At 60.8% G+C, this 56,522-nt stretch carries 55 protein-coding genes, 1 tRNA gene, 1 pseudogene and 1 riboswitch (1 of these 58 running past the window's edge); of the genes and pseudogenes, 33 read left to right on the forward strand and 24 right to left on the reverse strand.

The features are described 5' to 3' along the window. On the forward strand, positions 1–2,542 hold a 2,542-nt coding region (locus tag CAF79_RS29570), incomplete at its 5' end, for a calcium-binding protein (RefSeq protein ID WP_256579495.1). A gap of 82 nt (positions 2,543–2,624) precedes the next feature. On the opposite strand, the gene CAF79_RS25385 is transcribed toward CAF79_RS29570, so the two are convergent. From CAF79_RS25385 to CAF79_RS25405, 5 genes are all read right to left on the reverse strand, one after another. Continuing rightward, positions 2,625–5,357: a LuxR C-terminal-related transcriptional regulator gene (locus CAF79_RS25385; RefSeq protein WP_085700858.1), complete on the reverse strand. Its 2,733-nt coding sequence runs from the start codon at positions 5,355–5,357 to the stop codon at positions 2,625–2,627. Positions 5,358–5,544: 187 nt separating this feature from the next. Further along, positions 5,545–6,909, reverse strand: coding sequence for a DUF1329 domain-containing protein (locus CAF79_RS25390; RefSeq protein WP_085700859.1), 1,365 nt, complete (start codon positions 6,907–6,909; stop codon positions 5,545–5,547). A gap of 28 nt (positions 6,910–6,937) precedes the next feature. Then, positions 6,938–8,827, reverse strand: coding sequence for a DUF1302 domain-containing protein (locus CAF79_RS25395; RefSeq protein ID WP_085700860.1), 1,890 nt, complete (start codon positions 8,825–8,827; stop codon positions 6,938–6,940). A 336-nt stretch (positions 8,828–9,163) separates the two neighbouring features. Further along, complete coding sequence (locus tag CAF79_RS25400; protein ID WP_085700861.1) at positions 9,164–10,846, reverse strand: fatty acid--CoA ligase; 1,683 nt, start codon at positions 10,844–10,846, stop codon at positions 9,164–9,166. Positions 10,847–11,002: 156 nt separating this feature from the next. After that, positions 11,003–11,632, reverse strand: a complete 630-nt coding sequence (locus CAF79_RS25405) for a LysE family translocator (protein ID WP_085700862.1) — start codon at positions 11,630–11,632, stop codon at positions 11,003–11,005. A 91-nt stretch (positions 11,633–11,723) separates the two neighbouring features. Here CAF79_RS25405 and CAF79_RS25410 point away from each other — a divergent pair, with 91 nt between their 5' ends. From CAF79_RS25410 to CAF79_RS25420, 3 genes are all read left to right on the forward strand, one after another. Continuing rightward, complete coding sequence (locus CAF79_RS25410; RefSeq protein ID WP_085700863.1) at positions 11,724–12,689, forward strand: 2-hydroxyacid dehydrogenase; 966 nt, start codon at positions 11,724–11,726, stop codon at positions 12,687–12,689. A 33-nt stretch (positions 12,690–12,722) separates the two neighbouring features. Then, positions 12,723–13,721, forward strand: coding sequence for a class I SAM-dependent methyltransferase (locus tag CAF79_RS25415; RefSeq protein WP_085700864.1), 999 nt, complete (start codon positions 12,723–12,725; stop codon positions 13,719–13,721). 40 nt (positions 13,722–13,761) lie between these two features. Then, positions 13,762–13,884: riboswitch (yybP-ykoY riboswitch) on the forward strand. A gap of 88 nt (positions 13,885–13,972) precedes the next feature. Next, entirely contained in the window at positions 13,973–14,557 is a 585-nt protein-coding gene (locus tag CAF79_RS25420) for a TMEM165/GDT1 family protein (protein WP_007956837.1), read from the forward strand. 44 nt (positions 14,558–14,601) lie between these two features. On the opposite strand, the gene CAF79_RS25425 is transcribed toward CAF79_RS25420, so the two are convergent. Next, a complete protein-coding gene (locus CAF79_RS25425; RefSeq protein ID WP_085700865.1) occupies positions 14,602–15,420 on the reverse strand; it encodes a M48 family metallopeptidase in 819 nt (272 codons plus the stop codon). 1,351 nt (positions 15,421–16,771) lie between these two features. On the opposite strand from CAF79_RS25425, the pseudogene CAF79_RS29800 reads away from it, so the two are divergent. Both CAF79_RS29800 and CAF79_RS29805 read left to right on the forward strand, forming a co-directional pair. Next, positions 16,772–16,969: pseudogene (locus tag CAF79_RS29800) on the forward strand (HAMP domain-containing protein); the annotation flags it as partial. 111 nt (positions 16,970–17,080) lie between these two features. Further along, complete coding sequence (locus tag CAF79_RS29805; protein ID WP_371917943.1) at positions 17,081–17,824, forward strand: methyl-accepting chemotaxis protein; 744 nt, start codon at positions 17,081–17,083, stop codon at positions 17,822–17,824. A gap of 4 nt (positions 17,825–17,828) precedes the next feature. Here the strand turns inward: CAF79_RS29805 and CAF79_RS25435 are convergent, their stop codons facing one another. The 3 genes from CAF79_RS25435 to CAF79_RS25445 are packed head-to-tail and all read right to left on the reverse strand — an operon-like array spanning position 17,829 to position 18,941. Further along, positions 17,829–18,452, reverse strand: coding sequence for an SOS response-associated peptidase (locus tag CAF79_RS25435; RefSeq protein WP_085700867.1), 624 nt, complete (start codon positions 18,450–18,452; stop codon positions 17,829–17,831). 36 nt (positions 18,453–18,488) lie between these two features. Then, on the reverse strand, positions 18,489–18,749 hold the full coding sequence (locus CAF79_RS25440; RefSeq protein WP_085684752.1) for a putative signal transducing protein: 261 nt from the start codon (positions 18,747–18,749) through the stop codon (positions 18,489–18,491). Between the two features lie 9 nt (positions 18,750–18,758). Further along, entirely contained in the window at positions 18,759–18,941 is a 183-nt protein-coding gene (locus tag CAF79_RS25445; protein WP_007951671.1) for a CPXCG motif-containing cysteine-rich protein, read from the reverse strand. Positions 18,942–19,080: 139 nt separating this feature from the next. Between CAF79_RS25445 and CAF79_RS25450 the strand changes: the two genes are divergently transcribed. Beyond that, positions 19,081–20,247: a 1-acyl-sn-glycerol-3-phosphate acyltransferase gene (locus tag CAF79_RS25450; protein WP_085700868.1), complete on the forward strand. Its 1,167-nt coding sequence runs from the start codon at positions 19,081–19,083 to the stop codon at positions 20,245–20,247. 49 nt (positions 20,248–20,296) lie between these two features. Here the strand turns inward: CAF79_RS25450 and CAF79_RS25455 are convergent, their stop codons facing one another. Next, complete coding sequence (locus tag CAF79_RS25455; RefSeq protein WP_085700869.1) at positions 20,297–20,575, reverse strand: hypothetical protein; 279 nt, start codon at positions 20,573–20,575, stop codon at positions 20,297–20,299. A 193-nt stretch (positions 20,576–20,768) separates the two neighbouring features. Between CAF79_RS25455 and CAF79_RS25460 the strand changes: the two genes are divergently transcribed. Further along, complete coding sequence (locus CAF79_RS25460) at positions 20,769–20,975, forward strand: hypothetical protein (RefSeq protein ID WP_039766399.1); 207 nt, start codon at positions 20,769–20,771, stop codon at positions 20,973–20,975. Positions 20,976–21,030: 55 nt separating this feature from the next. Here CAF79_RS25460 and CAF79_RS25465 read toward each other — a convergent pair whose 3' ends face one another. Then, a complete protein-coding gene (locus CAF79_RS25465) occupies positions 21,031–21,615 on the reverse strand; it encodes a YajG family lipoprotein (protein ID WP_085684758.1) in 585 nt (194 codons plus the stop codon). A 190-nt stretch (positions 21,616–21,805) separates the two neighbouring features. Here CAF79_RS25465 and CAF79_RS25470 point away from each other — a divergent pair, with 190 nt between their 5' ends. Both CAF79_RS25470 and mqo read left to right on the forward strand, forming a co-directional pair. Further along, positions 21,806–22,039 (forward strand): hypothetical protein, encoded by a 234-nt coding sequence (locus tag CAF79_RS25470; protein WP_039766297.1) that lies wholly within the window; start codon positions 21,806–21,808, stop codon positions 22,037–22,039. 700 nt (positions 22,040–22,739) lie between these two features. Beyond that, entirely contained in the window at positions 22,740–24,248 is a 1,509-nt protein-coding gene (mqo, locus tag CAF79_RS25475; RefSeq protein ID WP_085700870.1) for a malate dehydrogenase (quinone), read from the forward strand. Between the two features lie 75 nt (positions 24,249–24,323). Here the strand turns inward: mqo and CAF79_RS25480 are convergent, their stop codons facing one another. The 3 genes from CAF79_RS25480 to CAF79_RS25490 all read right to left on the reverse strand — a co-directional run bounded on the left by CAF79_RS25480 (position 24,324) and on the right by CAF79_RS25490 (position 25,894). Next, positions 24,324–24,611, reverse strand: a complete 288-nt coding sequence (locus CAF79_RS25480; RefSeq protein WP_085700871.1) for a PA4642 family protein — start codon at positions 24,609–24,611, stop codon at positions 24,324–24,326. 63 nt (positions 24,612–24,674) lie between these two features. Beyond that, positions 24,675–25,154 carry a hypothetical protein gene (locus tag CAF79_RS25485; RefSeq protein WP_085700872.1) on the reverse strand — a complete coding sequence of 160 codons (480 nt, stop codon included), beginning with the start codon at positions 25,152–25,154 and terminating at the stop codon, positions 24,675–24,677. 182 nt (positions 25,155–25,336) lie between these two features. Beyond that, a complete protein-coding gene (locus CAF79_RS25490) occupies positions 25,337–25,894 on the reverse strand; it encodes a hypoxanthine-guanine phosphoribosyltransferase (protein ID WP_085700873.1) in 558 nt (185 codons plus the stop codon). A gap of 165 nt (positions 25,895–26,059) precedes the next feature. Between CAF79_RS25490 and upp the strand changes: the two genes are divergently transcribed. Further along, positions 26,060–26,698 (forward strand): uracil phosphoribosyltransferase, encoded by a 639-nt coding sequence (upp, locus tag CAF79_RS25495; protein WP_011335903.1) that lies wholly within the window; start codon positions 26,060–26,062, stop codon positions 26,696–26,698. 2 nt (positions 26,699–26,700) lie between these two features. Then, the gene (locus tag CAF79_RS25500) at positions 26,701–27,975 is read left to right on the forward strand and encodes a uracil-xanthine permease family protein (protein WP_085700874.1); all 1,275 of its coding nucleotides are present in this window, start codon (positions 26,701–26,703) and stop codon (positions 27,973–27,975) included. A 159-nt stretch (positions 27,976–28,134) separates the two neighbouring features. On the opposite strand, the gene hemH is transcribed toward CAF79_RS25500, so the two are convergent. Together hemH and CAF79_RS25510 are read right to left on the reverse strand one after the other, a co-directional pair. Then, positions 28,135–29,160, reverse strand: coding sequence for a ferrochelatase (hemH, locus tag CAF79_RS25505; protein ID WP_085700875.1), 1,026 nt, complete (start codon positions 29,158–29,160; stop codon positions 28,135–28,137). 13 nt (positions 29,161–29,173) lie between these two features. Beyond that, the gene (locus tag CAF79_RS25510; protein ID WP_085700876.1) at positions 29,174–30,076 is read right to left on the reverse strand and encodes a TIGR01777 family oxidoreductase; all 903 of its coding nucleotides are present in this window, start codon (positions 30,074–30,076) and stop codon (positions 29,174–29,176) included. A 197-nt stretch (positions 30,077–30,273) separates the two neighbouring features. On the opposite strand from CAF79_RS25510, the gene CAF79_RS25515 reads away from it, so the two are divergent. From CAF79_RS25515 to CAF79_RS25570, 12 genes are all read left to right on the forward strand, one after another. Beyond that, entirely contained in the window at positions 30,274–31,260 is a 987-nt protein-coding gene (locus tag CAF79_RS25515) for an NAD(P)/FAD-dependent oxidoreductase (RefSeq protein WP_007951687.1), read from the forward strand. Further along, positions 31,257–31,472: a TIGR02450 family Trp-rich protein gene (locus tag CAF79_RS25520; RefSeq protein WP_085700877.1), complete on the forward strand. Its 216-nt coding sequence runs from the start codon at positions 31,257–31,259 to the stop codon at positions 31,470–31,472. Before CAF79_RS25515 ends, CAF79_RS25520 begins: the two co-directional genes overlap by 4 nt. A gap of 110 nt (positions 31,473–31,582) precedes the next feature. Beyond that, positions 31,583–32,545 (forward strand): DUF523 and DUF1722 domain-containing protein, encoded by a 963-nt coding sequence (locus CAF79_RS25525; RefSeq protein ID WP_085700878.1) that lies wholly within the window; start codon positions 31,583–31,585, stop codon positions 32,543–32,545. Beyond that, positions 32,545–33,486 carry a MerR family transcriptional regulator gene (locus CAF79_RS25530; RefSeq protein ID WP_085700879.1) on the forward strand — a complete coding sequence of 314 codons (942 nt, stop codon included), beginning with the start codon at positions 32,545–32,547 and terminating at the stop codon, positions 33,484–33,486. The genes CAF79_RS25525 and CAF79_RS25530 overlap by 1 nt, the downstream gene beginning before the upstream one ends. 20 nt (positions 33,487–33,506) lie before the next feature. Continuing rightward, positions 33,507–34,952, forward strand: a complete 1,446-nt coding sequence (phrB, locus tag CAF79_RS25535; RefSeq protein ID WP_139832631.1) for a deoxyribodipyrimidine photo-lyase — start codon at positions 33,507–33,509, stop codon at positions 34,950–34,952. Continuing rightward, positions 34,945–35,367, forward strand: a complete 423-nt coding sequence (locus tag CAF79_RS25540; RefSeq protein ID WP_085700881.1) for a nuclear transport factor 2 family protein — start codon at positions 34,945–34,947, stop codon at positions 35,365–35,367. Before phrB ends, CAF79_RS25540 begins: the two co-directional genes overlap by 8 nt. After that, positions 35,364–36,146, forward strand: a complete 783-nt coding sequence (locus CAF79_RS25545; protein ID WP_085700882.1) for an SDR family oxidoreductase — start codon at positions 35,364–35,366, stop codon at positions 36,144–36,146. The genes CAF79_RS25540 and CAF79_RS25545 overlap by 4 nt, the downstream gene beginning before the upstream one ends. Further along, on the forward strand, positions 36,143–37,390 hold the full coding sequence (locus CAF79_RS25550) for an NAD(P)/FAD-dependent oxidoreductase (protein WP_085700883.1): 1,248 nt from the start codon (positions 36,143–36,145) through the stop codon (positions 37,388–37,390). The genes CAF79_RS25545 and CAF79_RS25550 overlap by 4 nt, the downstream gene beginning before the upstream one ends. Next, positions 37,387–38,202 (forward strand): DUF1365 domain-containing protein, encoded by an 816-nt coding sequence (locus CAF79_RS25555; protein WP_085700884.1) that lies wholly within the window; start codon positions 37,387–37,389, stop codon positions 38,200–38,202. The genes CAF79_RS25550 and CAF79_RS25555 overlap by 4 nt, the downstream gene beginning before the upstream one ends. Continuing rightward, a complete protein-coding gene (locus CAF79_RS25560) occupies positions 38,189–39,460 on the forward strand; it encodes a cyclopropane-fatty-acyl-phospholipid synthase family protein (protein ID WP_085700885.1) in 1,272 nt (423 codons plus the stop codon). Before CAF79_RS25555 ends, CAF79_RS25560 begins: the two co-directional genes overlap by 14 nt. Then, entirely contained in the window at positions 39,453–39,944 is a 492-nt protein-coding gene (locus tag CAF79_RS25565) for a DUF2878 domain-containing protein (protein WP_085700886.1), read from the forward strand. The genes CAF79_RS25560 and CAF79_RS25565 overlap by 8 nt, the downstream gene beginning before the upstream one ends. Positions 39,945–39,996: 52 nt before the next feature. Further along, positions 39,997–40,302 (forward strand): YkgJ family cysteine cluster protein, encoded by a 306-nt coding sequence (locus tag CAF79_RS25570; protein ID WP_007951707.1) that lies wholly within the window; start codon positions 39,997–39,999, stop codon positions 40,300–40,302. A gap of 55 nt (positions 40,303–40,357) precedes the next feature. Here the strand turns inward: CAF79_RS25570 and CAF79_RS25575 are convergent, their stop codons facing one another. The 6 genes from CAF79_RS25575 to hemA form a co-directional block, all read right to left on the reverse strand. Continuing rightward, on the reverse strand, positions 40,358–40,876 hold the full coding sequence (locus tag CAF79_RS25575) for an acyloxyacyl hydrolase (protein ID WP_085700887.1): 519 nt from the start codon (positions 40,874–40,876) through the stop codon (positions 40,358–40,360). Between the two features lie 111 nt (positions 40,877–40,987). After that, entirely contained in the window at positions 40,988–41,779 is a 792-nt protein-coding gene (gene murI, locus CAF79_RS25580) for a glutamate racemase (protein ID WP_085700888.1), read from the reverse strand. Beyond that, positions 41,772–42,527, reverse strand: coding sequence for a molybdopterin-synthase adenylyltransferase MoeB (locus CAF79_RS25585; protein ID WP_085700889.1), 756 nt, complete (start codon positions 42,525–42,527; stop codon positions 41,772–41,774). The genes murI and CAF79_RS25585 overlap by 8 nt, the downstream gene beginning before the upstream one ends. Next, entirely contained in the window at positions 42,521–43,351 is an 831-nt protein-coding gene (prmC, locus tag CAF79_RS25590) for a peptide chain release factor N(5)-glutamine methyltransferase (protein WP_085700890.1), read from the reverse strand. The genes CAF79_RS25585 and prmC overlap by 7 nt, the downstream gene beginning before the upstream one ends. Next, positions 43,352–44,434 (reverse strand): peptide chain release factor 1, encoded by a 1,083-nt coding sequence (gene prfA, locus CAF79_RS25595; RefSeq protein ID WP_085700891.1) that lies wholly within the window; start codon positions 44,432–44,434, stop codon positions 43,352–43,354. Next, positions 44,431–45,717, reverse strand: a complete 1,287-nt coding sequence (gene hemA, locus CAF79_RS25600) for a glutamyl-tRNA reductase (protein ID WP_085700892.1) — start codon at positions 45,715–45,717, stop codon at positions 44,431–44,433. The genes prfA and hemA overlap by 4 nt, the downstream gene beginning before the upstream one ends. Before the next feature lie 182 nt (positions 45,718–45,899). Here hemA and CAF79_RS25605 point away from each other — a divergent pair, with 182 nt between their 5' ends. The 8 genes from CAF79_RS25605 (at position 45,900) to ychF (ending at position 52,824) form a co-directional block, all read left to right on the forward strand. Continuing rightward, positions 45,900–47,624 (forward strand): tetratricopeptide repeat protein, encoded by a 1,725-nt coding sequence (locus CAF79_RS25605; protein ID WP_085700893.1) that lies wholly within the window; start codon positions 45,900–45,902, stop codon positions 47,622–47,624. A 3-nt stretch (positions 47,625–47,627) separates the two neighbouring features. Continuing rightward, positions 47,628–48,245: a lipoprotein insertase outer membrane protein LolB gene (gene lolB, locus CAF79_RS25610; protein ID WP_085700894.1), complete on the forward strand. Its 618-nt coding sequence runs from the start codon at positions 47,628–47,630 to the stop codon at positions 48,243–48,245. Between the two features lie 3 nt (positions 48,246–48,248). Beyond that, on the forward strand, positions 48,249–49,100 hold the full coding sequence (gene ispE, locus CAF79_RS25615) for a 4-(cytidine 5'-diphospho)-2-C-methyl-D-erythritol kinase (RefSeq protein WP_085700895.1): 852 nt from the start codon (positions 48,249–48,251) through the stop codon (positions 49,098–49,100). 37 nt (positions 49,101–49,137) lie between these two features. Further along, positions 49,138–49,212 (forward strand) — tRNA-Gln (locus tag CAF79_RS25620). 47 nt (positions 49,213–49,259) lie between these two features. Next, positions 49,260–50,201, forward strand: coding sequence for a ribose-phosphate pyrophosphokinase (locus CAF79_RS25625; protein WP_003171603.1), 942 nt, complete (start codon positions 49,260–49,262; stop codon positions 50,199–50,201). A gap of 141 nt (positions 50,202–50,342) precedes the next feature. Then, the gene (locus CAF79_RS25630) at positions 50,343–50,945 is read left to right on the forward strand and encodes a 50S ribosomal protein L25/general stress protein Ctc (RefSeq protein WP_085700896.1); all 603 of its coding nucleotides are present in this window, start codon (positions 50,343–50,345) and stop codon (positions 50,943–50,945) included. Positions 50,946–51,116: 171 nt separating this feature from the next. Continuing rightward, the gene (gene pth / locus CAF79_RS25635) at positions 51,117–51,701 is read left to right on the forward strand and encodes an aminoacyl-tRNA hydrolase (protein ID WP_085700897.1); all 585 of its coding nucleotides are present in this window, start codon (positions 51,117–51,119) and stop codon (positions 51,699–51,701) included. Between the two features lie 22 nt (positions 51,702–51,723). Further along, positions 51,724–52,824 carry a redox-regulated ATPase YchF gene (gene ychF, locus CAF79_RS25640; RefSeq protein WP_085684819.1) on the forward strand — a complete coding sequence of 367 codons (1,101 nt, stop codon included), beginning with the start codon at positions 51,724–51,726 and terminating at the stop codon, positions 52,822–52,824. Between the two features lie 63 nt (positions 52,825–52,887). On the opposite strand, the gene CAF79_RS25645 is transcribed toward ychF, so the two are convergent. Next, positions 52,888–54,105 (reverse strand): MFS transporter, encoded by a 1,218-nt coding sequence (locus CAF79_RS25645; protein ID WP_085700898.1) that lies wholly within the window; start codon positions 54,103–54,105, stop codon positions 52,888–52,890. A 333-nt stretch (positions 54,106–54,438) separates the two neighbouring features. Here CAF79_RS25645 and CAF79_RS25650 point away from each other — a divergent pair, with 333 nt between their 5' ends. Further along, the gene (locus tag CAF79_RS25650) at positions 54,439–56,496 is read left to right on the forward strand and encodes a methyl-accepting chemotaxis protein (RefSeq protein WP_085700899.1); all 2,058 of its coding nucleotides are present in this window, start codon (positions 54,439–54,441) and stop codon (positions 56,494–56,496) included. Here the strand turns inward: CAF79_RS25650 and CAF79_RS25655 are convergent. Then, positions 56,489–56,522, reverse strand: partial view of a LysR substrate-binding domain-containing protein gene (locus CAF79_RS25655; RefSeq protein ID WP_085700900.1) — the 3' end only. 869 nt of this gene lie beyond the right edge of the window; only the last 34 of its 903 coding nucleotides appear in the window; its start codon lies off the right edge, out of view — the gene reads right to left on this strand; the stop codon is at positions 56,489–56,491. The two genes, CAF79_RS25650 and CAF79_RS25655, sit on opposite strands and share 8 nt — an antisense overlap.

Here is a 56,522-nt window from a genome sequence, read left to right on the forward strand (position 1 = left end):
GCTCGACCGCGTGTTCGCCTCCATCGACTACACCCTCGGCGCCAACGTCGAGAACCTGATCCTGATCGGCAACGCCGTCAACGGCACCGGCAATGAGCGGGATAACCGCATCACCGGCAACGCCCTGGCCAACACCCTCAATGGCGGCGCAGGTGCCGACACCATGATCGGTGGCGACGGCGTCGACACCTACTACGTCGACAACGTCGGCGATGTAGTGATCGAAACCGATGCCTCGCTGACCGCACTCGACCGCGTGTTCGCCTCCATCGACTACACCCTCGGCGCCAACGTCGAAAACCTGATCCTGACCGGCACGGCCAACCTCAACGGCACCGGCAGCGCGGTCAGCAACCGCATCACCGGCAACGACGGCGATAACATTCTTGACGGCGGCCTCGGTGCCGACACGCTGATCGGTGGTCTGGGCAATGACACCTATATCGTCGACAACGTCGGCGACACCGTCACCGAAACCAGCACCCTGGCGAACGAGATTGACACCGTCCGTGCATCTGTTGACTGGACACTCGGCGCCAACCTGGAAAACCTCGTGCTCACCGGCAACGCCGTCAACGGCACCGGTAACGCGCTGAACAACACGCTGACCGGCAACGCAGCGGCCAACACCCTCGATGGCGGCCTCGGCGCCGACACCATGATCGGCGGCGACGGTGTCGACACCTACTACGTCGACAACGTCGGTGACGTGGTCATCGAAACCGATGCCTCGCTGACCGCGCTCGACCGCGTGTTCGCCTCCATCGACTACACCCTCGGCGCCAACGTCGAGAACCTGATCCTCACCGGCAATGGCAACCTCAACGGCACCGGCAACGCGGTCAGCAACCGTATGACCGGTAACGCCGGTGACAACATTCTCGACGGCGGCGCCGGCATCGACACGCTGATTGGCGGCTTGGGCAACGACACTTATGTCGTCGACAACGCTGGCGACATCATCACCGAGACCAGCACCCTGGCGAACGAAATCGACACCGTCCGCGCGTCGGTTGAATGGACACTGGGCGCCAACCTGGAAAATCTGGTGCTGACCGGCAACGCCATCAACGGCACCGGCAACAGCCTGAACAACGTGCTCACTGGCAACGCCATGAACAACACCCTCAGCGGCGGTGCCGGTGACGACACCCTCGACGGCGGCCTCGGCGCCGACACCATGATCGGTGGCGACGGCGTTGATACCTACTACGTTGACAACGTCGGTGATGTGGTGACCGAAACCGACACCTCGCTGACCGCACTCGACCGCGTGTTCTCGTCCATCGACTACACCCTCGGCGCCAACGTCGAAAACCTGATCCTGATCGGCAGCGCCAACCTCAACGGCACCGGCAACGCGGTCAACAACCGTATCACTGGCAACATCGGCAACAACATTCTCGACGGCGGCATGGGAGCCGACACCATGATCGGTGGCGCCGGCAACGACACCTACGTTGTGGATAACATCAACGATGTCGTGATCGAGCAGATCGGCGAAGGGCATGATCTGGTCAGGACCAGTATCAGCTATACCCTCGGCGCCAATGTTGAAGACTTGACGATGTTTGGCGACACGTGGGGTGCACTCACCGGCAATGCGCTGGACAACACCATCACAGGCAACTCCGCCACCAACTACATCGATGGCGGGCTAGGCGCAGACACCATGATTGGTGGAGCCGGGCATGACGTCTACAACGTTGATAACATCAACGACGTTATCGTTGAACTCGCGGATGAGGGGATTGATACCGTCAACACCAGCATCGACTACACACTGGCAGACAACGTCGAAGATGGTCAGATGATTGGCAGTGCCAACCTGAATCTGACAGGTAATGCCCTGGAAAACGTCTTGCACGGCAACGATGGCAACAACATCCTGTCGGGCGGTCTCGGCGCTGATCGCATGATTGGCGAGGGCGGCGACGATATCTTTATTGTGGATAACGTCAATGACCTCATCTTCGAGTTCCAGAATGGCGGTCACGACCTGATCCGCACTTCGGTTGATTACAACCTTTCGGATTACGTCGAGGACGGCACCCTGCTCGGCAGCGCAGACCTGACAATGTGGGGCAACAACCTCGATAACATTCTGACGGGTAACGCCGGCAACAACGTACTCGGCGGCAATGGCGGAACCGACAAACTGTTCGGTGGGGAAGGAAACGACACATTGTACGGTGGGTGGGGACATAGCACGTTGACGGGCGGTACCGGGGCTGACACCTTTGCCATCACTAACATGATCAATCTCGGAAAGGAATTCGGAACAAGCTCCTCGCAGAACGTCATTGCCGATTTCAACGCACTGGAAGGGGACAAAATCGATTTCTCCAAATTCGACATTGACCCGATGACCCTCGGCTACCAACACTTGACGTTCATTGGCTCCAATGAATTCACCGGGCTGGGGCAACTACGTTTTGCAGATAACGTCCTGTCGGGCAACCTGAGCGCAGACGCTGGGGGGCACTTCGAAGTGCAAGTGGTGGGCGTCAACTCGCTCAGTGCGAACGACGTCATCGTCTGATCTCTTAGCTGCCTGAAACATTCGAAGCTGAAAAATGAAAACACCCCGCCATCGCGGGGTGTTTCTTTTGTCCATTTTTTTTCTAGACCAACAGGCCCAGCTCTTTGGCCCGCGCCACTGCCTGCGTCCGCCGCTCAACCCCCAGCTTGCTGTTGATATGGCTGGCGTGGGTTTTCACGGTGTGCAGCGAAATGAACAATTGCTCGCTGATTTCCTGGTTCGAACAACCCTGGGCAATCAACCGCAGCACGGCCAGTTCGCGACTGCTGAGCTGTTCGGTGACCGTGGACTCCGGCATCTGCCGGGGCGGCGCTGGCGGTAGATGCTCGAGCAATTGCTGGCCTGCCAGTCCGGGGAACGCCAGCAATTGCCCACGCAACCAGTCCGTGTGCTCCCTGGCCAATCCATCGAATGGCTGCAACACCCCGCCGGCCGCCAGCTCCAGCGCCTGGCTCAACGTCTTGCGTGCTTCCGGCTCGCGCCCGCCCGCCAGTAGCAACGCCACCTTTTGCGTTAACGCCATCACGCTGAGTAACTGGCGCCCGGTTTGCTCACCGTTTTCGTGCAGCACGTCCAACCGCCCTTCGGCGAGCATCGGCTGGCCGCGGGTCATGTCGAGCAGCGCTTGTTGCAGCTCAACGTGCAATGGCAGTTGGGGATGAAACTCCGGCGGCGCAGCGGCGCGCTCGCCGGTGTAGGTCTGGCCCAACCGCGCAAGCCACGCCTCGGCCAGATCGGTGCGGCCCTGCGCCAGCCACAACTCACATTTGACCAGCGTGATCATTGCCAGATAGTAGATCGGCGGCACGTCCCAGATGTGCATCAGGCGTTCGGCTTCGGCCAGTTCGGCGAAAGCCTTGGCGAACTCGCCGCTGCTGCCATCCAGACGCGCGATCACGCAATGGCCGATCAATACGCTGATGTCGCGACAGGCCCGTGCCTCGCCGATTCCGGCCAACAAGCGCACGCGTGCGGCCTGAGGCTGCAAGCGCATCGCCAACAGAAAACCCTCGTACAGGGTCAGCCGTGCACGCACCGCATACAGGCGCTGTGGCGACAGGCCGCGCAAACGCTGCAAGCCCTGATGGACTTCATCGAGTGCGCGCAGAATTTCACCGCGGGCCTGCAACACCCGCGCACGATCGTAGTGCGCCAACGCTTCGAACAACGGGTTGCCAACGCGCTGCGCCAACTCCAGCGACTCTCGGTTAAGGCCGCGGGCGCGCCATAGGTCACCGTCGGCAATGGCCAGATTGGACAAGGTCGATAGACACATCAGCCGCTGGCCATAGCGCTTGGCCGGCAGACTTTCCAGGGCTTCGCTGCAGTATCTGATCGTCAACTCCCGATGCCCACGCCCGCGAGCGATGATCCCGCTCAGCGCCAGCCATTGGGCCAGCATCGATTTCTGTGCGGTGGCCGAGGGTGCTGGCAGAAACCGGCTCAAATGGCTGGCCAGTTCTTCGGCCGCGTCGAGCTGACAGGCCAGTCCCAACGCCCAGCTGTACAACACAATCAGGCGCGGGGTGCTGATCAGCAGGCTGTCAGGCAAGTCCATTTTCCAGCGCAGCAACATGCCGACATTCTGCTCGGCCAGCAGTTGCTCCTCGGAGAGGTTTTGTACCAGATTGGCCGCGACGTCCAGATGCCCCGCGCGCAAGGCCTGCTCGACGGCTTCATCCAGCAGGCCCTGGGCGTTGAACCAGCGGCAGGCGCGCAGATGCAGCGTCGCGGCGGGGACCAGTGCCCGGGCGATAGGCCGGCTGCGCAACAGGTCGGAAAACAGGTGGTGATAACGGTACCAGTGCCCGTGCTCGTCCAGCGGCACCAGGAACACCTGATGCGCCAGCAGGAAACGCAGGATTTCGGCGCTGTCATGGGCCTCGCGCACCGCGTCACACAACTCGCTGCAAAAGCGCTCCTGCGGTGCGGTGTCATAAAGAAACGCCTGCACCTCGGCGGGCAGGCAATCGATGACTTCCTCCAGCAGGTATTCGCGGATCAGCCCTTCCCCGCCGTTCAGCGCTTGCGGCAACGCCGACTCGGTGCCGACTTCGGAAATTGCCAGCAGCCAGAAGCGCAGGCCGGCCACCCAGCCTTCGCTGCGCTGGATCAGGTTTTCCAGCGCTTCACCGCGCAGGGAACTGCTGTGACGATCAAGCAGTGCCAGGGCTTCGTCGTGGGTCAGGCGCAGATCCTGTTCGTGCAGTTCCAGCAATTGGCGCGACAGCCGCAGACGGGCCAGGTGCCAGTCCGGGCGCTGCCGACTGGTGACCATGACCACCAGGCCGTCCGGTAAATGATTGAGGAAAAACTGCAGGCATCGATCGAGCACCGGCCCTTGAGCAAGATGGTAATCATCCAGTACCAACAGCAGCGGGGCCGTGGGTTGCAGATGCAGCGTCAACTCATCCAACAGGCCGTCCAGCCATTCTTCGAAGGCAAACGGTTGATGGCGTTGACGCATTTTCAGCAGCCCCAGTGCGCGGCTGCCGAGTTCCGGGAAGTAGTCCTGCAGGCCTTCGAGCAGTCGTTCGAGAAACCGCCCCGGATCGTTATCCCGCGGGCTCAGCCCCAACCAAAGGCTTTGCCAGTGCGCCGGCAGGCTCTGACAGAACTCCACCGCCAGCGAGCTCTTGCCGAACCCGGCCGGAGCGCTGACCAGCAACAGGCGCCCTCCGAGTCCGGCGCCAAGGCGTTCGCACAAACGGGGTCGCAGCACGTAGCCATCGGGTAATGGCGGGCGAAAAAAACGTCCGTCCAGTGCCGCGACGGCAACGCTTGCGGGACCCGGAAGTGGGGACAGATCAGTCATGGCCGGCTCTTGTTCGTATGGCTGTTGGCGGCGTAGCAGATGCCCGCAGACTAGCCTTAAACGGAGCGGTTATGAAGGTCGTTGCTACAAATGGCTACAAAAAGGCTACGGAAAAAGCGACAGACAAAAAAACGCCCCGAACCTGTCGGGGCGTTTTCACGAGGATGCGGCCTCGGTTTACAGGAGCTTAGCGAACACCATCCTGACGCAGAGCGGCTGGAGTGAAGTCGCTGGTGGTGGCGGTAAAACCGAAGTCATACGCCGACTTCTCTTCGTTCTTCATGCCCAGCGCCAGGTAACGGCCGGACTGCAGATCGTAAAGGGTCTCCAGGGTGTACCACGGTACCTGAACGTTGTAGTAGTCCTGAGCGTGAGCTTCCGCCACGCGCCACAATTGACCACGACCGTCGTAGTGATCGATCACCGCCGCTTGCCAGGTGTCTTCGTCGATGAAGAAGTCGCGCTTGGCATAGATGTGACGCTGACCTTCCTTCAGGGTCGCGGTCACGTGCCAGACGCGACGCAGTTCATAACGCGCCAGATCCTGGTTGATGTGCCCGGCCTTGATGATGTCGGCGTACTTGAGCTTCGGATCGTCGAGCTTGTAGCTGTCGGAGGCGATGTACATTTCTTGCTTGCCGATCAGTTTCCAGTCGTAACGGTCCGGTGCGCCGTTGAACATGTCCAGGTTGTCGGAAGTCCGCAGGCCGTCCGCCGCGGTACCCGGGCCGTCATAGGACACTTGCGGTGCGCGACGCACACGACGCTGACCGGCGTTGTAGACCCACGCCGAACGCGGTTCCTTCACCTGGTCGAGGGTTTCGTGCACCAGCAGCACACCACCGGCCAGACGTGCCGGCGCAGTCACTTTCTGCTTGAAGTAGAACAGGATGTTGCCCGGGTTCGCCGGATCGTAGTCCTTCATCTTGTCGCGGAATACGAACTGGTCCTGGAAGTACACCAGGCTGAACGAGCCGTTCGGTTGCGGCGTGGCCTGGGTCACCAGACGGGTCACGCTGCCGCCGCGATAGCGGGTGATGTGGTTCCAGATGACTTCCACACCGCTTTTCGGAATCGGGAACGGAACGGCGGTATCGAAGTTTTCCAGGCCGTTGCCACCCGACACCAGGGTCGTGGTGGTGGCGTTCTTCTTGATGGCGGCGAATACCTCATCCGGCACGGTGGCACCACGATGAGACGGATAGACCGGCATCTTGAAGGTGTCAGGGTAACGCTGGAACATCGCGTACTGACCCGGCGCAAGCTTGGCCTTGTACTGATCGACGTTCTGCTTGGTGATGGTGAAGAGCGGTTTTTCACTGGCGTACGGGTCGGACAGGAAGCCTTTGCTGTCGACGGTGCCGGCATTCTTCGGCATCGGTTTCCAGGCCGGGATCGAGCCGTCCGCGTTACCGGCCATTTCGGCGCCCATCGGGGTCAGGCTCTTGCCCAGCTTGTCCGCTTCGGCGGCAGGCACCGCCGCCATGACGCCGGTCGCCAGCAGCGACAGGCCCAGAACACCGGCGTGGAACAGACTTTTTGTTATTTTCATAAATTCGTTCGTCCTGAAAATGCAGTGCTTAGAAGTTCACGCCGAGGCTGAGCGCCACGAAATCGCGGTCATCCACGGTGCTGTACTTGCCGTCGAAGAAGTTGGTGTAGGCCAGGCTCGCGGTGTAGGTGTTCTGGTACTCGGCATCGACACCCAGGCTGACAGCCTTGCGACCTTCCTCGAAGTTGCCGCCAGGGCCTGGCGAGTAGCCGCTGACGTCGTGGGACCAGGCCACGTTCGGCTTGAGGTTCACGCCGGCGAACACATCGTTGTATTCCCAGATCGCACGACCGCGATAACCCCAGGACATCGACGTGGTGAAACCGTCATTGTCGCAATTGCGACTACGGTTGTTCTGCGGTGAGCCAGGTCCGGCGCCATTGATGGTGCCGTTGTTGAGGATGTTGACGCAGGTGTTGGTGGTACCGGTGGCTGGCAATTCGCCCGGGCCGAAGACCGGATCACGGCCATAGCGCTTGTCGGACCGGCTTTCCAGACCGCCCACGTAAGTCATGCCCACCTCACCCACCAGGGTCAGACGGCTAGCGCCCATGACCTGATCGAAGAAGTGCGTGAAGGTGGTTTGCAGTTGAGTGATTTCCTTGCGCTCGTAGCCATGCAGATCCTGGCCTGGCACACCATTGAGCAGCGAAGCGTTGGCATACGGGCCGCCCAATGGACGCACACCGGCGAACAGGATGTCGGTGGAGTTCAGTTGTACCGGCGCATTCGGGCGATAGCTGATCTCACCGCTCCACGCCGTACCGGTAGGCAGGGTGGTGGAGAAGCTCAGACCGTAGAGGCGGATGTCCTCTGGGTATTCGACGAAGTACTTCGAATTGCCGGCGACCAGCAGAGGCCCGAGCGCCTGGAACGGACCTGGCAATGCGGCCACGCCGTTGTAGACCGATTGCGGCGCGCCAGTGGCACTGAAGATCGGCGCACGGCTGTGGTAATTCATGAAGTAGGCACCGAACTCGGTGTCCAGCGGTTCGAACATGTACTTGAGGGACGCGCCCCACTGGCCGCTATCGCGCGCATCGCGATCGGCGCCGCGCGGCACCAGCACACCTTCTTCATTGACGTTGACGCCGTTGGCCGCCAATGGCCCCAGGGCAATGGCCGGGATCTGCGAGCGCTTGTTCAGCACGCGCAGGTTGTCGGTGCAGCCATCGGCAATGATGTCCGGCTGGGAGAAGAACGTGCCGCAGTTGTCGACGACGGTCTGGTCCCACTCGAGCTGATAGAAGGCTTCGGCCGACAGGTTGTCGGTCAGGCTCTGGGACACATAGAACATGTTGACCGGGATCAGGCCTTCCTTGATCTCGGCGCCCGGACGACGGAACGCGGAAACGTCGATCGGGTTGATCGAGTTGATGCCGCCGCCGATGAAGGTACTTTCACCCCAGCTCACCACCTGCTTGCCCAGACGCACGGAGCCTGGCTGATCGGCGATCGCGTAGTTGTGGTAGACGAAGGCGTCGAGGATCTGACCGCCGGCGGACTTGGCGCCTTCCTTGCGGTTGCTGTCGCTGATGTCCTTGAACTCGCGGCTCTCGTCCTTCAGTTCGAAGTCGTACCAGTACTTGCCACGGACGAACACGCCGGTGTCGCCGTATTTCAGCTCGAGGTCATGGATGCCCTTGAAGATCTTCGAGAAGGTCTCGCCGCTCTTGAAGTTGGCATGGCCGTCGTCGGAAGTCTGGGACAGACCGTGGCCGCCGTTGTTGACGCCGATGAGGTTCTTGTTCGGGCTCTGGGTGGACCAGCTGGCACCGATCGACAGGGAGGAGTCGAACTGGCCTTCGATTTCACCGACGTTGAAACTGACGCCGAAAGCGGGCCCGGCGAGCGAAGAAGCAAGACTGACGGCCAGAGGCAGCTTTGCCCGGCGCCAGAACTGGTTTACTGAGGTCATCGACGCTACTCCATGTGCATTATTGTTATGGCAGTGAGTACTTTTAAAAACGCCTGAAGGACCGGGCGCCAGAGGCTTACCGAAATCGCTTCAATGTTGCATCGCCCCGTTAGTGCGTGTGCCCCGTTCTTAAAAATCCTTGAGCGGACTATAGCCAGCAGGGGGTACTGCTTGATCCCTCTAAAGTGTGATTTGCAGCTGCCGGCCACTCTGGAACAGTCCTTTCGCCAGTCCGACACATGTCGGCACGGCAAGGATGGCTGAAAATTCGGATTTCACAAGCCAAGCGCTTGCTTGGTGGGTCTGGCGCGCCGTTTTCGGCGCGCCAGCGGACGCTCAGAGCGTCGAGAGGAAGGTGCTGTTGTTGGCCTGCCATTCGGTGATGTCGAGGCGGATGCGCTTCTTGTCGAGCTTGCCGACACTGGTCTTGGGAATTTCAGTAACAAGCGCGATCTGGCTCGGGATCGCCCACTTGCTCAAGTGCCCCAATTCAACGAATGGCTTGAGGTGTTCCTTGAGCTCGCGCGCCCCGATGGCATGCCCTTCGCGGACCACCAGCAAGGCAAATGGACGCTCGCCCCACTGTGGATCGGCAATGCCCACTACTGCTACTTCACGTACCGCGACATGGCGACTGATCAGGTCTTCGAGATCCAGCGAGGAAATCCATTCGCCGCCGGTCTTGATCACGTCCTTGATCCGGTCGCGGATGTCGATCACGCCCATGCTGTCGATCGTGGCGACGTCACCGGTGTGCAACCAGCCACCGGCCCACAGCTCGGCGCCCTTCTGCGGTTCGTTGAAATAGCCTTCGGTCAGCCACGGTGCGCGCAGCACCAGTTCGCCCTGGGTTTCACCGTCGGCCGGGAGGAAATTGCCCTCGCTGTCGATGATCGCCGCCTCGACCAACGGTCCCGGCACGCCGGCCTTGATCCGGTAAGTAGTGCGCTCGTCTTCGGTGCCCGCCATCAACTCATCGTTCAAATGCGCGCAAGAGACCAACGGCCCGGTTTCCGACATGCCATACGCGGCCGTCAGTTGAATGCCCTTGCTCTTGGCCGTTTCATACAGCGTGCGATTGAGCGCACTGCCACCGATGACGATTTTCCAGCCGCCGAAATCGGTGTCTTGCGCGCCCTTGGCGTTGAGCACCATCTGCAGGATGGTCGGCACGCAGTGGGAAAACGTGACCTTTTCCTTGCGCCACAGCTCGACCAGAAATTCCGGGTCGTAACGCCCCGGATAAACCTGCTTGAGCCCGAGCATGGTCGCCACATACGGCAGGCCCCAGGCATGCACGTGGAACATCGGGGTGATCGGCATGTACACGTCGTTGGTGCCCAGCAGCCGCACGCTGTCGATGGCGCCCATGATGGTCGACACACCCATGGTGTGCAGCACCAGTTGCCGATGGGTGAAGTACACACCCTTCGGATTTCCGGTGGTGCCCGTGGTGTAGAACGTGGTGGCGACCGAGTTTTCGTCGAAGTCCTGGAAGTCGTACAGCGGACTCGCCGCCGCCAGCAGTTGCTCGTACTCGCCCACCAGGTTCGGCAGATCGGCGTTTTTTTCCGGCAGATCGGTCAGCAGCAGGGTTTTCTCCACCGTGGTCAGGTGTGGCGCGATGGCCTGGTAAAGCCCGACGAACTCGCTGTTGACCAGCACGAAGCGGTCCTCGGCGTGGTTCATGGTGTAGAGAATCTGTTCCGGCGACAGGCGCACGTTGATGGTGTGGATCACCGCGCCGATCATCGGGATCGCAAACATGCATTCGAGGTAGCGATGGCTGTCCCAGTCCATCACCGCCACGGTATCACCGGCCTTTACGCCGGCCGCCGTCAGCACGTTGGCCAGCCGCGCGACCCGCTCGATCAAGGTCGGGTAGCTGTAGCGCAACTGGTCACGGTAGATGATCTCGCGGGTTTTCTCGTAACGGGCGCCCGACATCAGCAGCCGTTTAATCAGCAGTGGATACTGGTACGCCCCTTCGGCGGGCGGAATAACGCGAGTCTGCAACATAAGAATCCCTTTTCTGACTGCACGGTGTTGGCTTTGGAGTTTCGTACTCTAGAACCGTTATACGTCAGCCAAATCAGCCAAAGGAATGATTTGCAGAGCCGTACAAATGCTAGCTTTGCGCCAGCATTTGCCGAAACAGATGACAGCTCAGAAGGATCAATGCATCTCGGTGAACGCGAGTTTCACGCCGATGGCGATCAGCACCGCGCCCATGGTGCGGTCGAACCAGTGGCCCATGCGGGCGAAACCGGCACGCACGCGCTGCTGGCTGAACAGCATCGCCACCAGGCAGAACCAGGTTGCAGTCGCAGCCGCCAGGTAAATGCCGTAACCGGCCTGCACTGCCAGTGGCGTGTGCGGATTGATCACCACGGTGAACAGCGACAGGAAAAACAGCGTGGCTTTCGGGTTCAGGCCGTTGGTCACGAAGCCTGAGGTGAAGGCGCCACGTGCGGTGCGCTCGCCGGCCTCTTTGTGCAGATCATCGGTCACGGTTTTCGCCGGTTGCGCACGCAGGGCCTTGAAACCGATGTACAGCAGATAAGCGGCGGCGGCCCATTTCAGAGCGTTGAACAGCACGATCGATTGGGAAACGATCAGGCCGATCCCCAGCAGCGAATAACCGACGTGCAGGAAAATCGCCGTGCCCACACCCAGTGCCGTCCAGGTGCCGGCGCGACGCCCGTGGGTCACGCTCTCGCGCACCACCACGGCGAAATCAGGACCGGGGCTGGCGACGGCCAACAGGTGGATCAGGGCAACGGTCAAGAATTCGGTCCAGTACATGGGGGCTCCTTTCGGCCAAGCGTAACGAGTTGTTTCATCTGGTAGGCTCGGCAGATTACGCCTTCCCTTCAAAGCACAACAGGTACAGTTGATGACGAACGCCCACCGCGCCGTATTCCTCGATCACCCGTCGCTGGATCTTGGCGATCTCGATCTGAGCCCTTTGCGTGACTGCTTCAGCGATCTGCAACTGTTCCCCCAGACGTTGCCTGCGCAAGTGAGCGACCGCCTGCAAGGGGCGACCGTGGCGATCAGCAACAAGGTCCTGATCGACGCCGCCGCCATGGCCGCCAACCCACAGCTGAAACTGATCCTGATCACGGCCACCGGCACCAATAACGTCGATCTGGCCGCCGCCCGCACCCACGGCATCACCGTGTGCAACTGTCAGGGTTACGGCACGCCGTCAGTGGCGCAGCACACGATCATGCTGCTGCTCAACCTCGCCACGCGCCTGGCCGATTATCAAAAAGCCGTCGGCGAGGGTCGCTGGCAACAAGCGAAACAGTTCTGCCTGCTGGATTACCCGATCGTCGAGCTGGAAGGCAAAACCCTGGGTTTGCTCGGACACGGTGAACTCGGCGGCGCAGTCGCGCGACTGGCCGAAGCCTTCGGCATGCGCGTGTTGCTGGGGCAGATTCCGGGGCGCCCGGCCCGTCCGGATCGCCTGCCGCTGGAAGAATTGCTGCCACAGATAGACGCCCTGACCCTGCACTGCCCGCTCAACGAACATACCCGGCATTTCATCGGAGCCCGCGAACTCGCCGCGATGAAACCCGGCGCCTTCGTCGTCAATACCGCCCGTGGCGGGCTGATCGACGAACAGGCCCTGGCCGATGCCCTGCGCAGCGGTCATCTGGGCGGCGCGGCCACCGATGTGCTGAGCATCGAACCACCGACCAACGGCAATCCGCTGCTGGCGGTCGACATCCCACGCCTGATCGTCACGCCGCACAACGCCTGGGGCAGCCGCGAGGCGCGGCAACGAATCGTCGGCCAACTGGTGGAAAACACCCAGGCGTTCTACAGCGGTAAGGCGCTGCGGGTCGTCAGTTGATAAACTGCGGCACTTTTTTTCACAGGAGCAGTTATGGATCCGCGCAGTGAAGTACTGCTTCGTCAGGCCGAGTTATTCCAGGGTTCGGTATTGTTGGCCGGTTTGCCTGCCGATGATTTGCTGGGGCGTCTGCCCGACGCGTTTGGATGGTGCTGGCACGCCGGCGATCAGGCCGCACTCGATGCGCGTTTCGAAGGTCGCAGCCATTTTGGCGTAAACGTGCCGGAACGCGAATTCACCAGCGCCGTGGTGTTCCTGCCCAAGGCCAAGGACCTGACCGATTACATCCTCAATGCCGTGGCTTCGCGTCTGGCCGGGCGCGAGGTGTATCTGGTCGGGGAAAAGCGCAGCGGCATCGAAGGCGCGTCCAAACAGCTCAACCCGTTCGGCAAGCCGCGCAAGCTCGACAGCGCGCGCCATTGCCAATTGTGGCAAGTGACCGTGGCCAATGCCCCGCAAGCCAAACCACTGGAAAGCCTGGCGCAGACTTACGAACTGCCGCTGGCCGAAGGCCCATTGAAGGTCATCAGCCTGCCGGGCGTATTCAGCCACGGCCGACTGGATCGCGGCAGTGCCCTGCTGCTGGAACACCTGGACAAACTGCCGAGCGGACATTTGCTGGACTTCGGTTGCGGCGCCGGCGTGCTCGGCGCGGCGGTCAAGCGTCGTTACCCGCACAATCAGGTCACGTTGCTCGATGTTGACGCCTTCGCTGCCGCCAGCAGCCGTTTGACTCTGGCGGCCAACGGTCTGGAAGCCGAGGTGCTGACCGGTGACGGCATCGACGCCGCACCGATAGGCTTGAACGCAATTTTGAGCAATCCGCCGTTCCATGTCGGCGTTCACACCGACTATTTCGCCACCGAGAACTTGCTGCGAAAAGCGGCCAAACATCTGAAAAACGGCGGTGAACTGCGCCTGGTTGCGAACAGCTTTCTGAAGTATCAACCGTTGATCGAAGAGCATCTCGGGGTCTGCTCGATCAAGGCCGAAGGCAATGGTTTCCGGATTTACCGGGCCAAGCGCGGCTAAAAATTAGCACTTGCCGAATGGATTCGGCCTAGGCAGAATCCGCTCCGTCCTAGGGGAGTAGTCTCCCACGAGCGCCAAGCTCGTCCGGCATACGTCAACATACTTGATCCTCAGATCATGGCGTATGCGACCCAAGCGTCCGCAGCAGACGGATCGCAGGGTTTGACAAGACCTATGACACGCACACCTTACCCGGGGCGGGAAGGCTGTACGTGTCATAGCCGTGTCGACCCGCCCCTTAGGAAATCCTGATGCTGGACTCGTTACTCGTTCCCACCGCAATCGTTGCCTTGGCCGAAATCGGCGACAAGACGCAACTGCTCGCGCTGATTCTCGCCGCTCGCTTCCGCAAACCCTGGCCGATCATTGCCGGTATCGTCGCTGCGACCCTGGCCAACCACGCAGCAGCCGGTGCGGTTGGCGCCTGGTTCGGCAGCTTCTTCTCGGATTCCGTCCTGCACTGGATTCTCGCCGCGAGCTTCGCCGCCACCGCCCTGTGGACGCTGGTGCCGGACAAGATGGATGACGATGAAGCCAGCACCGCCCGCAAGTTCGGGCCGTTCCTGACCACGCTGATCGCATTCTTCCTGGCGGAAATCGGCGACAAGACCCAGATCGCCACGGTGATGCTGGCCGCGCAATACCCGGAACTGTGGCTGGTGATTATCGGCACCACGGCGGGCATGCTGATCGCCAACGTGCCGGTGGTACTGGCGGGTAATTTTGCAGCAGAGAAACTGCCGTTGACCCTGATCCGTCGACTGGCCGCCTCGGCGTTCCTGATCCTGGCGATCGTTGCGGTGTACAAGGCGATGCAGAGCAGCGGCTGGGTTTGATCCGGCAGAACGCTCCCGCACTCAGTGCGGGAGCGATCATTGTTTCAGGACTTGGGCGCTTTCTCGTACAGCGGCATGACCTTCGGAATTGCCGCTTCCAGGGAAGCGATCCGGCTGGACGACGCCGGGTGAGTGCTCATGAATTCTGGCGGTGCACCTTCGGACGCCTTGCTCATCTTGTTCCACAGGGTGATCGCGGCATTCGGGTTGTAGCCGGCACGTGCGGCCAGTTCCAGGCCGATCAGGTCGGCTTCGTTTTCGTTGGCGCGACTGTTGGGCAGCGTCATGCCGTAGTTGGCCACGGTGTCAGCCAGCGCCAGGCTGTCCTGACCCAGACCGAGCAACGCACCGGCGCCCTGCTTGGCCATTTCGATGCCATAGGCCTTGGACATTGCTTCACGACCGTGCTCGCGCAGGGCGTGGGCGATTTCATGGCCCATGACCGCAGCGATTTCATCGTCGGTGAGTTTCAGGCTGTCGATCAGCCCGGTGTAGAAAATGATCTTGCCGCCAGGACCGCAGTTGGCGTTGAGTTCGTCACTCTTGATCAGGTTCACTTCCCACTTCCACTGCGCCGAATCCGGACGGAAATTCGGTGCCTGGGCGATCAGCCGGTTGGCGATGGCCTGAATGCGCTTGGCATCGTTGCTGGTCTTGTCCAGCACGCCTTTGCTGGACGCTTCGCCCACGGTCTTCTGATAGGACTGGGCATACATCTGGTCGACCTCTTGCGAGGACAGCATGCTGAACATGTACTGCTTGCGCTCCACGCCCACGGCACCGCCGCTGGTGGTGTTGACCGACTGACAACCGGCCAGCAACAGCGCCGCGCTCAGTGCACTTACAACCAATGTCTTGTTCATTCAAAAGCTCCCTGAAAACCTGCCGCGTATCCTAGGCGGGTAATTGTATCGACGCCAGATACAACGGACGTGTTGCACGCACTTTCAGAAAACGCCCTCTGACCTGTAGGAAAAAATTCATACCCGCCGGCAAATCCTGCGCATCCGCGTCGCGCACGGGTCCATTTGCGACATCCGCCTGCAATTACTCGTCCGCAACCTCATGGCGCAATAGCGGCTGCCGATACAACAGCGCAGACGTCCTCTCGCGTGCGGAGCTCCCATGAAGTTCAAGTCGATCCAGTTTTCCGTGGCCGCCCTGGCCGGCGCCATCGTACTCAGCGTAGTCGCCGCGCTGGTGCTGTATGCGCTGTTCTCCGGTGCCCGCACCCAGGAAATGGTCCAGCAACGGACCCAGGCCCAGTTCGAGCAAGTCATCGAACAGCGCCTGACCTCGCTGGCACAGACCCAGGTCAGCCAGATCCAGCGCGAACTGGAAGCGCCGCTGTTGATCGCCGGCGGACTGGTGCGGGTCAACGCCCTGCTCGGCACGCCGGGCGCCGATGGCCAGCCGCGACTGACCGTCAGCCGCGAGCAACTGATCAGCCTGATCAAAGAAAACGTCGAGAAGAACCCGAAGATTCTCGGCACCTACATCGGCTGGGAAAAGAACGCGCTGGATCACAATGACGCGGCTTTCGTCGGCACTAGTGTGGTCGGTATCGACCCTGCCAACGGGCGCTTCCTGCCATGGTGGTTCCGCAACGACGACGGCACCCTCGGCCTGGACAAACTGGTGGACGTCGATGACCAGAAAGTCCTGTCCACCGGCATACGCGCCAGCGAGTACTACCTGTGCTCGAAAGAAACCAAAAAATCCTGCGTGATCGATCCCGCCCCGTACAAGGTCGGCGACAAGATCGTCATGCTCGCCTCCTTTATTGAACCGATCATGCTCAACGGCGCCTTCCAGGGCATCGTCGGCGCCGACCTGTCGGTGAACTTCATCCAGGAAATGCTCCTGGGCGCCAACCAGAAGCTGTACGGCGGCGCCGGGCAAATGGCCCTGATCGGCGGCAACGGCCGGATCGTCGCCTACACCAAGGACCCGAGCAAATTCGGCGAGAAGGTCAGCGATATCCTCGACGCCCAGCAGATTGCCAACATGGCCAACCTCAAGCGCGGCGAAGTGACCTATTCCGTCAATAAAGAGCAAGGCCGGATCGAGCTGTACCTGCCGTTCGGCATCGGCCAGACCGACGCGCGCTGGACGCTGATGCTGCAACTGCCGCTCGACGCGGTGATGGCCGATCTGCAAAAGCTGCAAGGCGACCTCGACGCCCAGCGCAAATCCGACACGTTCGGCATGGCCATGGTCGGCCTGCTCATCGCCGGCCTCGGCCTGCTGGTGATCTGGCTGGTGGGCCACGGCATCGCCCGACCGCTCAAGCAAATGGTGACCATGCTTGATGACATCGCCCAGGGCGAAGGCGACCTGACCCGTCGCTTGAGCAGTGACCGCAATGACGAACTGGGCTCGATCGCCAAGGGCTTCAATACCTTCCTGGCCAAGTTGCAGGCGATGATCACCCAAGTGGTGACTTCGGTGCAGAGCGTCAGCGACTCTTCGGAACACACCGCCGATATCGCCATCCGCACCAACATCGGCGTGCAGAAACAAATGGCAGAAATCGATCAGGTCGCCACTGCCGTGCAGGAAATGACCGCCACCGCCCAGGACGTGGCGCGCAATGCGACCCAGGCGGCGCAAGCCGCCAGCCATGCGGATCAGGCAGCGGCGCAAGGCATGCAGATCGTGCGCGACACCTCCAATTCGATTGGCGTGCTGGCCGTGGAAATCGGCAAGGCCGTGGATGTGGTGCAGACGCTGGCCAAGGACAGCGAAAACATCAACGCGATCCTCATCGCCATTCGCGGGATTGCCGAGCAGACCAATCTGCTGGCCCTCAACGCGGCGATTGAAGCCGCCCGTGCCGGTGAGCAGGGACGCGGTTTTGCAGTAGTGGCCGATGAGGTGCGCAATCTGGCGCAGAAAACCCAGCAGGCCACCGAAGAAATCCAGAGCATGATCCAGCAACTGCAACAGGGCACCCGCGATGTGGTGCGGGTCATGGAAGACAGCCAGAACCGCACCGATGAAAGCGTGCAGCACGCGGCCAAGGCCGCCGAGGCGCTGGAGACCATCACTCAGGCAGTGTCGGTGATCAACGACATGAACACCCAGATCGCAAGCGCCGCCGAAGAACAGAGCGCGGTGGCCGACGACATCAACCGCAACGTGATCAATATCGGTCAGGTGGCCAATGAAGTGGCCGGTGGCGCGGATGAGTCGAGTTCGGCGAGTGCCGATCTGACCAAACTGGCGGAGCAGCAGCGGCGGTTGATCAACCAGTTCAAGGTCTGATCAATCAGGCCGGGGTCAAACACTCCGGCCCGTTGAGCTTCGGATCATTGACCAGATTCGCCAGCACCCGCTCGCGCAAGGCGGCGGGCTCGCTAGCGAGCAAACCCTGCAGGACATGCAGTGGCGTTTCGGGATCGAGCCACGCTTCCTGCCCCGCCTCATCAAGAATCAACGGTCGGCGCTGACTGGCCGCAGGCTGGGTGATGACCGCCGTGCTCAGCCACACTTGTTCCTGCACCGGATACGCTTCCCAGATCGCCGCAAAAAACAACGAAGAACCTTCCCCCGGCGTCAGCCAGTACGGACGCTTGCGCGTGGTGCCGCGCCATTCGTAGAAGCCGTTGGCCGGCAACAGGCAACGGCGCAGGCGCAGGGCCTCACGGAACATCGGTTGCTCGGCGACGGTTTCGGCCCGGGCGTGGGCCGGCGTGCGAGAAAGATCGGTCAGCCACGGCGGTGTCAGCCCCCAACGGGCACGGGCCAGCGCGCGCTGGCCGTCGGGTTCGGCGCGCAGCATCAATACCGAATCGTTGGGGGAAATGTTCCACTGCGCCTGCTGGTCGGCAGGAAAACCGGGCAGGTTCGCGAAATCGCGGTTCCAGCGAAACAGGGCATAACGTCCACACATGGGGCAACACGACTCACAAATAAAACGAACGCCAGCCTAACAGACCAGCGTCCCGGGATAGCTGTCCGGTTCATCGCCGGGCAGCGGCAGCGCGGCATTGTACGCACTGATCAGCTCGCGGGCGTATTCCGCCTGGTCGTCATCCACCGACAGGCCCAACAGACCGAAGATCGGCAACTCGCCCGTACCGCCCAGCAGATCGCGCCCGACCAGGTGCGCCTCGATACCTTCGCTGGCAAGCATGCCCTTGAGCATCTCGCCTTCCATCAGGTTTTCCGGCTCGTAGATTCGCTGCATGGGCGCGCCTCACTCGTTTTCGCTGAAGACTTCCAGAAACCAGTCCTCTCCATGGACCTGCAACACAAAGGTGATCGGCCGACAACAGACCTGACAGTCCTCAATATAAGTCTGGTCGCCACCGGAGAGATCCACGGTCGTCTCGACCTCTTCACCACAATACGGACATTCATATACTGCGCTTTCCAGCATCGCGGTCTCCCAGGTGACTTGTGCGTATAATCGCCGGTCTATTTGCAGGGCTATTTTTGTCTGGCTACTTTTTCAGACCGTGCCCCGTTGGTTTTCGATCAAAACCTTTACTTACCCTAGCCGTTTCCAACAAGAGAGCATGATGGGCGAATTCGATGCCATCCGACCTTACGACGACAGCGAAGTACCTGCGGTACTGGCGCGACTGCTCGGCGACAAGGCGTTTCTAGATATCCTCACCCACTTCCGCTTCCCGCGTTTTGCCGGTGCCTTCGGCTGGATGCTCAAACCACTTATAGCCCATCGGCTGCGTCGTGAGTTTGCCGACGTGACCTCTGTGGCCACATTGCAGGACAAGGTCGAGTTCTACGTCGACCACACCATCGAGCGCGCCACCGATGGCGTGACCTACACCGGTGTCGAGCAATTCAAGTCCGGCAGCGCCTATCTGTTCATCGCCAATCACCGCGACATCGTGATGGATCCGGCCTTCGTCAACTACGCCGTGTACCACGCGGGCCTGCCGACGCCGCGTATCGCGATTGGCGACAACCTGCTGCAAAAGCCGTTCGTCAGCGACCTGATGCGCCTGAACAAGAGCTTCATCGTGCACCGCTCGATCACCGGGCGCCGGGAGAAAATGGCCGCGTACCAGTTGCTGTCGGCCTATATCAACCACTCGATCCGCAACGACTGCGCCTCGATCTGGATCGCCCAGGCCGAAGGCCGCGCGAAGGACGGTGACGACCGTACCGAGTCGGCGATACTCAAGATGTTCCACATGAGCCGCAAGGACGAGCCGTTCGGCGAGGTCATCCGGTCGCTGAACCTGACCCCGGTGTCGATCAGCTACGAATACGATCCGTGCGATCAGGCCAAGGCCCGCGAGCTATATATCCGCGCCACCACCGGCACCTACAGCAAGGCGCCGGGCGAGGATGACGTGAGCATCGCCAAGGGCATCACCGGCTATAAGGGCCGGGTGCACGTGAACTTCGCCGCGCCGATCACCGAGCTGTTCGAAGACACCAAGCAATTGGCGGTCGAGATGGACAAGCAGATTCTCGGCGGCTACCGGCTGTTCCCGGTGCATTACCTGGCGTACGCACAGTGGGCCGATGCCGATCCGCAGTTGAACGTGCCGAAGGCTGCCGAAGTGTTCGGTGCCGAAGAACTGGCCAAGGCCCAGGAAGAATGGCAGAACCGTCTGGACGCCTGCCCCGAGGAGCATCGTCCGTATCTGGTGCTGCAATATGCGACGCCGGTGCGCAATCAGTACCGGGTCAAGGCTGGACTGCCGCTGTAAGCGGTATCGACCAGATACGGGAACGGCGCCTTCGGGCGCCGTTTTTCGTTCAGAAGCGGGTACTGATCCAGGACACCAATAACGCCAGACCAAGGCAGGCGAAACCGAAGCGGTAGAAAAAGCGGTTCATGCGCAGGGTCGCCCAATCGAGCACCGGCTCCTGATCAGGCTTCTGCTGACGCTGGGCCGCGATACTGGCCATGGCCCGTTGTTCACGGCGACGGGTCGCATGCAGCAGCCAACTGCCGGGGAAGGCCAACAGCAGGGCCAGCAGGTTGATCAGTTTGGCGGGATGGGCGGTAAACAGCGTCATCAAGTGCAGCGACATCACAGACCTCAATCTAGATCGGTTTGGCGAACGCCAGACCGACGACCGCGGCGCGGATTCTACCGAAACACTCCCCGACTGCCCTACCCTTTGCGACAAATAACCCGTCAATCGACCGATGGCTGTCCTGTGTCACGGCATCGTCATTTGTTTCAGTCACCCTGCGCGCCTCGAAACCGACACGGAACGCGACATGCTTCACGCTGAAAACCAGGATCGCCTGTACCTCATCTCCCCGTCCGACGAACAGCAGACCCTCGTCGGCAGCCTGGCCTTCAATGTTCAGGATCGTCACTGGCTCGTGTACTGCGCCCTCGGCGGGCACCAGCACGCGGACTTGCCCGAGACCGATCTGCTCACCGGCGTCAGCGTCCTCGATTTCTATTCCCAGGCCGCCTGAACGAAAAAGCCCGGGGCCATCACTGACCCCGGGCTTTGCGGATCTGACGAAAGGCTTATTCCGCCAGGATCTGGCCGATGCTCGGGTCCTTGAACAGACGAGTCAGCGCATCGCTCAACACGTCGCTGACCAGTTTGGTGTTGGTTTCCTGATTCGGCGCCATGCCGAAACGCTGGTCCAGCGACGCGCCGTAACGGCCGCTGTAGCGACGGTTGCCGCTCTGCACGTCGGAGCGGAATGTCGCGCCGATGGTGGCTTCGGTCACATACATGCCTTCTTTCGGCGACTGGTATTTCAGTTCAGTCAGGGTCACGGTCAGCTGTGGAGCATTCATCGCGCCGTTGGACGGGGTGAAGCCCAGCAGACGCACGGCCGCTTCGGCCTGGGCCTGCAACTTCGGCAGGATCTGCTCGCGCTGCACGGTAATGGCGCTGGTCTCCGGGTACAGACCGCCACGGGTGCCAAGGGTTGGCGACGGACGACCGTCCACGACGCGAACCACGACAGGCTGGCCGTGGCCGACCGGTGCCAGCTGAGTGGTCAGCTTCGGTTCCGGGCTCAGTTGTTGCGGGCTGTGGGCGCAGCCAACCAGGGTCAAACTGGTCACAGTGATCAAACCGAACAACAGGCGTTGCAACATGCTCTTCTCTCCAGAATCAGGCACAGACAGGCCGGCAGTATAGCGGTGGGCCACTGTGGGTCACCAGCACTGAAATGTCAGACAAAACCCGCTGCCAGCGGTTCCTGTCACACATTCTTCACCCCCCATACACGTTCGCGTCACGGCGTTTTGACAAGCTTCCTCACAGATCCCCAAAAGGAACACTGCCATGCGCTATCTGATCTCGTTGTTCGCTCCACGCCCGCTGCACCGCAGCTTCGCCCTGCTCGACCGCAACGGCCATTGCCAGGCTTTCAAACAGTGCAGCCTGCAGCCAATGGGTGACGGCTGGGTGGAAATCGAGGAAATCCGTCTCAACTGGTTGCACCAGCCACTGCCTGCCAGCGCCCGGGTCGAACAGCAGCGCCCACGCGCACGCGCTCAGGCGATGTTGAGCATCTGACCGGATGCCTAATAAAAGTCATTAAACTCGACCAACTCCCCGCATTTCTTCGATACAATCTCCCCCCGATTATAAGGACGTCTCCTGATCGGGCCTCGCAACAGCGTAAATGCGCTTGCATTGGCATCCAAATCGCCCACAGAGAGCCGCCCACACAGATCGAGTGAAGCTGGCGTGCTTGCTGTTTCCCTGGCAAATCCCGCTTTTCGCGAATCTGCAGAGCTGTCATGACGCTCGGCCACTGAGTTGTTTGCCCCTCCGGGCACGGTGCCAGCCCCGGACAGCCCTTTTTGAGGTTCACGTCTTCAAAAGAGCGTGAAAAAAACGGGTTTTCACAACTTCACAAGAGTGTGGCGAGCAAATGAATAGTTTTGCGTCTGAACATGCACCATTAGCGTCTGAAACAGCCCAACGACACAGGAACGGGAACGCCTCGAATACCGGAGCCTGAAGCCTGTCCGCTACGGATTTGGTTGCACAAACGGATGTCTCGACCATAAGTCGAATTGCCAGCCGCGTGCCGAAATGAGTTCATGGAACTCTTTAAGCCAGGCCGCACGCATCCGTCGAAGTTGCGAAAAATTGCGAAGATTCGGACATGGCACACCTGACCAAGGATACCCGGGGCCCAACTGACCTGCCCTGGACGCCTGGCAGCCATGCCGACAATTTGGTGCTGCAGATTTTGGAGACGCGTTAAATGGCGCATAACGAAGCAGTCGACGTAGTTCTGGTTGGGGCCGGCATCATGAGTGCCACCCTCGCAGTACTGCTCAAAGAGCTCGACCCGGCGATCAAGCTGGAAGTCGTCGAGCTGATGGATTCCGGTGCCGCGGAGAGTTCCAACCCATGGAACAACGCCGGTACCGGCCACGCCGGCCTGTGCGAGCTGAACTACACGCCGCAGGCTGCCGACGGCACCGTCGACATCAAGAAGGCCGTGCACATCAACACCCAGTTCGAGGTGTCGAAGCAGTTCTGGTCGTACCTGACCAAAAAGGGCACGTTCGGCTCATGCAAATCCTTCATCAGCCCTGTGCCGCATCTGAGTTACGTCGAGGGTGAGAAAGGCGTGTCGTTCCTCAAGGAACGCTTCAACGTGCTGCACAAGCACCACGCTTTCGCCGACATGGAATACACCGAAGACAAGGCGAAGATGGCCGAGTGGATGCCGCTGATGATGCCGGGTCGTCCGAAAGACCAGGTACTCGCCGCCACCCGCGTGATCAACGGCACCGACGTCAACTTCGGCGCCCTGACCAATCAGTTGCTCAAGCACCTGACCAGCGCACCCGATGCTCAGGTCAAGTACTGCAAGCGCGTGACCGGCCTCAAGCGTAACGCCAACGGCTGGACCGTCAGCATCAAGGACGTCAACAGCGGCAACACCCGTGAAGTCGACGCCAGGTTCGTGTTCCTCGGCGCTGGTGGCGCGGCCCTGCCGCTGCTGCAAGCCTCGGGCATCGAAGAAAGCAAAGGCTTCGGCGGCTTCCCGATCAGCGGCCAGTGGCTGCGTTGCGACAACCCGGAAGTGGTCAAGCATCACCAGGCCAAGGTTTACAGCCTGGCCGCCGTGGGTTCGCCGCCGATGTCGGTACCGCACCTGGACACCCGCGTGGTCGACGGCAAGAAATCCCTGCTGTTCGGGCCATACGCCGGTTTCACCACCAAGTTCCTCAAGCACGGTTCCTTCATGGACCTGCCGCTGTCGGTTCGCGCCGGCAACATTGGCCCGATGCTGGCCGTGGCGAAAAACAACATGGACCTGACCAAGTACCTGGTCAGCGAAGTGATGCAGTCGATGGAGCAGCGCCTGGAATCCCTGCGTCGTTTCTACCCGGAGGCGAAAGCCGAAGACTGGCGCCTGGAAGTGGCCGGCCAAAGGGTGCAGATCATCAAGAAAGACCCGAAAAAAGGCGGCATCCTGCAGTTCGGTACCGAACTGGTCGCGGCGAAGGACGGCTCGCTCGCCGCCCTGCTCGGCGCTTCGCCAGGCGCTTCGGTGACCGTTTCGATCATGCTGGAACTGATCGAGAAATGCTTCCCGGAAAAGGCCAAGGGTGAGTGGGCTGCCAAACTGGCGGAAATCTTCCCGGCCCGCGAAAAGGTCCTGGAAACCGACGCTGCGCTGTATCGCAAGATCAACACGCAGAACAACGTCGCGCTGGAACTGGTTGAAGCCAGCAACGAGACCGAAAGCTACGCCTGATTCGGCTCCATGAAAAAACGCCCCGCACTCGGTGAGTGCGGGGCGTTTTTTATGCCTGTGGAAAACTTCGGGCTATCAGCCGCGCGCTTTCTCGATCAGCTCGATGTATTCCGCCGCGTTGCGTTGATCGCGGATCTGGTCGACGAAGGTCTTGCCGTGCTCGTCCTTGCCATCCAGGTCATAACCGGCTGCAACGAAGAACGTCAGGAAACGCTCGAAATCGTCGATGCGCAGGCCACGGTAAGCCTTGACCAGCTTGTGCAGCGACGGCGAGGTGGCGTCGACCGGCTCAAAATCGAGGAACAGCTTGATCTGCTCATCGCCGATCTCGTCACCAATCACTTGCTTCTTATCTTTACGCATTGCCGACTCCAGCTCGCAGACATTTCACGGGGCGGGCAGTTTACCCCTGCACAGGCACAAGGCTCAACGCGAGCGCGTGCTGCCGGTGTGCAAATCGGCCCAGATGTGGCCGTTGGCGTAACTGAGGAACTGCACGTACACGGTGTCATTGCGCAGCAGGTCGATGATTACCCGGTACTGGGCCAGCGGATAGAACAGCGTCAGCGTCTTGCTCTTGTCGTCATACACCGGTTTTTTCAGGCTTTTGCTTTCGCCATCGAAGTTGACCAGCACCTGATTGATCGTCGCGCCCTTGTTCAGGAACTTGCCTTTGAGGCGGATCATCAGCGGCGAGGTCACCGGGATCGGCTGCTGATTGGACTGACGCTGGGTGCCCACGACGACCGAATAATCGGTGACCTGCAACAGTTGCTGCTGCTCGGGTTCGGCATCGCGCAGGGTCAGGTCGTCCGGCGGCAGGAACTGGCTGTGCATCGGGGCGGCGGCCAAAGGCAGGCTGAGGGTCAGCAACAGGGCGATGGCGCTGCGGATCAAAAGGCTCATGACAGGCTCCGGGGGCGGGGCCGAGCACTCTAGCATGGGTATTGCGGATGGATCAGCACACGCAAAACAACTGTGGGAGCGTGGCTTGCCCGCGAAAGCGTCGATTAATCCGACATCAATGTGTCAGACAATCCGCCATCGCGGGCAAGCCCGCTCCCACAGGGATCGGGGATTACCCGCAATTACATGCCTTTGACGGCGAAGATCCCGTTGGCGTTGCGCCAGTAGCCTTTGTAGTCCATGCCGTAACCGAAGATGTAGCGGTCAACGCACGGCAGGCCGACGAAGTCGGCTTTCAGGTCAGGACGGGCCTTGCGGTCGTGGTCCTTGTCGATCAGCACGGCGGTGTGCACTTTGCGCGCGCCGGCGTGACGGCAGAAGTCGATGATCGCGCCCAGGGTGTGACCTTCGTCGAGGATGTCGTCGATGATCAGCACGTCGCGGTCGATGAACGAGACTTCCGGCTTGGCTTTCCAGAACAGGTCGCCGCCGCTGGTTTCGTTGCGATAACGGGTGGCGTGCAGGTAGGACGCTTCCAGCGGGAACTGCAGATGAGTCAGCAGTTTGCCGGAGAAGATCAGGCCGCCGTTCATCACGCAGAACACCACCGGGTTGCTGTCGGCCAGTTGTTCGTTGATTTGTGCACCGACGCGGGCAATGGCAGCCTCGACTTCAGCTTCGGTGTACAGGCAGTCAGCCTCTCGCATGATTTGACGGATATGCTCGAGATCAGCGGACATGGCGCTCTCCAGGGGGGACGGATTTCGGAAAAGCGGGCAAAGGTACGCATCAACCGGAGCCGAATCAAGCATTTGTGGACTAACGTACTGTATGTCCTATAGGACATCACCCTCGGATAGATTAATCTAGGCCGGTTTTTTTGCCCGCCGCCGGAGCCTTTCCCCATGTCCATCCAAGAGATCCGCCATCCGCTGATCCGTCACAAACTTGGCCTTATGCGCCGTGCAGACATCAGCACCAAGAATTTCCGTGAGCTCGCTCAGGAAGTCGGTGCCCTGTTGACCTATGAAGCTACCAAAGACCTGCCGCTGGAAACCTACGATATCGAAGGTTGGTGCGGCACGGTGTCGGTCGAGAAAATCGCCGGCAAGAAGATTACCGTCGTGCCGATCCTGCGTGCCGGCATCGGCATGCTCGAAGGTGTGCTGAGCCTGATCCCGGGCGCAAAGGTCAGCGCCGTCGGCGTTGCCCGTAACGAAGAAACCCTGCAGGCCCATACCTATCTGGAAAAACTGGTTCCGGAAATCGACGAACGCCTGGCGATGATCATCGACCCGATGCTCGCCACCGGCAGCTCCATGGTTGCGACCATCGACCTGCTGAAGAAGGCCGGTTGCAAGGACATTCGCGCGATGGTGCTGGTGGCCGCGCCGGAAGGCATTGCCGCTGTCGAGCAGGCTCACCCGGACGTGATCATCTACACCGCGTCCATCGATCAGAAACTCAACGAGCACGGTTACATCATTCCTGGGCTTGGCGATGCCGGTGACAAGATTTTCGGCACCAAGCAGAAGGACGCGTAAGCATGCAGCAAGAGTTTAACGATCCGCTCTGGCGCACGGTGCTGTCCGGCGCACAGATGCTGTTCGTGGCTTTCGGCGCCCTGGTGCTGATGCCACTGATCACGGGCCTGGACCCGAACGTGGCACTGTTTACCGCAGGTCTGGGCACGATTTTGTTCCAGATCGTCACCGGGCGTCAGGTGCCGGTATTCCTGGCGTCGAGTTTCGCCTTCATCACCCCGATCATTCTCGCCAAGGGCCAGTTCGGCCTCGCCGCGACCATGGGCGGCGTGATGGCGGCCGGTTTCGTCTACACCTTCCTCGGCCTTGCCGTGAAGATCAAAGGCACCGGTTTCATTGACCGTCTGCTGCCGCCGGTGGTGATTGGCCCTGTGATCATCTCCATTGGCCTGGCCATGGCGCCGATTGCCGCGAACATGGCGATGGGCAAGGCCGGCGACGGTTCGGAGCTGATCCATTACCAGACCGCGATGATGATCTCGATGCCGGCGCTGCTGACCACGCTGGTCGTGGCGGTGTTCGGCAAGGGAATCTTCCGTCTGGTGCCGATCATTTCCGGCGTGCTGGTGGGCTTTGCCCTGTCCTTCTACTTCGGCGTGGTCGACACCGCGAAGATTGCCGCGGCACCGTGGTTCGCCCTGCCCGCCTTCACCGCACCGGAATTCAACTGGCAGGCGATCCTGTTCATCGTCCCGGTGGCGCTGGCCCCGGCCATCGAACACATCGGCGGCGTGATTGCAGTCGGCAGCGTGACCGGTCGCGACTACCTGAAGAAGCCGGGCCTGCATCGCACCCTGCTGGGTGACGGCATCGCCACCACCGCAGCCGGCCTGTTCGGCGGTCCGCCAAACACCACCTACGCGGAAGTGACCGGCGCGGTGATGCTGACCAAGAACTACAACCCGAAAATCATGACCTGGGCGGCGATCTTCGCCATCGCCCTGGCATTCATCGGCAAGTTCGGGGCCCTGCTACAAAGCATTCCGGTACCGGTGATGGGCGGGATTCTGTGCCTGCTGTTCGGTTCGATTGCGGCGGTGGGGATGAACACCCTGATCCGTCACAAGATCGACCTGGGCGAGGCGCGCAATCTGGTGATCGTTTCGGTGACCCTGGTGTTCGGTATCGGCGGTGTGCTGGTCGGCACCGGCACAGGTCCCGACGACTTCGGCCTCAAAGGCATCGCGCTGTGTGCGGTGGTGGCGATTGCGCTGAACCTGCTGCTGCCGGGCAATGACGGCTGGAAGCAGAAGAAGGCGGATGAGCCGCTGATCTAAGCCCTAGCTTCAAGATCGTTCCCACGCGGATCACCCCACACTGATCGTTCCCACGCTCCGCGTGGGAATGCCTCTGGGGACGCTCCGCGTCCAGTGACGCGGAGCGTCACGGGCTGCATTCCCACGCGGAGCGTGGGAACGATCAATCATCTACGATCATCAAAGGGCCAGTGGCGCCCGTTCGCACAGCGTTGCCAATGCCTTCGCCCATTGCGGGTCATCATTCAGGCATGGCACCAGCACCAACTCCTCTCCCCCTGCCTCCCGGAACTGTTCCTTGCCGCGATCGCCGATCTCTTCCAGGGTCTCGATGCAATCGGCAACGAACGCCGGGCACATGACCAGAATCTTCTTCACGCCGCTTTTGGCCAGTTCATCCAGCCGCGCTTCGGTGTAGGGTTCGATCCATTTCGCCCGGCCCAGCCGCGATTGAAACGACACCGACCACTTGCCGTCCGGCAGCCCCATGCGCTCAGCAAACAACGCCGCCGTGCGCAGGCACTGGGCGCGATAACAGGTGGCCAAGACGGCAGCCGAAGCGTTTTTGCAGCAATCTTCATTCTTGAAGCAATGATTGCCGGTCGGGTCGAGCTTGGTCAGGTGCCGCTCCGGCAAACCGTGGAAGCTGAGCAACAGGTGATCGTAATCCTGCTGCAAGTGCGGCTTGGCGCTCGCCACCAGCGCGTCGAGGTATTCCGGCTGATCGTAGAACGGCTGCAACACCGACAGTTGCACATCGAGCTTCTTCTCGCGCAGCACGCGCCTGGCTTCTTCGATCACCGTGGTCGTGGTGCTGTCGGCGAACTGTGGATAAAGCGGTGCGAGGGTAATGCGTTTGTGCCCCGCCGCGACCAGCTTCAACAGGCTTGTCTCGATCGACGGCTCGCCGTAACGCATGGCCAGCTCAACCGGGCCGTGAGTCCACTGCGCCTTCATCTGCTGTTGCAGACGACGGCTGAGCACCACCAGCGGCGAACCTTCCTCCCACCAGATCGAGGCGTAGGCATGGGCCGACTGCTCGGGGCGCTTGATCAGGATCAGCGACACCAGCAGACGTCGTACCGGCCACGGCAGGTCGATCACGTATGGGTCCATCAAAAATTGATTGAGGTAGCTGCGCACGTCGGCCACCGAAGTGGAGGCCGGCGAACCCAGGTTGACCAGAAGCAAGGCGTGATCGGTCATGCAACGTCCTATTTCAGAGGCGGCCGGAAAGATCGTCCAGGGCCGCGCGTAAATCCGTGAACCGGAAAGTGAATCCCGCTTCCAGCAAGCGTTTCGGCGTGGCCCGTTGGCCACCCAGTAACAGCAATGACATCTCGCCGAGCCCGACCTTCAAGGCGAGGGCCGGCATCGGTATGAACGCCGGGCGGTGCAGCACGCTGCCCAGCGTCCTGGCAAATTCGCGATTGCGCACAGGGTTCGGCGCGCACGCATTATAAGGACCGCTCGCCTGATTGCGGTGCAGAAGAAAATCAATCAGAGCGATTTGGTCATCGATATGAATCCACGGCATCCACTGCCGACCGTTGCCCAAAGGCCCGCCCAGCCCAAGCTTGAACGGCAGCAGCAGGCGCGACAAAAAGCCGCCCTCGGCCGACAGCACCAGCCCGGTGCGCACCAGCACCACGCGAATGTCCATCGCTTCGGCGCGCTGCGCGGTTTCCTCCCAGGCGATGCACAACTGGCTGGCGAAATCATCGATCACCGGTGGCGAGTCTTCGGTCAACTCGCGCTCGCCGCCGTTACCATACCAACCCACGGCAGAACCCGAGATCAGCAGCGATGGTTTCTGTCCGCGATTTTCCAGCCACGCCAGCAACGATTCGGTCAACGTGATCCGGCTGCTCCACAACAGCGCCTTGCGTCGATGAGTCCACGGCCGGTCGGCAATCGGCGCGCCGGCGAGGTTGACGATCACGTCGACCGGCTCATCGCCAAGGTCCTCCAGATGCGCGACTCCACGCACCTGGGCGCCACAGATTTTCGCGACTTTTTCCGGACGACGACTCCAGACTGTCAGGCGATGCCCCTGCCCGGACCAGTGCCGGCAAAGCTGACGTCCGATCAATCCAGTACCGCCGGTCAGCAATATGTGCATGACTTCTTCCTCGCGTGGCGTTTTACCCCGATCACTAGTCTATTTTTATAAACAGGGATCTTTTCTATCGGGCAGGCTCTATTGTTTAACCATAGGCCAAGCTGTCAGAACCAGAACGCTGGAAGTTATACCAAAAAACAAAATTGTACAGGTTTCATCGACGGCGTAGTCTGTACAGAAAGGTAAACGAGGCCCCTATGACTGTACCTATCGCAATCATTGGCACCGGCATCGCCGGACTCTCCGCCGCCCAGGCCCTGACGGATGCCGGGCATACCGTTCAGTTGTTCGATAAAAGCCGCGGCAGCGGCGGACGCATGTCGAGCAAACGCAGCGACGCAGGCTCTCTGGACATGGGCGCGCAATACTTCACCGCCCGTGATCGGCGCTTCGTGACTGAAGTTCAGCGCTGGCAAAGCAAGGGCTGGGTCGCCGAATGGGCCCCGCAGCTCTACACCTTTCACGGCGGGCAGTTGAATCTGTCACCGGACGAACAGACCCGCTGGGTCGGCACGCCGCGCATGAGCGCCATCACCCGGGGCCTGCTCGATGGGCTGGAAGTGCATTTCGCCTGCCGGATCACCGAGGTCTATCGCGGCGAAGAACACTGGCATCTGCAGGACGCCGAAGGCTTTACCCACGGGCCGTTCAGCCATGTGGTGATCGCCACGCCGGCGCCGCAGGCCACTGCCCTGCTGGCCGCTGCGCCGAAACTCGCCGGTGCCGCTGCCGGGGTGAAAATGGACCCGACCTGGGCCGTCGCCCTGGCCTTCGACACGCCGCTGGATACGCCGATCGAAGGCTGCTTCGTCCAGGACAGCGCACTCGACTGGCTGGCCCGCAACCGCAGCAAACCGGGCCGCGACACCACGTGCGATACCTGGGTCCTGCACGCCACCAGCGCCTGGAGCCGACAACACATCGACCTGCCCAAGGAAGCGGTGATCGAACAATTGCACGGCGCCTTCGCCGAATTGCTGCACAGCGCCATGCCGGCCCCGACCTTCAGCCTCGCCCACCGCTGGCTCTATGCCCGCCCGGCCAGCAGCCATGAATGGGGCACCCTGGCCGACGCCGATCTGGGCCTGTACGCCTGTGGCGACTGGTGCCTGTCGGGTCGCGTCGAAGGGGCCTGGCTCAGTGGTCAGGAGGCGGCAAGACGCTTGCACGAACACCTGCAGTGAATCGCATCAATCCGCGCAAATTGCTGCTGTCGAAATGGACAGCAGCCCACCCGCAAAACCGTGAAAAGCATTTTCTGGTGACCGAACTGTTCCGCGACGAGGACGGCACGGTGCTGGAAATCGAGTTGCAGGCAGTGCTGACCCGGCGTACCGAGCAATGCCACTGGCATGCTCTGCAAGATGATTCACGCTGGAAAATGGGCTGGTGCTGAAAATCGCATAAACTTGTACAAACCATTTGACTTGTACACCTTTGAATCTATGCTTGAAGAATGTTGTACAGATTTACTCGTCTGTACAGGTTCAGATTCGAGGTTGCTGCATGTCCGACTCATCGACGTCCCTGCCAAAAATCGCCATCAGCGCCTGCCTGATGGGGGCCGAAGTTCGCTACAACGGTGGCCACAAGGAGTCGCGGCTGTGCAGCCGCACCCTGGCCGAGCATTTTGAATTCGTTCCGGTATGTCCTGAAGTAGCGATCGGCCTGGGAATTCCTCGCGAGCCGATCCGGCTGGTGGGCGACCCCGCCCGGCCTGAAGCGGTCGGCACCGTCAATCCAGCGATCAATGTCACTCAGCCACTGGCCGCTTACGGCGAGAAAATGGCCGGGGAGCTCAGTGACATCTGCGGCTACATCTTTATGCAGCAATCGCCATCCTGCGGACTGGAGCGGGTCAAGGTCTACCACTCCAACGGCGCACCGGTGAATGGTGGCGGGCGCGGCATTTACGCCGAGGCGTTCTGTGCACAGCACCCGGACCTGCCGGTGGAAGAAGCCGGGCGTCTTAACGATCCGGTGCTGCGGGAAAATTTCATCACCCGCGTACTCGCCTACCGCGAATGGCAGCAAGTGCTCAAGCAAGGCTTGAGCCGCCGCGCCCTCACCGACTTTCACTCGCGCTACAAATACCTGCTGATGGCCCACAACCCGGTGCAATACAAGGCGCTGGGCAGTCTGCTGGGCAACATGGGCCGGACCGACCCGATCGAGCTCGGCCCACGCTATTTCAGCGAACTGATGGCAGCGCTGAAGAAATGCGCCACCCGCCGCACCCACAGCAATGTCCTGCAGCACATCAGTGGCTATCTGAAGCAGGTCATCAGCCCCGAAGAAAAACAGGAAGTGCAACACATCATCGGTCAGTACCGGCACGGCATCGTGCCCCTGGTGGTGCCGCTGACGTTGCTCAAGCATCACTTTCGCCTCCACCCGGATCCCTACATTGCGCAGCAGGTGTACCTGCAACCGCATCCGGAAAACCTCAGCCTGCGAAACGCCATTTGATGAACGACTCACTCGACACCAGCGCCCGTGAAGACCTCGGCGCCGACTTCAAGAAAGCCCTCGACGAAGGCTGGCTGCCGATTCGCGAAGTCGCACGCCAGACCGGCGTGAATGCCGTGACTCTGCGCGCCTGGGAACGCCGCTACGGGCTGATCGTTCCGCACCGCACGCCCAAGGGCCATCGCCTGTACAGCGCCGACCACGTGCAGCGGATCCAGAACATCCTCACCTGGCTCAACCGGGGTGTTGCGGTCAGCCAGGTCAAACCATTGCTCGATACGGCGCAGGCGTTCAACGAACCGGTGGAGGACGAATGGCATCCGCTGCGCCAGGCCGCCCTTCTGGCAGTCACTCACCTGAACGAGCGCAGCCTCGACGACTGCATCAACCAGGCGATGGCGCTGTACCCGCCGCGCACCCTTTGCGAGCAATTGCTGCTGCCGCTGCTGAGCGATCTCGAACAGCGCTGGCAAGGCCAGTTTGGCGCGCAGATGGAGCGCGTGTTCTTTTTTGCCTGGTTGCGCAGCAAATTCGGCGCGCGCATCTACCATAACAATCGTCAGTTGCGCACCGCGCCGCTGCTGCTAGTCAATCAGTCGGATCTGCCACTGGAACCGCACCTGTGGCTCTGCGCCTGGCTGATCAGCAGCGCCGATTGCCCGGTGCAGGTGTTTGACTGGCCGCTGCCGGCCGGAGAGCTGGCGCTGGCAACCGATACCCTGCAAGCCCGTGGCGTCCTGCTGTATTCCAGCAAAGCCCTGAGCCTTGCGCAGCTGCCGAAACTGTTGAATGGCATCAGCTGCCCAAAACTGATTGCCGGACCAACGGTGTGCATTCACCACGCCGAGTTGTCCGCAAGAACTTCCGAAATCACTGACCTGCTCCTGGCCGAGGACCCTCTTTCGGCGCATCGGGTACTCATTCAGCGTGGGTTGATTTAATGATTCAGGCAGAGACCGACATGCAATTGATCTGGCTGCGCAGCGACCTGCGCCAACACGACAACACCGCCCTCGCGGCCGCCGCCGAGCGTGGCCCGACCGTGGCCGTGTATCTGTTGAGCCCGCAGCAATGGCAGGAACATGACGACGCGCCGTGCAAGGTCGATTTCTGGCTGCGCAATTTGCGCGAGCTGAGCAAAAGCCTGGGCGACCTGAACATCCCGCTCCTGATCCGCACCGCGCCTCACTGGGATCAGGCACCCGACGTGCTGCTCGAACTGTGCCGGCAGCTGAAGATCGATGCCGTGCACGTCAACGAGGAATACGGCATCCACGAAAGCCGTCGCGATGCCGCCGTCGCCGAGGCGTTGCAAGCGGCAGGCATAACCTTCCACAGCTACCTCGACCAATTGCTGTTCAAGCCAGGCAGCGTTCTGACCAAGACCGGTACCTACTTTCAGGTGTTCAGCCAGTTCCGCAAGGTTTGCTACGAACGCCTGCACCGCTCGATGCCTTCGCTCAAACAAGCGCCGGGAAAACAATCGGCGCTGAACATCGCCAGCGACACCGTTCCGCAAGCCATCGAAGGATTCCCGACACCCGACGAATCCCTGCGCGCCCTGTGGCCCGCCGGTGAAGCCGAGGCCCGACGGCGCCTCGACACGTTCGCCGATGCGCAGATCGATTACTACAAGAGCGAGCGCGACTTCCCGGCCAAACCCGGCACCAGCCAGCTTTCGGCCTATCTGGCCGCTGGCGTGATTTCGCCACGCCAATGCCTGCACGCCGCCCTGCAAAGCAATCAGGGCGAATTCGAAAGCGGCAAGGTCGGGGCTGTCACCTGGATCAACGAACTGCTGTGGCGCGAGTTCTACAAACACATCCTCGTCGGATATCCGCGGGTTTCACGGCATCGCGCATTCCGCCCGGAAACCGAAGCCCTGGCCTGGCGCGACGCCCCCGAGGACCTGGCCGCCTGGCAAGAGGCCCGCACCGGCTTGCCGATCATCGACGCGGCCATGCGCCAACTGCTGGAAACCGGCTGGATGCACAACCGCCTGCGGATGGTGGTGGCAATGTTTCTGACCAAGAACCTGTTGATCGACTGGCGCGAGGGCGAGCGTTTCTTCATGCGCCACCTGATCGACGGCGACCTGGCCGCCAACAACGGCGGCTGGCAGTGGAGTGCTTCGACCGGTACCGATTCGGCGCCTTACTTCCGCATCTTCAACCCGGTCAGCCAGTCGGAAAAATTCGACAGCGAAGGCTTGTTCATCAAGCACTGGCTGCCGGAGCTGGCCGGGCTGAACAAGAAAGAAGTCCACGACCCGGCCAGTGCCGGCGGGCTGTTCGGCGTGGCGGACTATCCGGCGCCGATCGTCAATCTGGGTGCATCACGGGAACGGGCGCTGGCAGCCTTCAAGAACCTGCCGTCGCGATCGCCGCAAGGAGAGAGCGATGAGTGAATTTCTGCGCGGTTTTGCCCAGCGGTTCGCACAGTTGAACAAAGACAACCTGCGAAACCTGAACGAACTGTACAGCGAAGACATTCATTTCACCGATCCACTGCATGAAGTGCAGGGGCTGACGAACTTGCGCGGTTATTTCAGCGAGTTGTACGCCAACGTCAACGAACTGCGCTTCGATTTCCACGGATTCGACCAGATCGGCGACGGCGAAGGTTATTTGCGTTGGGTCATGAGCTACCGCCACCCGCGTCTGAGCGGCGGGCAGCTGATCCGCGTCGCCGGCTGCTCACATTTGCTCTGGAGCGACAAGGTTTACCGCCACCGGGATTACTTCGATGCCGGAGCGCTGCTTTATGAACATTTACCTGTATTGGGCCGAGTGATCGCTTGGCTGAAAAGGAGATTGGGATGAGTCGTACAGCTCCACGGCGTTATTGGCTGACCGGCGCCAGCAGTGGCATTGGTGCAGCATTGGCAGAAGAAATCCTCAAGACCGGCGCACATCTGGCGGTCAGTTCCCGCCAGGTCGCGCCGCTCAAGGTGTTGTCGCAACGTTATCCGGGACAGGTGCTGGTGGTACCCGGCGACCTGACCAACAGCCAGACCGTGCGCGAGATCGGCGAACAGATCGCACACGACTGGGGGGCGCTGGACTCGGTCATCCTCAACGCAGGCACTTGCGAATACGTCGACGCTCGTCAGTTCGACGCCACGATCATCGAACACGTGGTGCGCACCAACCTGCTTGCCAGCAGCTATTGCATCGAAGCCGCCCTGCCCTTGCTGCGCAAAGGTACGGCGCCGCATCTGGTGGGGATGGCCAGCTCGGTGACTTATGTGCCGCTGCCCCGCGCCGAAGCCTATGGCGCATCGAAGGCCGGGCTACGTTATCTGTTCGAATCCCTGCGTATCGACCTCGCCGACGAAGGCATTGACGTCACGGTAATCAGCCCTGGTTTCGTCGACACACCGCTGACCGCCAAGAATGATTTTCCGATGCCGCTCAGCTGGCCTGTGGAAAAAGCCGCGCGGCATATCTTCGCCAAACTGAAGGATCGCCCGCTGGAGATCGCTTTCCCGGCGCTGTTCATCGCCGCCCTGTGGCCCTTGTCGAAAATGCCCGCGCGCGTACAACTGGCGATTGGCAAACGCATGGTGCGCAGCAACCCGCCGCTCAGGGATGCAACATGAAAATCGCCATCGTCGGTAGCGGCATCGCCGGTTTGACCTGCGCGTATCTGCTCGCTCGTCGACATGAAATCACCGTGTTCGAAGCCGACGCCCGGGTCGGTGGTCACACGCACACGGTGCCGGTGACCGTGGACGGACGCGACTACGCAGTGGACACCGGCTTCATCGTGTTCAACGACTGGACGTATCCCAACTTCATTCGTTTGCTCGGCCAGTTGGGCGTGGCGTTCAAGCCTACCGAAATGAGTTTTTCGGTGAACGATCCCGACACCGGCCTGGAATACAACGGCAATAACCTGAACAGCCTGTTCGCCCAGCGCAGCAATCTGTTGTCGCCCGGATTCTGGGGCATGTTGCGTGACATCCTGCGGTTCAATAAAGAAGCCCGGCGCGACCTTGCCGAACAGCGAATCGCCGCCGACACCACCCTCGACGACTACTTCAAGGCTGGCGGTTACGGCGAGCGCTTCATCCTGCATTACATCGTGCCGATGGGAGCGGCGATCTGGTCAATGCCGATGGCCGAGATGCTCAATTTTCCATTGCAGTTCTTCGTGCGCTTTTTCGAGAATCACGGGTTGCTGTCGATCAGCAACCGGCCGCAGTGGCAGGTGATCGAGGGCGGGTCCAGTGCCTACATCGCGCCGCTGACCGCGTCGTTCAAGGAGCGCATCCGCCTGAACTGCTCGATAGGCCGGATCGATCGCGATGCGCACGGCGTGGTTATCCACAGCCCCGCCGGCATCGAACGTTTCGACAAAGTGGTGCTGGCCTGCCACAGCGATCAGGCGTTGCGACTGCTGGGAAATCCTGACGATAAAGAACGGGCAATCCTCCGTGCCCTGCCCTATGCCGACAATGAAGTGGTGCTGCACACCGACACCCGCCTGCTGCCCGCGCGCAAACGGGCCTGGGCCAGCTGGAATTATCGCCTCGGCGGCGCCGGTCATACCCAGGCCGCCGTGACCTACGACATGAACATCCTGCAAGGCATCCAGAGCGACACCACCTTCTGCGTCAGCCTCAACCAGAGCGCCGGGATCAGCCCGTCCAAAGTGCTCGCGCGCTTCACCTACGCCCACCCGCAATTCAGCCTCGCGGCGGTGGCGGCGCAACAACGCTGGGCCGAAATCGACGGCTCGCAGCACACGCATTATTGCGGTGCCTATTGGGCCAACGGTTTCCATGAAGATGGCGTGGTCAGCGCCTTGCGCGTCGCCGCAGCTTTCGGAGAAAGCCTGTGAACAGCGCGCTCTACAGTGGCTGGATCGCCCATCGGCGATTTGCTCCGCGCCGTCATGAATTCCGTTACCGGATCGGCATGTTGTACCTCGATCTGGCTGAACAGGAGGCGGTGCTGGGCCTGTCGCGACTGGCGGGTGCCAGCCGCTTTGCGCCGTTCTCATTTCGCGAAACCGACTACCTGAAAACCTTCACCGGCCGGGGTGTACGCCTGAGCGATGCGGTGCGCCGCTTGGTTGGCGAAGCCCTGGGCCACGCGCCGCAAGGTTCGATCTGCCTGCTGACCCAGCCGCGCAGCTGGGGCCTGTCGTTCAACCCGGTGAGTTTTTTCTATTGCCACGAAGCCGACGGCCAATTGGCTGCGATTCTCTGCGAAGTCACCAACACGCCGTGGCGCGAGCGTTATCACTACGTGCTGCCGGCTCGGGCGCCGACCGATTTGCATGACTTTCACCAGCACTTTGCGGTGACCAAGGCATTTCACGTGTCACCGTTCCTGCCGCCGGATCTGGAATACCGCATGCGTTTCAGCCCAGCCGCGCAGACTCTGGGCGTGCACATGGCCGACTGGCAAGGCGAGCGAAAACTGTTCGACGCCACCCTCGACCTGCGACGCGAACCCCTTGATCGGCGCCACCTGCACCGGCACTTGTGGCGCTTTCCCTGGATGACCGCCAAGACCGCGCTGGCGATCTATTGGCAAGCATTGCGCCTGCTGCTCAAGCGCACCCCGGTGTATGACCACCAGCGCGCCGACGACCATTTTCGAACCGCCACCGTACCGACCAAGGAACGCCACCATGAAATCCACTAGCGTCTCGGCCAAAGCCAGCCTGTTCAGCCCCCACGGTTTGAGCAGTTCGCTGCTGCGCCGGGGAGTACTGCGCCAGTTGGAGCAGCTCAAACAGGGCCAACTGATCGTCATCGAGGACGGCGAACGTCACGTCTTCGGTACGCCGGGCAGCGCGCTGGTGGGGGAAATTCAGGTGCTGGATCCCGCCGCCTGGGGCCTGGTCGCGAGCAATGGTTCGATTGGTGCCGGCGAGGCTTTTATTCATGGTTACTGGCGCTCGCCGGATCTGACGGCAGTGGTGCGGGTCTTCGTCAGCAACCTTGAAGTGCTCGACGCAATGGAAGGTGGCCTGGCCCGGCTCAGTCGCCCGCTGGTGCGCGGGCTGCACTGGCTCAATCGCAATACGCGCAAGGGCTCGCAGAAAAACATCGCCGCTCATTACGACCTCGGCAATGACCTGTTCGAGCAGTTTCTCGACCCGACCATGATGTACTCGGCCGCGCAGTTTCTCCGCCCGGACGACAGCCTGGAGCAGGCGCAACTGAACAAACTGGAGCGGATCTGCCAGAAGCTTGCGCTCAAGCCCGACGACCATCTGCTGGAAATCGGCACCGGCTGGGGAAGCATGGCGCTGTACGCGGCGCAGCGTTACGGCTGCAAAGTCACCACCACCACGCTGTCGAAGGAGCAATTCGCCTTCACCGCCGCCCGTATCGAACGCCTCGGCTTGCAGGATCAGGTGACGCTGTTGCTCAAGGACTACCGCGACCTCACCGGCCAGTACGACAAACTGGTGTCGATCGAGATGATCGAAGCGGTCGGCCACCGCTTCCTGCCGACTTACTTCAAACAGTGCGCACACCTGCTCAAGAGCAACGGCCTGATGCTGCTGCAAGCGATCACTATCCGCGAACAGCGCTACGAGCAGGCGCGCCGTAGCGTGGACTTCATCCAGCGTTACATTTTTCCCGGCGGCGCCCTGCCCTGCGTGCAGAAAATGCTCGAGATCGTCAGCCGCGACACCGACATGAATCTGTTGCACATGGAAGATTTCGGCCTGCACTACGCCCGTACCCTGCGTCTGTGGCACGAGAATTTTCGGCAGGCTCACGGGCGTCTGACCGAGCTGGGCTATGACGATTACTTCCTCAGGCTGTGGGAGTTCTACCTGTGTTATTGCGAGGGCGGATTCCTCGAACGCACCATCGGCACCGCGCAACTGGTGCTGGCCAAACCGGCGGCCATGACCGCGCCTTTGCTGGGCCGGTTCGATGCTTGAGCGGTTAGCCAACGCAGTCCTGTTCCAGATCGGCTGGCTGGCCTGCGTGCTCGGCGGTAACAGTTTGTGGTTGCTGCTGGCGCTGACGGTGCTGGTGGTTCATCTGCGCTGGATCAGCAGCTGGGCGCATGAAGGCCGGTTGATCCTCAGCGTGGTGATTATCGGCACGGCGGTGGACAGCGCGCTGCGCGGCCTCGGGGTTTTCGAGTTCAAGGATACGTCGCCACTGATTCCGCTGTGGCTGATGTTGCTGTGGGCGTTGTTTGCCACGACGTTGCGTCATTGCCTGCAATGGAGCGCACGGCCGTGGTGGCTGGCCAGTCTGCTTGGCGCGGCAGGGGGCGCGCTGTCCTATGGCGCCGGCGGACGACTGGCCGGCGTGCAATTTCCTTTCGGTGAACTCCCCAGCCTGATTGGCATCGCGCTGCTGTGGGCGTTGCTGTTTCCGCTGCTGCACCAATTGTCCCGGCGGCTGGCGCGCTGAACGCCTGTCAGGCCTTTCACACGGTCGCCGGTCACTGCCGTACACTGGCGCCATGAAAACCATTCCCCATCGGCAAATCGCTGAGCCCGAGGTCACCTGCTCGACCTGTGCAGCCTGCTGTTGTCAGCTCGAAGTGATGCTGATCACCGACACCGGCGTACCCGAGCGTTTTATCGATACCGACGATTGGGGTGGTGAAGTGATGCTGCGTCTGGACGACGGTTGGTGCGCGGCGCTGGATCGCGACACGATGATGTGTACGATCTACGAGAAGCGCCCGCTGATCTGCCGCGAGTTTGAAATGGGCGCGCCGGAATGCATCGATGAACGCCAGGGTATTGCCACGGCGTATCGCTGATTACAAAAAAAGGAGCGCTGAGCGCTCCTTTTTTCCTGGGCTTAACTTTCGAGGTTTACAGCGGCATCGTGTAATGCAGTGCGTAGCTTTCAACCCCGTCGTTGTCGCTGCTCAGACCGGCGTTGGAATAGTGCGTCGCACGGATCCCCACCTCATGCCCGCCATTGAAGCGCAGGCCGAAACCGATACGGTCCTCGAACTGGAAGGAACCGCCGAGCTTGTTGTCTTCGTACTCGGTGTTGGAAAACAGCGCCACGCCGATCCCCGCCTCGACATACGGCTTGACCGATTGACCGGCGAACTCGTACACAAATACCGGCGAGAACGAAAGGCTGTTGTTGCTGGAGGTCTTGTCACCTTCCCAGTAGGTGTAGGCGCCACTCCAGTAACCGGTCAGACGACCGACGTCGCTTTGCAGCCAGCTTTTGTCCCAATCGAAATTCATACCCAGGCGATAAGTCATCGTCGAATCGCTGGTACCACCCACTGCAAACTCGACGCCAGCAGCTTGTGCGGTAAAACTTTGCCCCATCAGTGCAGCCGCAATCGCGGCCAAGCAGAATAGTCGCTTCACGTTGAAACTTCCTTTTCGGAACGATCGTTTGGTTTTCTAGGTCACTCTGCGCTATAGAAATCTGCGCTTGGTCAGAAGTTCAGCTGACTTTTTAGATATTTCACATTTTTTTTACAAGGTGAATTTTTCGACGTCGCCGGCGACCTGCCCCAACAGCACCAGCGTGTTGCGCAAAGACGCGGGGTCGGCGCTGGTCCAAAATCTGACCGGTCGGTTCGGCCCTTCGGCGAGCAGGTCACGCTCGGCCAGCAACCGTTGCAATTGCCGCGCTACCGCCGCGCCCGTATCGATCAGGCTGATGCTCTCGGGGATCATCGACTTGAGCATCGGTTTGAGAAACGGATAGTGGGTGCAGCCCAGGATGATCGTGTCGCATCCGTTGGCGAGAAGTGGATCGACGTAGTGCTTGAGCAAGGCTCGCAACTGGGGACTGTGCAGATCGCCGCTTTCAATCAGCTCCACCAGTCCGGGGCACGGTTGAGTGATGACCCGCACATCCGTGGCGAAGCGGTCGAGCAGCGCCGCAAATTTCGCACTCTGCAAGGTGCCCGTGGTGGCGAGTACGCCCACCATCCCGCTGCGAGTGGCAGCAGCGGCCGGTTTGACCGCCGGCTCCATGCCGACAATCGGCCACTCGGGGAAATCCCGGCGCAGATCGGCCACGCCGGCCACGGTCGCAGTGTTGCAGGCGATCACCAGCGCCTTGGCGCCCTGCTCCCGGAAAAAACCGGCCATCACGCTGCAACGCTGGCGGATGAATTCAGGGGTTTTCTCGCCATAAGGAATATGGCCGCAGTCGCCGAGGTACAGCAGCGATTCATTCGGCAGCAGGTGCTGGATTTCCGCCAGCACCGATACACCACCGACGCCGGAATCGAATACGGCGATCGGCGCTTCACGCATGCTGCGAACCACAGACGCTGCAACCGGGATCGCGCTTGACCCGCAGCTCACGGAAACGCGAGCCCAATGCATCGATCAACAGCAGACGGCCCACCAGCGGCTCGCCGAACCCCGCCAGCAACTTCAAGGCTTCCAGCGCTTGCAGGCTGCCGACCAGACCCACCAGCGGCCCGACCACGCCGGCTTCGCTGCAAGTCAGTTCGGCTTCGCTGCCGTGACCGTACAGGCAGTGGTAGCACGGGCTATCGGCGCGATGTGGGTCGAACACCGAAAGCTGTCCTTCGAGGCGAATCGCGGCGCCGCTGACCAAAGGCCTGCGCGCGGCCACGCAGGCGGCATTGACCGCTTCGCGGGTGGAGAAGTTGTCCGAGCAGTCGAGCACCAGATCCACCGCCGCCACGGCTGCGGCGAGGCAATCCTCGTCCAGCGCCTGGCGATGGGGCACCAGTTTGATTTCGGGATTGATCGCGCTCAGGCGCTTGAGCGCCGAGTCGACCTTGGTCATACCGACGCTGTCGGTGTCGTGGATGATCTGGCGTTGCAGATTGGTCAGATCGACCGTGTCGAAATCCGCCAGGTGCAACTCACCGACACCCGCCGCCGCCAGATACAAGGCAACCGGCGCACCGAGACCACCGAGGCCGACAATCAACACCCGACTGTCCTTGAGCTTCAACTGGCCATCGATGTCGATGTGTTGCAGCAGGATCTGCCGACTGTAGCGCAACAATTCCTGATCATTCAGCACGGCAGACGCCCCAGGCTGATCCGTTGATGGCCGCCCAGATCGGAGCGGCTGTGGACTTCTTCGAAACCTTGGGTCAGCAGCAGATCGCGCACGGCTTCGGCTTGATCATAGCCGTGTTCGAGCATCAGCCAGCCACCGGCCTCCAGATGGGCTGGCGCCTGGGCGATGATCAGACGCAGATCGTCGAGCCCGTCGACGCCGGCCACCAAGGCGCTTTCCGGTTCGAAACGCACGTCGCCTTCCACCAGATGCGGATCGGCGGCGCGGATGTACGGCGGATTGCTGATGATCAACTCGAAACGCTTGCCTTCGAGGGCACTGAACCAGTGACTGCTCAGTACCGTCGCGTTGTTCAGGTGCAGGCGCTGGCGATTGCGCTCGGCCAGGGCCACGGCTTCCAGCACCCGATCCACGGCGGTGACCTGCCACGCCGGGCGCTCGCTGGCCAGGGCCAGGGCGATCGCCCCGCTGCCCGTGCCGAGGTCGAGAACTTTGGCCGGGGTCGCCGGCAGCAGTTCCAGCGCGGCTTCCACCAGCAGTTCGGTGTCCGGGCGCGGGATCAGCGTGTGCGGGGCGACTTCCAGATCAAGCTTCCAGAAACCCTGCTGCCCCAGAATGTAAGCCACCGGCTCACCACTGCGACGACGTTGCAGGTACTCGGCGAAGACCAGTGCGGCTTCGCTGGGCACGATGCGCTCGGGCCAGGTGTGAAGAAAACTGCGCGACTTGCCCAGCGCGGCGGCCAGAAGCAGTTCGGCGTCCAGACGCGCGGTGGGGGAATCCGGTAGTTCGGCGGCGCGCAACAGGCTGGCGATGATGGTCATTTACTCACCTATCGCTGCGAGCTGGTCGGCCTGGTATTCGGCCAGCAACGGCTCAATCACTGCTTCGACGCCACCGGCGAGGATTTCGTCGAGGGAATACAGGGTCAGGTTGACGCGATGGTCGGTCACCCGGCCCTGGGCAAAGTTGTAGGTGCGGATACGCTCGGAGCGGTCACCGGAACCCACCAGCAATTTACGTTCGCTGGCGATGGCGTTGGCCGCCGCAGCGGTCTGCTGGTCGTTGAGCTTGGCCGACAGCCAGGCCATCGCCCGAGCACGGTTCTTGTGCTGGGAACGTTCTTCCTGGCACTCGACCACAATGCCGGTCGGCAAGTGAGTGATGCGGATCGCCGAGTCGGTCTTGTTGACGTGCTGACCACCGGCCCCGGAGGAACGGTAAGTGTCGACGCGCAAGTCCGCCGGGTTGATCTCGATCGCTTCCTGCTCGTCCGGCTCAGGCAGCACCGCCACGGTGCAGGCCGAGGTGTGGATCCGGCCCTGGGATTCGGTGGCCGGCACGCGCTGTACGCGGTGAGCGCCGGACTCGAACTTCAGCTTGCCGTAGACGTTGTCGCCCTCGACCCGGGCAATGACTTCTTTATAGCCGCCATGTTCGCCTTCGTTTTCCGAGAGAATTTCCACGCGCCAGCCACGTCGTTCGGCGTAACGCGAGTACATGCGGAACAGGTCGCCGGAGAAGATCGCCGCCTCGTCGCCACCGGTGCCGGCGCGGATTTCGAGGAATACGTTGCGCCCGTCGTTGGGATCCTTGGGCAGCAGCATGCGTTGCAGGTCGGATTCCAGCGTAATCAACAGTTCCTTGGCTTCGCGGACTTCTTCCACGGCCATTTCACGCATGTCCGGGTCGCTGTCCTTGAGCAGCGCCTGCGCGCCTTCAAGATCGCTTTGTACGCTGAGCAGCTTTTTATAGGCTTCGACCACCGGCTCGACTTCGGCGTATTCCTTGGAATAGGCGCGGAATTTGGCCTGGTCGGAAATGACTTCGGCGTCGCCGAGCAGCGCGGTCAGTTCCTCGAAACGGTCCTGGAGGATGTCCAGCTTATTGAGCAGTGACGCTTTCATTGCGGTTTTTTATCCGAAAAGCTATCCGGTGAGCCCTCGAGGGCAAAGAGTTCCTGAGCCATGGCCAGCGCATCGAGGCGGCCTTCGGCAGAAAGCTTTTTCAACTGTACGCTCGGGGCGTGCAGGAGTTTGTTGGTCAGGCCACGGGCCAATTGCCCGAGCACGTCTTCAGCGTTGCCGCCGTTGGCCAGCAGACGCAGGGCCTTTTGCAGCTCCTCGTCGCGCAGGCGTTCGCTCTGTTGACGATAGGCCTTGAGCACATCGACCGCTGCCAGCTCGCGCAGACGCACCATGAAGTCGTCGGCACCGACCGAAACCATCTCCTCGGCGGCCTGGGCTGCACCCTGACGGCTCTTGAGGTTTTCGGCGACCACTTCGTGCAGATCGTCGACGCTATAGAGGTAAACGTCGTCGAGCTCGCCGACTTCTGGCTCGATGTCACGGGGAACGGCGATGTCGACCATGAAGATCGGCTTGTGCTTGCGCAGCTTCAGCGCGCTTTCCACAGCGCCTTTACCGAGGATCGGCAACTGACTGGCGGTAGAACTGATCACGATGTCGCTGCGCACCAGTTCGGCCGGGATGTCCGAGAGCAACACCGCGTGGGCACCGAACTGCTCGGCCAGCAGGCTGGCGCGTTCCAGCGTCCGGTTGGCGACCACGATGCGCTTGACCCCGAGGTCATGCAGATGGCGGGCGACCAGGGTGATGGTCTCGCCGGCGCCGATCAGCAGGGCCTGGCTGCGCTGCAGGTCGCTGAAAATCTGTTTGGCCAGGCTGACCGCGGCGAACGCCACGGACACCGGGTTTTCGCCGATGGCGGTGTCGGTACGCACTTGCTTGGCGGCATTGAAGGTCGCCTGGAACAGACGCCCGAGCAGCGGCCCGATGGTGCCGGCCTCGCGAGCCACGGCGTAGGCCGATTTCATCTGGCCGAGAATCTGCGGTTCGCCCAGCACCAGCGAGTCGAGCCCGGAGGCGACGCGCATCATGTGACGAACTGCCGCATCATCTTCGTGCACATAAGCACTCGCGCGCAGCTCATCGAGGCTTAAATGGTGATAGTCGGCCAGCCAGCGCAGCACGATATCGGCCGAAAGCTGATCCTGTTCTATATACAGCTCGCTGCGATTGCAGGTGGAGAGGATCGCAGCTTCGCGGCTGTCGGTGAGTCGGCAGAGCTGCTGCAAGGCCTCCACCAGCTGCTCAGGGGTAAAGGCCACGCGCTCGCGGACGTCTACTGAAGCAGTCTTGTGGTTGATACCGAGTGCAAGGAAGGCCATTCAAGGTCGCTGATGGTGACGTGAAGCCGGCAATTGTCCTACTTCGTCAGATTCAGAACAACTACCGCTGACTATTGTCCCAATTGTCGGCCCCTGTAATGGCCACAATCGAGACTCGGTTATGTTTGGCCGAAGGCTTGTGTCATGATGATCCGACCGCAGGTTAGTCGTCCTCTTCCTATATGAATAGATCTTCCGCGTTGCTCCTCGCTTTTGTCTTCCTCAGCGGCTGCCAGGCCTTGGCCCCCGTTTCGCAGGACGGTGCCTCACCGGTCGAAGACACCACGCCGGCTCCTGAAAAGCCCAAGGTTTACAGCTCGTTCAGCCAGGAAACGGTGTTCAGCCTGCTGACTGCCGAACTCGCCGGCCAGCGCAATCGTTTCGACATTGCCCTGGACAACTACGTGACCCAGGCCATCAACACCCAGGATCCAGGCGTTTCCGAGCGCGCGTTCCGCATCGCCGAGTACCTGGGCGCCGACCAGCCGGCCCTCGATACGGCGCTGATCTGGGCGAAAAACGCCCCGGACGACCTCGAAGCGCAACGCGCAGCCGCCGTACAACTGGCCCGCGCCGGGCGCTATGACGACTCGATGGTCTATATGGAGAAAGTCCTGCAGGGCAAGGGCGACACCCATTTCGACTTCCTCGCGCTGTCGGCTGCCGACACCGATCAGGAAACCCGCAACGGCCTGATGAAAAGTTTCGACCGCCTGTTGCAGCGTCACCCGAACAACAATCAGCTGATTTTCGGCAAGGCCCTGCTGATGCAGCAGGACGGCGACACCCAAGGCGCGCTGACCCTGCTCGAAGACAATCCGCCGGAAGACGGCGAGATCGCCCCGATCCTGCTGCGCGCACGCCTGCTGCAAGGGCTCAACCGCGGCGACGAAGCGCTGCCACTGCTGCAAAAGAGCATCAAGAAGTATCCGGACGACAAACGCCTGCGCCTGACCTACGCACGGATGCTGGTGGAGCAGGACCGGATGGACGACGCCAAGGTCGAGTTCTCCACCCTGGTTCAGCAATACCCGGAAGACGACGAACTGCGTTACTCGCTGGCGCTGGTCTGCCTGGAAGCCAAGGCCTGGGACGAGGCCAAGGGTTATCTGGAAGACCTGATCGCCCGGGAAAGCCATGTCGATTCGGCGCACCTGAACCTGGGGCGCATCGCCGAAGAACGCAACGACCCGCAAGGCGCGCTCATCGAGTACGCCCAGGTTGGCCCCGGCAACGACTATCTGCCGGCGCAATTGCGTCAGGCCGATATTCTGATGAACAACGGCAAGACCGCCGAAGCCCAGAGCAAACTGGCCGCCGAGCGTGACGAGCAGCCGGATTCCGCAATCCAGCTGTATCTGATCGAAGCCGAAACCCTGTCCGCCAACAATCAGGGCGACAAGGCCTGGAAAGTCCTGCAACAAGCGTTGCAGCAGTACCCGGACGATCTGAATCTGCTTTACACCCGCGCGATGCAGGCGGAAAAACGCAATGACCTGGCGCAGATGGAAAAAGACCTGCGCCTGATCATCAAGCGAGATCCGGACAACGCCATGGCCCTCAATGCCCTCGGCTACACCCTGTCCGACCGCACCACCCGCTACGCTGAAGCCAAGGCGCTGATCGAGCAGGCCCACCAGATCAACCCGGAAGACCCGGCGGTGCTCGACAGCCTCGGCTGGGTGAACTTCCGCATGGGCAATCTGGAAGACGCCGAGAAATACTTGCGCCAGGCCCTCGAACGCTTCCCCGATCACGAAGTCGCCGCGCACCTGGGCGAAGTGCTGTGGACCAAGGGCAAGCAGCGCGAAGCGAAACAAATCTGGGGCAAGTTCCTCAAGGACCAGCCTGACAGCACCATCCTGCGCAGCACCATCCTGCGCCTGACCGGATCCGAGACTCTTTAACTCATGTTTTTGCGCCACGTCATAGTTTTCAGCTTCATCGCCCTGCTCGCCGGTTGCGCGGGCTTCGGCGCCCGTGAATCGGTCGAAGGCCACGGCAATCCTGGCCAATGGCGCGAGCACAAACAGCAATTGACCGGCCTTGATGGCTGGCAGATCGACGGCAAGATCGGCATCCGCGCCCCGAAAGATTCGGGCAGCGGCACGCTGTTCTGGCTGCAACGTCAGGATTACTACGACATCCGTCTGTCCGGCCCGCTGGGTCGTGGTGCGGCGCGCTTGACCGGCCGTCCGGGCGCGGTGTCGCTGGAAGTGGCGAATCAGGGCCGTTATGAAGCGCCGACGCCGGAAGCGCTGGTCGAGGAACAACTGGGCTGGAAACTGCCGGTCTCGCATCTGGCCTGGTGGGTTCGCGGCCTCCCGGCACCGGACAGCAAAAGCCGCCTGACCCTGGACGGCAACAGTCGTCTGGCCAATCTGGATCAGGATGGCTGGCAGGTCGAATACCTCAGCTATGCCGAACAGAACGGTTACTGGCTGCCCGAGCGGATCAAGCTGCACGGCGCCGATCTGGACGTGACGCTGGTCATCAAGACCTGGCAACCGCGCAAGTTGGGGCAATAACGCATGACCGCTCCACGCCTCACTTTGCCATCGCCAGCCAAACTCAACCTGATGCTGCACATCCTCGGTCGCCGTGAAGACGGTTATCACGAGTTGCAGACGCTTTTTCAATTTCTCGACTACGGCGACGAAATCACCTTCGCCGTGCGTGACGATGGCGTGATTCGCCTGCACACCGAATTCGAGGGTGTTCCCCACGACAGCAACCTGATCGTGCGCGCGGCGAAAAAACTTCAGGAGCAATCCGGCTGCTCGCTCGGCATCGATATCTGGATCGACAAGATACTGCCGATGGGCGGCGGCATCGGTGGCGGCAGCTCGAACGCGGCCACCACCCTGCTCGGGCTCAATCATTTGTGGCAATTGGGCTGGGATGAGGATCGCCTGGCTGCACTGGGCCTGACGCTGGGCGCCGACGTGCCGGTGTTCGTGCGTGGCCATGCGGCTTTTGCCGAAGGTGTTGGCGAGAAACTGACCCCGGTCGAGCCTGCCGAACCGTGGTACGTCGTACTCGTTCCGCAAGTCTCTGTTAGTACGGCAGAAATTTTTTCAGATCCATTGTTGACACGTAACACGCCGCCCATTAAAGTGCGCCCCGTTCCCGAGGGAAACAGTCGAAATGACTGCTTGCCGGTGGTCGCAAGGCGTTATCCAGAAGTACGTAACGCATTGAATTTGCTAGGTAATTTTACTGAAGCAAAACTCACCGGAACTGGAAGTTGTGTGTTTGGGGGCTTCCCAAGCAAAGCTGAAGCTGATAAAGTCTCGGCCCTTCTGACAGAGACCCTTACAGGGTTTGTAGCAAAAGGAAGCAACGTTTCGATGTTGCATCGCAAGCTGCAAAGTCTGCTCTAAAGGAACCAAGTGCCCGGCACTTGCAAGCAACAGATACAGGGGCGTCGCCAAGCGGTAAGGCAGCAGGTTTTGATCCTGCCATGCGTTGGTTCGAATCCAGCCGCCCCTGCCATTTTCCTATACTCATCCAGGTATACCCTCAGCCTTCAGGTACTGCGCGTGTCCAAGATGATGGTCTTTACGGGGAACGCTAACCCCGATCTGGCTCGGCGTGTAGTACGTCAGCTGCATATCCCTCTCGGTGACATCTCTGTCGGTAAATTCTCCGACGGCGAAATTACAGCCGAGATCAATGAAAACGTTCGCGGTAAAGACGTCTTCATTATTCAGCCGACTTGCGCTCCGACCAACGACAACCTGATGGAACTGGTAGTGATGGCTGATGCCTTCCGCCGCTCCTCGGCTACTCGTATCACTGCTGTTATTCCTTATTTTGGCTATGCCCGTCAGGATCGCCGTCCGCGTTCCGCACGTGTGGCTATCAGCGCGAAAGTCGTTGCTGACATGCTCACCGTAGTCGGCATCGACCGTGTTCTCACGGTTGATCTGCATGCTGACCAGATTCAGGGTTTCTTCGATATTCCGGTAGATAACATCTACGGCTCCCCGGTTCTGGTGGATGACATCGAAGATCAGCGCTTCGAGAACCTGATGATCGTGTCCCCGGACATTGGTGGCGTCGTGCGTGCACGTGCCGTTGCCAAATCCCTGGGCGTGGATCTCGGGATCATCGACAAACGCCGTGAGAAAGCCAATCACTCTGAAGTGATGCATATCATCGGTGATGTCGAAGGGCGTACCTGCATCCTGGTCGATGACATGGTCGATACCGCCGGCACTCTGTGCCACGCGGCCAAGGCCCTGAAAGAGCATGGCGCAGCCAAGGTCTTTGCCTACTGCACACACCCTGTGCTGTCGGGTCGGGCCATCGAGAACATCGAAAATTCCGTGCTGGACGAGCTGGTGGTCACTAACACCATCCCGCTGTCCGCTGCAGCACAAGCCTGTGCACGTATCCGTCAACTGGATATCGCACCGGTTGTTGCCGAAGCGGTTCGCCGCATCAGCAATGAAGAATCGATCAGCGCGATGTTCCGTTAAGGGCCCTGCCCTTCTCGAAATGTCTCGTTGACGAAAAGCGCCCCGCCCCGGCATTCCTGCCGGGGCGGGGCTTTTTTGCCCATACCGTGTTCGGCGCTGGTCGCAAACGCCACTCGGTCATGGCTATTTTGGAGATACAAAATGAACGATTTTACTTTGAATGCTGAACTGCGTTCCGACCTGGGGAAAGGTGCGAGCCGCCGCCTGCGTCGTCTCGCCAACCTGGTTCCAGCTGTTGTTTACGGTGGCGACAAAGCCCCTGAATCCATCAGCATGCTGGCCAAAGAAGTTGCCAAACTGCTCGAAAACGAAGCTGCCTACAGCCACGTTATCGAACTGAACGTTGGTGGCACCAAGCAAAACGTGATCATCAAGGCTCTGCAGCGTCACCCGGCCAAAGGCCACGTGATGCACGCTGACTTCGTACGCGTTGTAGCTGGCCAGAAACTGACCGCTATCGTTCCTGTGCACTTCATCAACGAAGCTGCTCCAGTGAAGAAAGGCGGCGAAATCTCGCACGTTATTGCCGAGATCGAAGTTTCCTGCCTGCCAAAAGATCTGCCTGAGTTCATCGAAGTCGATCTGGCTGACGCTGAAATCGGCACCATCGTTCACCTGTCGGACCTCAAAGCTCCTAAAGGTGTCGAGTTCGTTGCTCTGGCACACGGCGATGACAAGGCTGTTGCCAACGTCCACGCTCCACGTGTTGCTCCAGAAGCTACCGAAGAAGGCGCAGCAGAGTAATTCACTCTGTCATGCCTGAGTGAGCAGGTAACATCGCGGACTGGAACGTAGCGAGAAAGCGGGCGGGAACGCGGAGTTTACATCCATGGTAAATGAGCATTTTTCGTCCACTTTCGCCGCCTTCACGGATTGCGGCGATGTTATCCACCACTCAAAGGAAGGGCCCCTATCGTGACTGCCATCAAACTGATCGTTGGCCTGGGAAATCCAGGCGCTGAATACGAACAGACCCGGCATAACGCAGGGGCCCTTTTTGTTGAGCGCATCGCCCACGCACAGAACGTGAATCTCGTGGCCGATCGCAAGTATTTCGGCCTGACCGCGCGCTTTTCGCATCAGGGTCAGGATGTTCGTCTGCTGATTCCCACCACCTACATGAACCGCAGCGGCCAGGCCGTGGCGGCACTCGCCGGTTTCTTCCGCATCAAGCCTGAAGAAATCCTGGTGGCGCACGACGAACTCGATCTGCCTCCGGGCGTCGCCAAACTCAAGGTTGGCGGCGGTCATGGCGGTCACAACGGGTTGCGCGACATCATTGCGCAATTGGGCAATCAGAATACGTTCCACCGCCTGCGGCTTGGCATCGGCCACCCGGGCGTTGCCAGTATGGTTTCAAATTTCGTCCTGGGTCGTGCGCCTCGCGCCGAACAGGAAAAACTCGATGCCAGCATCGACTTTGCCCTCGGCGTGCTGCCGGATATCCTCGCCGGTGAATGGAACCGCGCGATGAAAAACCTGCACAGCCAGAAGGCCTGACTCTAATCCGAGGGGAAACACCATGGGATTCAATTGCGGCATCGTCGGCCTGCCTAACGTCGGCAAGTCCACCCTGTTCAACGCCCTGACCAAATCCGGGATCGCGGCCGAGAACTTCCCCTTCTGCACCATCGAGCCGAACAGCGGCATCGTGCCGATGCCCGATCCACGCCTGAACGCCCTGGCGGAAATCGTCAATCCGAAGCGCATCCTGCCGACCACCATGGAGTTCGTCGACATCGCGGGTCTGGTAGCCGGCGCTTCGAAAGGTGAAGGCCTGGGCAACAAATTTCTGGCCAACATCCGCGAAACCGACGCGATCGCTCACGTTGTGCGCTGCTTCGAAGACGAAAACGTGATCCACGTTTCCAACAGCGTCGACCCGAAGCGCGACATCGAAATCATCGACCTGGAACTGATCTTCGCCGACCTCGACAGCTGCGAGAAGCAACTGCAGAAAGTCGCGCGCAACGCCAAGGGCGGTGACAAGGACGCAGTGGCCCAGAAAGCCCTGCTGGAGCAATTGATCCCGCACTTCACCGAAGGCAAGCCTGCACGCAGCCTGATGAAGAACATGAGCGCCGAAGAAAAGGCGATCATCAAGGGCTTTCACCTGCTGACCACCAAGCCGGTCATGTACATCGCCAACGTCGCTGAAGACGGTTTCGAGAACAACCCGCACCTAGACGTGGTCAAGGCCATCGCCGAAGAAGAAGGCGCCATGGTCGTTCCGGTCTGCAACAAGATCGAAGCGGAAATCGCCGAGCTGGACGACGGCGAAGAGAAAGACATGTTCCTCGAGGCCCTGGGCCTGGAAGAGCCTGGCCTGAACCGCGTCATCCGCGCCGGCTACGAAATGCTGCACCTGCAGACCTATTTCACCGCCGGTGTCGAAGAGGTCCGCGCCTGGACCGTCCGCGTCGGTGCCACCGCACCACAAGCCGCTGGCGTGATCCACACCGACTTCGAAAAAGGCTTCATCCGCGCTGAAGTGATCGCCTACAACGACTTCATCCAGTACAAGGGCGAAGCGGGCACCAAGGAAGCCGGTAAGTGGCGCCTGGAAGGCAAGGATTACATCGTCAAGGACGGCGACGTGATGCACTTCCGCTTCAACGTGTAAAAGCTGCACCCAAGAAAAAGCCGCGTTTGATACGCGGCTTTTTTATGCCTGAAATTCAGCCCGTCAGGCCTTTTTGGTTCTTGGCAGGAAGATCGCCAGCACCCCGAACAGCGGCAGGAACGAGCACAGGAAGTACACGTATTCGATGCCGTGAATGTCCGCCAGATGCCCGAGCAACGCCGCGCCTATCCCGCCAAAGCCGAACATCAGACCGAAGAACACCCCGGCAATCATCCCGACATTGCCCGGCACCAGTTCCTGCGCGTACACCACGATCGCCGAAAATGCCGAAGCGAGGATGAAGCCGATCACTACGCTCAGGACGCTGGTCCAGAACAGGTCGACATGCGGCATCAGCAGTGTGAACGGTGCCACGCCAAGGATCGAGAACCAGATCACTGCCTTGCGCCCGATCTTGTCACCAATCGGCCCGCCGAAGAATGTGCCCGCCGCCACCGCGCCAAGAAACAGAAACAGGTGCAACTGGGAACTGGCCACCGACAGGTCGAACTTCTCGATCAGGTAGAAAGTGAAGTAACTGGTCAGGCTGGCCATGTAGAAGTACTTGGAGAACACCAACAGCCCGAGCACCACCAATGCACTGATCACCCTGCCCTTCGACAGTCCATGAGTGGCGGCCTGGCCAGCCTTGAGCTTGAACAGGTTCAGGTGATGGGCGTACCAGCGGCTGATGCGATAGAGCACGAACAACGCAAACACCGCGAACAGCCCGAACCACGCCACATTGCCTTGCCCAAAGGGAATGATGATCGCCGCGGCGAGCAACGGACCGAACGCCGAACCGGCATTACCACCGACCTGGAACGTCGATTGCGCCAGACCGAAACGCCCACCCGACGCCAGCCGTGCGATACGAGAAGCTTCGGGATGAAAGGTCGAAGAGCCGATACCGATCAGCGCCGCCGCCAGCAAGATAAGAGGGAAACTGCCGACCATCGACATCATCACAATGCCGATCAGCGTGCACACCGAACCTGCCGGCAGCAGCCACGGTTTCGGATGCCGGTCGGTGTGATAACCGACCCACGGCTGCAACAGCGAAGCGGTCAGCTGGAACGTCAAAGTAATCAGGCCGACCTGGGTGAAGCTCAGGCCATAGTTGGCCTTGAGCAGCGGATAGATCGACGGCAGCACTGACTGGATCAGGTCGTTGATCAAATGCGCCAGCGCGACCGCGCCGATGATGCGCATCACCAATGGACTGCTCTGGGGAGGAGCGGACGCCGAGGCAGCGGCGGTCTGAACGTTGCTGATAGCCATGAAATTTTCCGGACTGCAGATGGGTGCACGCGGGCAGGTGCGTCAATGTGCCATTTTTCGGTGCGCCAGCGCCATCCCCTTAGCCAGCTAACGAACTATTCAGTCGTCGCGCCGCAAGTGATAGCGCAACGCCATGGTCTGAATCTTGCCTTGCTTATCCGCTTGAACGCGGCGCCCTTACAAAGGGCATCGAGAATGGGAAGTTTCGCTACAGAGCCGGCCTACAGAGCGGGCAAGGGTGAACTTTCGAGGCCTTTTAGCAGGGCACCAATCCCGGTCGCAAAGACCGCGATGCACGCCGATGGTGCGTGGTGTCCAGAGGAGTCACGAGGCATGCAGGCTTTTTTATCACCGGGGATCGGATTGCTGGGGCGGTTTGGCTTCGCGCGTAAATTCCAGTTGTTGTTTCTACTGTTTATCCTGCCTTTGGCCGGCAGCCTGTTGATGATCGGCCAGGATTATCGCGACAAACTCAACCTGATCGCCGGCGAACGCGCCGGTGTGCGGCAATTGCTCGCCCTCGATGCACTCGACAACCTGCTCGCCGCCCAACGCGACCGCGCCGCCCGCTGGCGCGCCACGGAAACCAACCGCCAGCCGACGCCCGCGACCCTTGCCGCGATGGCTGCGTTCGATGGCGTACAACCCGCTGTCGCCCAAGCGACAGTGGACTTGGGCAATGCCCTGCAAGCCGAAGGCGCGGAAGGCGAAACCCTGGCTCGCTATCAGGCCCTGCAAGCCGCGCTCGATGGTCTGGACTCGAAAAGCCTTTCCGGTGTCGGTTGGTGGCCGGACGGTTACGACCGGTTCACCAATGCCCTCAGCGCCCTGCAAGCCTTGCGCGAGCAGATCGCGATGGACAATCGCCTGATTCTTGCACCGTGGCTGGAAACCTATCTGCTGACGCAGATTTCTACCCAGCACGCACCGGATCTGATCGAGCGGGTCGGCCGACTTGCAGCCGTCGGTCAGGCGTCCGTGGTGTCCGGCCAGTTCACCCTGCAAAGCCGTCTGCAACTGCGTGACCTGCGCAGCCGCATCGGCGATGCCCGCGAGCAACTGGTGAAAACCGCAAATCTGCTGGAGTCGCGTCTGCCGCCAGCCCTGCAAGGCTGGGCCGGGCAATATCACGACAGCCTCAAGCAACTGGATGCCGGTTTGAAAGTGCTGGATGACGGCGTGTTCGGCGGCAGTATCAATCTCAAGCCTGAAGAATTCGAGCGCACTCTCGATGCCCTGCTCGGCAACCTCGCCACGCTGCGCCAGCAATCGCTGGTGGCACTGGATCAGCGGCTGGATGACTATCACGGATCGGCGATTCGTCAGTTCATCGTTGTCGCGGCGGTCTTCGGGGTTCTGTTGCTGGCGGCGCTGTACCTGTTCGTCTGCCTGCAAGCCTCGATCCGCCGCAGCGCCAGCGGCATCACGCTGCTGGCTGAAGCCCTGCGTGACGGTAATCTGAGCCTGCAAGTGCCGGTCGTGGGCCGTGATGAACTGGCCTCGATCAGCACCGCGCTCAACGTGGCCGTGGTGCAGTTGCGCACCAGCCTGCTGGGCGTCGATCACGAGACTTCGCAATTGAGCAACGCGGTGCGCAGCCTCAACGATCACTCCAGCGGCGCGCTCAGCGAAGTCGAAGCACAACAATTGCAGATCAGCCAGATTGCCGCAGCAGCCACGCAACTGGCGGCGACGTCTCAAGGCGTGGCGCAGAGTTGCGAACAGGCTTCCGGCAGCGCCCAGCAGACCCGACGCATCGCTACCGACAGCAGCCGTGACAGTCAACGGACCACGGCGAGCATTCAACAGCTCAATCAGCGTCTGAACGAAACCGCAGCAGCGCTCGGTCGGGTCAGCGAGCAAGGGCAGCAGATTCAACTGGTGGTCGATACCATTCGCGGTGTCGCCGAACAGACCAATCTGCTGGCGCTCAACGCCGCCATCGAAGCCGCTCGCGCCGGAGAACAAGGTCGCGGTTTTGCCGTGGTGGCCGACGAGGTGCGCAGCCTGTCGCAACGCACGCAATCGTCCACGGCGCAGATCGCCGCGACGGTCGACAGTCTGCGCAACACGGTCAACGAAGCCGTGAGCCTGATGGAGGCTGCGTGCGGCCAGGCGCAATCGGACGCAGAAGCGGTCACCGGACTCGGTGAACGCCTCGGAGAAATCGCCAGCGCCGTGCAAAGCGTCACCGACACCCTCGCCCAGATCGCCACGGCGGTCGAAGAACAGGCCAGCACCGCCGATGAGGTCAGCGGCAATATCCAGCAGGTCGATCAGGCCGCGGTTCGCCTGCTCGACGGCGCACGGGCAGTCAACCTGGCGGCAGACACCTTGAGCCAGGGCAGCAAGGCCTTGAGTGACAACACCGCACGCTTCCGGCTCAGTTGATCAACGCTTCGGGAAAGTCCTGTTCC

The organism is Pseudomonas sp. B26(2017), assembly GCF_002113045.1.
GTDB lineage: Bacteria > Pseudomonadota > Gammaproteobacteria > Pseudomonadales > Pseudomonadaceae > Aquipseudomonas.

Excerpts from the sequence above, each read along its gene's own strand:
- CAF79_RS25645 (WP_085700898.1), bottom strand. The coding sequence starts at position 54,105 with ATGGCTATCAGCAACGTTCAGACCGCCGCTGCCTCGGCGTCCGCTCCT.
- CAF79_RS25540 (WP_085700881.1), top strand. The coding sequence starts at position 34,945 with ATGAGTGAATTTCTGCGCGGTTTTGCCCAGCGGTTCGCACAGTTGAAC.
- phrB (WP_139832631.1), top strand. The coding sequence starts at position 33,507 with ATGCAATTGATCTGGCTGCGCAGCGACCTGCGCCAACACGACAACACC.
- ychF (WP_085684819.1), top strand. The coding sequence starts at position 51,724 with ATGGGATTCAATTGCGGCATCGTCGGCCTGCCTAACGTCGGCAAGTCC.
- CAF79_RS25390 (WP_085700859.1), bottom strand. The coding sequence starts at position 6,909 with ATGAAAATAACAAAAAGTCTGTTCCACGCCGGTGTTCTGGGCCTGTCG.
- CAF79_RS25570 (WP_007951707.1), top strand. The coding sequence starts at position 39,997 with ATGAAAACCATTCCCCATCGGCAAATCGCTGAGCCCGAGGTCACCTGC.
- CAF79_RS25410 (WP_085700863.1), top strand. The coding sequence starts at position 11,724 with ATGACGAACGCCCACCGCGCCGTATTCCTCGATCACCCGTCGCTGGAT.
- lolB (WP_085700894.1), top strand. The coding sequence starts at position 47,628 with ATGTTTTTGCGCCACGTCATAGTTTTCAGCTTCATCGCCCTGCTCGCC.
- CAF79_RS25530 (WP_085700879.1), top strand. The coding sequence starts at position 32,545 with ATGAACGACTCACTCGACACCAGCGCCCGTGAAGACCTCGGCGCCGAC.
- CAF79_RS25490 (WP_085700873.1), bottom strand. The coding sequence starts at position 25,894 with ATGTCCGCTGATCTCGAGCATATCCGTCAAATCATGCGAGAGGCTGAC.
- hemA (WP_085700892.1), bottom strand. The coding sequence starts at position 45,717 with ATGGCCTTCCTTGCACTCGGTATCAACCACAAGACTGCTTCAGTAGAC.
- CAF79_RS25515 (WP_007951687.1), top strand. The coding sequence starts at position 30,274 with ATGACTGTACCTATCGCAATCATTGGCACCGGCATCGCCGGACTCTCC.
- CAF79_RS25445 (WP_007951671.1), bottom strand. The coding sequence starts at position 18,941 with ATGCTGGAAAGCGCAGTATATGAATGTCCGTATTGTGGTGAAGAGGTC.
- CAF79_RS25440 (WP_085684752.1), bottom strand. The coding sequence starts at position 18,749 with ATGCAGCGAATCTACGAGCCGGAAAACCTGATGGAAGGCGAGATGCTC.
- CAF79_RS25525 (WP_085700878.1), top strand. The coding sequence starts at position 31,583 with ATGTCCGACTCATCGACGTCCCTGCCAAAAATCGCCATCAGCGCCTGC.
- ispE (WP_085700895.1), top strand. The coding sequence starts at position 48,249 with ATGACCGCTCCACGCCTCACTTTGCCATCGCCAGCCAAACTCAACCTG.
- prfA (WP_085700891.1), bottom strand. The coding sequence starts at position 44,434 with ATGAAAGCGTCACTGCTCAATAAGCTGGACATCCTCCAGGACCGTTTC.
- CAF79_RS25500 (WP_085700874.1), top strand. The coding sequence starts at position 26,701 with ATGCAGCAAGAGTTTAACGATCCGCTCTGGCGCACGGTGCTGTCCGGC.
- CAF79_RS25405 (WP_085700862.1), bottom strand. The coding sequence starts at position 11,632 with ATGTACTGGACCGAATTCTTGACCGTTGCCCTGATCCACCTGTTGGCC.
- mqo (WP_085700870.1), top strand. The coding sequence starts at position 22,740 with ATGGCGCATAACGAAGCAGTCGACGTAGTTCTGGTTGGGGCCGGCATC.
- CAF79_RS25400 (WP_085700861.1), bottom strand. The coding sequence starts at position 10,846 with ATGTTGCAGACTCGCGTTATTCCGCCCGCCGAAGGGGCGTACCAGTAT.
- upp (WP_011335903.1), top strand. The coding sequence starts at position 26,060 with ATGTCCATCCAAGAGATCCGCCATCCGCTGATCCGTCACAAACTTGGC.
- CAF79_RS25435 (WP_085700867.1), bottom strand. The coding sequence starts at position 18,452 with ATGTGTGGACGTTATGCCCTGTTTCGCTGGAACCGCGATTTCGCGAAC.
- CAF79_RS25455 (WP_085700869.1), bottom strand. The coding sequence starts at position 20,575 with ATGTCGCTGCACTTGATGACGCTGTTTACCGCCCATCCCGCCAAACTG.
- CAF79_RS25605 (WP_085700893.1), top strand. The coding sequence starts at position 45,900 with ATGAATAGATCTTCCGCGTTGCTCCTCGCTTTTGTCTTCCTCAGCGGC.
- CAF79_RS25415 (WP_085700864.1), top strand. The coding sequence starts at position 12,723 with ATGGATCCGCGCAGTGAAGTACTGCTTCGTCAGGCCGAGTTATTCCAG.
- CAF79_RS25630 (WP_085700896.1), top strand. The coding sequence starts at position 50,343 with ATGAACGATTTTACTTTGAATGCTGAACTGCGTTCCGACCTGGGGAAA.
- CAF79_RS25480 (WP_085700871.1), bottom strand. The coding sequence starts at position 24,611 with ATGCGTAAAGATAAGAAGCAAGTGATTGGTGACGAGATCGGCGATGAG.
- prmC (WP_085700890.1), bottom strand. The coding sequence starts at position 43,351 with ATGACCATCATCGCCAGCCTGTTGCGCGCCGCCGAACTACCGGATTCC.
- CAF79_RS25550 (WP_085700883.1), top strand. The coding sequence starts at position 36,143 with ATGAAAATCGCCATCGTCGGTAGCGGCATCGCCGGTTTGACCTGCGCG.
- CAF79_RS25650 (WP_085700899.1), top strand. The coding sequence starts at position 54,439 with ATGCAGGCTTTTTTATCACCGGGGATCGGATTGCTGGGGCGGTTTGGC.
- CAF79_RS25425 (WP_085700865.1), bottom strand. The coding sequence starts at position 15,420 with ATGAACAAGACATTGGTTGTAAGTGCACTGAGCGCGGCGCTGTTGCTG.
- CAF79_RS29805 (WP_371917943.1), top strand. The coding sequence starts at position 17,081 with ATGGCAGAAATCGATCAGGTCGCCACTGCCGTGCAGGAAATGACCGCC.
- CAF79_RS25395 (WP_085700860.1), bottom strand. The coding sequence starts at position 8,827 with ATGACCTCAGTAAACCAGTTCTGGCGCCGGGCAAAGCTGCCTCTGGCC.
- CAF79_RS25545 (WP_085700882.1), top strand. The coding sequence starts at position 35,364 with ATGAGTCGTACAGCTCCACGGCGTTATTGGCTGACCGGCGCCAGCAGT.
- CAF79_RS25460 (WP_039766399.1), top strand. The coding sequence starts at position 20,769 with ATGCTTCACGCTGAAAACCAGGATCGCCTGTACCTCATCTCCCCGTCC.
- CAF79_RS25420 (WP_007956837.1), top strand. The coding sequence starts at position 13,973 with ATGCTGGACTCGTTACTCGTTCCCACCGCAATCGTTGCCTTGGCCGAA.
- CAF79_RS25450 (WP_085700868.1), top strand. The coding sequence starts at position 19,081 with ATGATGGGCGAATTCGATGCCATCCGACCTTACGACGACAGCGAAGTA.
- murI (WP_085700888.1), bottom strand. The coding sequence starts at position 41,779 with ATGCGTGAAGCGCCGATCGCCGTATTCGATTCCGGCGTCGGTGGTGTA.
- hemH (WP_085700875.1), bottom strand. The coding sequence starts at position 29,160 with ATGACCGATCACGCCTTGCTTCTGGTCAACCTGGGTTCGCCGGCCTCC.
- CAF79_RS25385 (WP_085700858.1), bottom strand. The coding sequence starts at position 5,357 with ATGACTGATCTGTCCCCACTTCCGGGTCCCGCAAGCGTTGCCGTCGCG.
- CAF79_RS25565 (WP_085700886.1), top strand. The coding sequence starts at position 39,453 with ATGCTTGAGCGGTTAGCCAACGCAGTCCTGTTCCAGATCGGCTGGCTG.
- CAF79_RS25485 (WP_085700872.1), bottom strand. The coding sequence starts at position 25,154 with ATGAGCCTTTTGATCCGCAGCGCCATCGCCCTGTTGCTGACCCTCAGC.
- CAF79_RS25465 (WP_085684758.1), bottom strand. The coding sequence starts at position 21,615 with ATGTTGCAACGCCTGTTGTTCGGTTTGATCACTGTGACCAGTTTGACC.
- CAF79_RS25470 (WP_039766297.1), top strand. The coding sequence starts at position 21,806 with ATGCGCTATCTGATCTCGTTGTTCGCTCCACGCCCGCTGCACCGCAGC.
- CAF79_RS25560 (WP_085700885.1), top strand. The coding sequence starts at position 38,189 with ATGAAATCCACTAGCGTCTCGGCCAAAGCCAGCCTGTTCAGCCCCCAC.
- CAF79_RS25510 (WP_085700876.1), bottom strand. The coding sequence starts at position 30,076 with ATGCACATATTGCTGACCGGCGGTACTGGATTGATCGGACGTCAGCTT.